Source organism: Dermabacter sp. p3-SID358, from assembly GCF_025147465.1.
Taxonomy (GTDB): domain Bacteria; phylum Actinomycetota; class Actinomycetes; order Actinomycetales; family Dermabacteraceae; genus Dermabacter.
This window is the reverse complement of record NZ_JALXOZ010000006.1, coordinates 1-57,671: the sequence shown is the minus strand read 5'-3', so window position 1 is coordinate 57,671 and position 57,671 is coordinate 1. Positions and strand designations below refer to the sequence as shown.

Genomic DNA, 57,671 nt, shown 5'->3' with positions numbered 1-57,671 from the left:
AGAGTTGAGAAGTGTGTGGGCGGCCACATTCCGCCCGTTCCTACGGGTGGATGGATCACCTCCTTCTCACGAGGTTTGCGGCTTCCCTGCCACTTCTGTGTTCTCACTATTATGCGCCCGGAGGCTGAAAATGTACCGCAGATCACACCGCTAGGATGGGTATGTTTGTGCGCGGAAGCCTCGCCGAGGCGAGTGTCAGTGCCGCGCATGTGTGCACACCCAGGAGCTTGAGTGCCTCGCTCGTCTTTTTCAGCGTGCTGCCGGTCGTCACCACATCGTCGAGAATGACAGCCTGGGCACCCCTCAATCCCTCCCACTGAGCGTTTCTCTTGGGCCTGATCATGCGCCTCGTGGCCCCAGCCCTCTCCCGTTTTGTACGCGAATGCTGACTAGCCCCGACCAGCGCGAGCGCTGGAGCAAGCCGCACGCGTGCATGCGTACTGACGCTTTCGGCAAGGAGTCGCATGTGGTCTTCTCCCCTTCGTCGCACAGCCTCGGAGCGGGAGGGAACGGGAACGAGCATGTGTCGGTGCGAACAACCAGCACTGAGGTCGATTAGTGCATCGGCGAGAAGGGGCCCCAGATAGCTGGCGAGAGCAAAGTGCCCCCCATTCTTGAAATCGAGAATCACGCTCTTTGCACGCCCTTCGTATTCTGCGAGAGTTGCTACTCGAAAGGCAGGTACGATCTCAAGCTCGCGGCCGTCGGAAACCGGGCGTGCTTCGCACACCCCCTCGCACACGTCTTCCACCCAAGAGATGCCATCTGAAAACTCGCTCGCACATGCGTCGCACATGTGCAGTCCCTTCTCGCCGCATGCGCAGGAGAAAGGCACAAGAGATTGGATAACTAAGCTCGCGACCCGGGCAAGCTCTCGCCTGAAATCATCGCTCATGCACCCATTCGAGCGCACGCGCCTTCCCTCACCAAAGCCGCTTCGTCTTTCCGGGGAAAGTCCTCCACTGGGGAGCGCATTCCGACGGATCTGCTGCGACAACTGACGCGTTAGTACAGTGCGATATCCCGCCCCCGGACGTCGACTTGCCGCCACGAGTCCACGTCCCTTTGGACGACGCGACCATCCTCGCTTCCCACGAACATGAGTCTTGCCTCGAGCGAACCCGCCACCGACGTCGTGTTCTCCCGCAACTCACTCACCTGTTCGAAGCCTGTATGCACATTCCAGGAGATCGCGACGGGAAGGGTGCTTTCTCCCGACGTACCCCAGATGAGGATCGCTTCCTCGGAATACCATGCGATGCCATTTACTGTATCGAGTGCAACACTTACGCTAAGGGGCTCTGCAAGACTCAACGGGGTTCCGTGGGGGCTTCTCACAACACCCATGATGCTCAGGGTGGTGGCGCCTCGCGATCCGTGCGCGATCGCAAAGCGCACCCCGTCCGAGGACATCGACGTGAAGGCAACGTCTGCCGCGGCATCCCACGGAACAGGGAACTTTCGCACTTCGCGCCATATGTCAGCATTGACTGCGATCAGCTCAGGTCCGCCCGCTCTAGGCATTGTCCACGCGTAACCAAACTGGTCGATGCTCGGAGCGCACAACTCTTCGGCAAGGCCTTCGTGCCGAGCTCCCGCATCGGCTTCGAGGGCGGTAACGAAAACCGTGCGACGATCCGGACTCAACGCGCTTGCGTAGCGTCCATTAGCGCTTAGCCTGCCAAGGCGCACCGTCTCGGAAGCAAAAGCGGGAACGAGGGACGCACCACCGGTATCGCTCGCAAGAGAAACGATGCCGCCTTCCCCCGAGCCGTAGAGCCTGTGGCCTACGGATGCCTTAGCTGGATGGGAACCCTGCGGGAGGCTGATTTCCTCGCGTCCGTCCATGAACACGACCGAGGGGACGCGCTTAAGGCTGCGCAGCGTCTCGGAAATCTGAGCGAGTGCGAGGGCTCGCTCTTCTTCGGGCAATTCGAGGACCGAAACCGGCACCTGCACCACCAGGTCACCGGCTTCATTTCTCGAAAGAGCGCTCGGGGCGATGACACTGCCTTCGGTGAGTGCAGATCGCACGGCCTCTTTGAGAAACGGGGGCGGGCCAAGCGCAAGCCTGTTGAAAGCCGAAGCAAATGCCGCTTGACGCAGATACCAGCGAGGATCCGCAACGAGCGCGTCCCCAGCGTTGGCGACGAAATACACGCTTACGGGCTCAAACAATCGAGCAAAGTCTTCTGTACCGAGTACGAGCGCATCGGGGGTCTCAGCGATGCGCCACTCACCGTTGACTTGTGTGAGGCGAAACTCGGCCTTTTCGCGCTCGGCATCAAGATTTATCGTGCGCACACCTGCGGGTGAAACCTTAGATACAACCGGTACCGTCACCGCGACTTTACCGTCGTCCATATCCTGAAATACGAGCCCCTCGGTCTCTGAGAACTCGATTGCTGCCGAGGGCTTCCACACCTCACGAATACTTCCCGCGAGATACTCTCGCGCGATGCGGTTGCCATCTTCGACCCCAAGATGCGCTGCGAGAAAACCCCGCACAATGTCGATCTTCGCCGCCCCCTGGTCAGGGGGAGCCACAGCGACATCGCCTTGCGCGCCCAGGCCAATACCCTTGACCGGCGCCGTATGGACCTCCGAAGAGTTGGGAATGCGGGCGCATCCCGCGAGCGTCGCAAGCCCAACAGCGCCAAGAACGGTGCGCCGTGTGAGCACGTGGCCAGAAACGGGTTTTATCGTCATTCCTGATCCCCCTTCTCGACCGGCCGCGCAAGGGCGAGAGGAGACGCGGCAAGCTTCTGTCCCGGCCCGCGAGGAAGAAGCAACCTAAACACGGAGGTCTCCCCTTTAATTCCCCATGCTTCGAGACGGCCACCGTGCGCCGTCGCGTCGTCGTGCGCAATCGCGAGCCCAAGCCCCGTCCCACCGAGCGTGTGCGTACGTGAGGGTGCCGCGCGCCAAAAACGATCAAAAACGCGCTCGGCTTCCTCCGAGCTGAGGCCCACGCCGAAATCTTGAACCGTCAGCGCGAGCGTCGTGCCGCGAGAGGCCGTACACACGTCAATCACGCCGCCAGCGCCATGCTCAATCGCATTTGTGAGGAGGTTGCGAACGATGCGCTCAATACGACGTGAATCCATGGCTCCGACGGTATCTTCGCTCAAATGTTGCACACGGATGTCAGCGTGATATTCGAGAGCAATGGGTTCGAGTTGTTCGACCACGTCGTCGACGAGTTCCTCGAGCGAAGCAGGCTTTGCCTCGAGATCGACTACACCAGCTTCATGACGCGAAATCTCTAGCAGATCCGCGATGAGAGCTTCAAAACGTGCCACCTGCTCCCGTAGAAGCTCCAGGCTGCGTTGACCTGAAGGCGTGAAAGACTCTTTTTCCATTTCGAGCATCGACGTCGCCATCTTGATCGTGGTGAACGGTGTGCGCAGCTCATGCGAGACATCCGAAACGAAACGCTTCTCGAGCTCGGAAAGTTCGACTAGCTCAGTGATAGTTGACTGGAGTGAAGCCGCCATGTTATTGAAGCTCGTGCCCATGCGCGCCAGATCGTCGCCGCCCTGAATGGAGAGGCGATAATCGAGATCGTTTTCCGAAATGTGATCGACGGCCCGCGCGGCACGCTTGAGCGGCGTTGTAACAATGCGTGAGATCACGAGCGACACAAGAAAGAACAGGAGCACGAGAACCGCGCCGCCAATCACAAGGATGACGTTGACGCGGTCGAGAGTTTCCTGCTCCTGGCTCACCGAGTAGAGCATGAGCAGCCGATAGCGCCCGGCACCCGCAACGTCGATCGTCGTCCCCACGAGAATCGCCGGCCCCGAGTCTCCACGTTCGACGTACTCGATGCTTCGATACACGAATTGGTCCTTTGCAGCATCGAGCTCACGCTCGAAATCGCCGCTCACGAACGCGGTGAGCGCCCCGTTGTTCGTCACCGCATCACCCGGCGTCGGCCCCACGGGAATCACCGCCAGCCCCTTGAACACCTTCGGGTCGCCCGCAGTCGCCTCCTCCATGAACGAGACGATCACGTCCTGTCTCTCGTTCACAGACATACCTACAAGAGGTTCGAGATCGCTCACGAGCGTGCCTCGCATCGCCTCAGATTGTTCAAGCGAGCGGTCGCGCCTCAACTCGTAAAGCGCATCCGAAATTGCTGTGGAAAGGAATGTTTCAACAACGAGGATTGCTAGAACGGAAAGCAGCATCGTTGCAAAGACTGCGCGTGCCGCGATCGGCCATGTCGAGAAATCACGAAAGCGCACGCGCCCCGCGCTCCGCGAACTGATGTGTGATTCGTCCGCAACAGCCGGGGGAAAAACGCGTTCGCGTAAGCTACTCACCCGCGCGGTAGCCTACGCCTCGTACCGTCACAATAAGACGAGGATTGTCGGGATCGACTTCGATTTTCGAACGCAAGCGCTGGACGTGGACGTTCACGAGGCGGGTGTCTTTCGAGTGCTGGTAGCCCCATACTTCTCGCAAGAGCTCCTCGCGGCTAAAGACTTGGGATGGGTGGCGCGTCATCTGCAAGAGAAGTCCGAACTCCATGGGGGTGAGACGTATCGTTTCGCCGTTCCTGCAGACTTGGTGCCGATCAACATTAATCTCGAGGTCTCCGAGTGTGAGAACTTCTGCCTCACCACGGGGTGCTCGGCGCACGCGAGCGCGTATACGGGCGATGAGCTCCTCGGGTTCGAACGGCTTCGTGAGGTAATCATCGGCACCGACCTCGAGCCCTTCCACTACTTTTTCAGTTTCCGTGCGCGCCGTCAGCATAATAATGGGGACGTTCGAGCTCTCGCGAATATTTCTGCAAATCTCAATGCCGTCCATCTCGGGCAACATGAGGTCGAGGAGAACAAGGTCAATGCTCTCGCGTTCAAGGATGGCGAGACCTCTGCGCCCATTGGACGCCGTCACAACGTCGTATCCGCGACCATGAAGAAGGATCGAGACCATTTCGGCGATCGCAGCATCATCGTCAATCGCGAGAATTCTTGGGGGTGTGCTCATGCCGTTATCCTGCCAGAAACCCGTAACAGTCGAAACTTCAGCGGCCATAGACATTTGAAGAGTCTCGAATCACGAGCATCGGAATGCCGCCCTCACGATCGTAATCACGGCCACACGACGCGCAACGAACCATCTGCTCGCTCAGGTCGAGATCTGCGTGACACGCGGGGCAGCGCACGAGACTTCTAGCCCAGCTCAATTCGCTTTGGGATTCTTCTTCCGACGCCACCTCAGCTCCCTCCATTTCGGAAACTCGCACAGAACTCCCCTCACGCTCTCCCACTTCCCCGCGCACAACAGCGAGCGCCATATCTCGCACGCGTTCCATGGTCGCAGTTTCTGCAGCCTCGACGTTCAATCGCACGAGCGGCTCGGTCCCTGACCCCCGCACAGATAGCCACCATTGCTCGCGAGGGTCGCGTTCCTCATCCCAGTGGTTGAGCGTCACGCCGTCGAGATCATCGTGATCCGCACCGCACTCGACAAGGAACGCGGCAACGCGTTCAAGAACGGAGTCGACCGGCTCATCGATCGGGGAGTTGATCTCACCGCTCGCCGCATACGGCGAGTAGCGCTCGAGAAGCGCGCTCAACGGGCGATCTCCATTCTTCTCAAGGGTGCGCATCACGTGGAGTGCCGCGAGCATTCCTGAATCAGCGAAAAAGAACTCCCGAAAGTAATAGTGCGCCGAGTGCTCGCCCCCAAAAATCGCGTCGCGCTCCGCCATCACCTGTTTGATGATCGAGTGGCCCACCTTGGTTCTCACATACTCGCCGCCGGCGGCCTCGACAATTTCGCGGACCGCTCGGCTCGATGGGACGTTACCGATCACGACGGGACGCGGGCAGCCGTCGGACTGCGCTCGAGCGATCTCCTCCTCGGCGATCATAGCGGTCAGCGCGGATGGAGGGACGATCTCGCCATTCTCGTCAACAACGATGCATCGATCTGCATCTCCGTCGAAGGCAAGGCCGAGATCAGCATCGCTTTCTCGCACGGCCTCCTGCAAGTCCCGAAGATTCACGGGGTTGAGGGGGTTCGCTTCGTGGTTCGGAAACGTCCCGTCTAGGTCGAAGTAGAGCGGGACAATGTCAAGGGAGGGAAGCCGTGAGGCGAGAGCCGGGAAGGTACGACCTGCCATCGCGTTCGCCGCGTCAACCACCACCTTGAGGTTTCGCGTGCCATCGAGGGGTGCGAGGCGCAGCATGGTGGCGATGTAGTCGTCAAGCGTGTCGAGAGGTTCGAGCCGGCCGCCCTCGCGCACAGGGATCCTTCCCTCCTCGAGATAGGTGCGCGCGCGATCGCGCACATCGAGAAGGCCATTCGCCCGCCCCACGGGCTTGGCGTGCGCAAAACACATTTTGATGCCGTTGTCGCGCGCAGGATTATGCGAGGCTGTCAGTTGCGCACCAGCCGCGGCAAAAAGTCCGCTCGCGCAGTAGAGCTGATCGGTAGAGCTCAGCCCCGCAAAGGCGACCGTAGAGCCGCGCCGCACTGCTCCTCGCGCAAATGCTTCCGCAAGGTCAGGGCTCGAAACGCGCATGTCGTGCGCGACTATGACGTCGCCTGCATCAAGAAGATCAGCAAAGGCTGCGCCGAGCGCACCGGCGATCTCCGTCGTAAGAGTCTCGTAGGCGACACCTCGAATGTCGTAGCTCCCTACGATCTCGTCAAGCGCCCCCGCCGAGGATCTCGTGCCCTCAGCGCTCATCGGTCTCGTCTTTCACAAGCGTGAGGCGCCTTGGTGCCCTCGCCCGCGGATCCGACGCCGACTCGCCTTCATGGTGCCCCGCATCTTCGTAGCCTGCCTTGGCCTTGGGATCATCGGCGAGTACTCGAGCGAGGGCGAGCACGTCATCCTCAGGCGCAAGCGGCGCAGGAGCCGTCACCACCGTCCACCCTTTCGGCGCTGTAAACGATGCGGCATGGCTCGCGCACAGGTCGTACGAGTGTGGTTCACTTTCTCGCGAGAGCGGACCGATCACTGCAGTTGAATCCGCATACACGAACGTGAGCGTCGCGACAGCAGGCTTTGAGCAAGAGGACTTAGAGCATGAACGGGAAGACACGGCCTCTATCTTACGGCTCCAATTCTCGCGATCCATGTGTTTCGGCCGGTCCGCGTAGTCTAATAGCATGCCTTTCACACGAAACCCCGGGCCTCGCCGGCGAGATCGACACGGGCGCGGATTCCGGGGCGATCTCATTCCCTCGCATCTTCCGGGATTCGCCACACCTAGTGATCGCTTTGACACGCTTGTCGCCGAAGCGATGGGTCCTCTTTACGCACGCTTTTCTAGGCTCGAATATCTCCAGGTGCTTATCGAGGAGGTCCCTCTCGACACCGTCTCCCTCGATTCACCTCCGCTCGGGCGTTACTTTCCCGGCGACCGTAGAACGCGCCCGAGAATCATCCTTTACCGGCGCGCAATTGAATCGCGTGCCCGAAATCGCGAGGAGCTTGCCGAGCTCGTGTATGTCGTCGTGCTTGAAAACGTCGCGGTCGCACTAGGTAAACGGGTCGAGGACATCGACCCTTGGGCCGCGTAAGCCGCTCGCCCGGCTCTAACGTTCCACGTGGACGGTCATTCCTGAAGCCCGGGAAGCATCAGCAACCAGCGGAAGGGCGGCCACGAGAGTTCCGCCATCATCTGCCTTCACCGTCTGCGACCAAGACCCGCGGTAGGAACCGCCATCTTGCGAAACAACCACCACTCCGACGATAGAAGTCGGGCCCTCTCCCAGATCGCCCGCGGTCAAAGTAAGGGAATGCCCGCCTTCGAGTTCGTGGATGGTGCTCGTTCCCACAGAGCCATCACGCCTGATGGGAGCGATGCTCAGTTTCGCACCGTTCTCACTCATAATCGTGAGACTCCCGCCTTCCGCTGCCTTTCCAAGTGAAAGGAGCGACGCGGAATTGATTTCCTCCACGGGGGTGTACTCCGCGAAGTCCTGCGGAAGCCCCACGGTGTCACCTTGTCGACTGCCGCTTGCGATCGACGAGTTCACTGAGCCGACGACCGAAGTACGCGCGTTCACGACGATTGTGTAGGTGCCCGAGCCAAGCCCGTCAAGCGGGGTGTCGATGCTCGCGCCCTGACCAGGATCCTGCACGTCCCATTCTTTGATGACGGCGCCACTCGAGTCGAGAGCACGTACCGTTGCGAGCGCGCCCTCTTCGCGCACTTTGGCGGGATCACCCGACGCGCCTCCACGGACTGTGCGCGCGAGGGACAGGCGAGCGGAGCCTCCTTCGTGGGCCACAACTCCTGGAAACACGAGAGAGCTATCCGGCGTGCTCGCTTGTGTAATTTCGGTACCCATAGGCACGAGACCATCGCGCCTTACGAGCTCCGCGCTCATGGCGAGCGCAGTTCCGTTCACCTCGACATCAAGCGCGACCGTCTCACGTTCGTCCACGAGCGTCGCGAGCGAAACTCGGACGGTTTCACCGGGCCCCACGACGACATCGGAGCCTTGCGTGGACGGCTCGACTCCATTTTCAGAATACGCCGTAATGCGAGCTCTGGAAGCGCGGCTACCCGGGTTCGACACAACAAGCGCATCGGACGTTCCGGCGCGAGTCGTGAGCCCAGCAAAAGATGCTGCGCTCGTCGCCTTCGCGCAGCGCGAGAGCGCGAAACCCCGATAATCGCCGTTCCCCGTCACATGAGCTTGACTCGCATCAACGACGGGCTCGGATTCGTCTGCTGTGCTCGCGGTGAGGACGCTCGACGTTTCAAGAGAGTCGTGACTGTAGACGGCATTCAGGAGTGCGCTGGTCGCGGCATCGACTTCGGTGGCGTTACCCCCCATATCAGTACGGGCGATTCGCGGCGAGGCCCCTTCACCTCCCGCATCCGAGGAACCAGGCTCCATACCTGTTTGCGAACTTTGGTCCCCTCCGTAAAGTGCGTTGGAACGAGGATCCAGAGCGATCACGCTCAGTGAAGCTGAAGCAGCGGGGGCGCCCCCCGCAAAGTCCGCATCTCCGGCATCCTCGCCGGCTTGGCGTGCTTCTATAGGCCCCTGGCAGGCGCGAACAGCGCGGGTCGCGGTCGAGGTCGCACTCGCAGGGCTCGCACTCGTCAGGTTCTTCGCGGGAATAAGCACCACTGCACTCCCCACGATCGCAAGGACAGCAAGAACCGCGAGAGCGGCGAGGGAGTGCCGCGGGTAATTGCGCTTCTTGCCTGTCATCGTTTGACCTCACTTCGGTTGCGTCGAGGAACTGCCACGAGCGCGCAAACGATGAGACCGACAACGGTGACAACCCCCGCGCCCAACTGCAGATCATCGCTGTAGGTCACCTCAAGACGACCGTGCGCACCCGACGGGACGATGAAGCCCTGCTTCCACTTATCGATCGTCGTGGGGCGCAGTTCCTTGCCGTCGAGCGTTGCCCTCCAATGCGGGTCTGCGCGAACGGCAAGAGTGAGCGTACGCTCCACATCCGAGGCCGCTACCGCATCGGCGACACGAGTGCGCTCAGATGCGAGGGGGGTGACTTCGGTACCGTTTCCCGAGGCGTCGACAAGCCTAGCCCGTGGAGTCTTTCCTATAACTCTCCACAGCCCTCCGACGTCACTCGAGGTCACGAAACTCAACTGCGGAGCCGCCTCGAGTGCCTCATAGAGACGCGCTTGCGCATCCGGCTCTCCCGTGACAACCACGTACCCGATCGCGAAATCGGCAAGACTCGCCTCCGTGTCAGCTCCGCTTCCCGATCCCAAGGCGCTCGCAAGTGTGCGGGCAAGGGCGTCCTCTGCGGCGTCGGGGATCTGACCGCGTTCAGCGGCGCGAGCCCGCGCGGTTTCGTTTGCCCCGGAGGAATCGTCGGCGCTCGGGTGAGCGCCATTCACGAGCTGTGCCTGCACCTCGCCGCGGGCGTCTTCGTGAAGGACAAGGGTACGGGTCCGGTCTTTGCCAATTGAAGAATCCATTGCTACCGCAGGGATTTCGTTGCCCGCGGCCCGTTCGACTTCGAGTGCGCCGTTCCCCTTCATACCCCAAAGGAACGCGCACGCCGCCACAGTTGTAAGGCACACTCCTTGTAGTACGTAAGACGTGCCTTTCCGCGCCCTATGTATGGGCGCATGAGAGCGCCTTACGGCTGCATCTCCAAAACAGATCAGTCCCACGATTGCCGCGCCACTCGCAACCATAAGCGCAGCACCGGGATAGGCGGTATACGGAGTAGGGCCTTCGAATCCCACCACAGTCCGCTGCGAAACCCAAGCGAGACCAATTGCGCCAGCGAGAGCGAGAACGCTCACGCGCCCGACGAGACCGGCAGTGTGGCGGAGGAAACCGGCCCCGAGCGTCGCAGCTACGGCAAGCATCACAGGAACGAGAAAGAGGCCGAGAGTCCACCAACGAGGCGTGAGCCCCAACATTTGCGCGACAGGGTCGGCATTCGTTGGAGTGAGAGCGAGAAGGCGCGTCGTTCTGGGTGTTTCGAACGCGCCGGGCATTCCGGCATTGGCGAGGAGAGTCTCGGGACGAGAAAGATACAAAGGAACTGCGCTTATATGAAGCAGAAGAGTGGGAACGGCGCACCACCAAAGGCGGGCGCGACGGCCTGGTACGAGCGGAGCCACGGCCGCGATTCCGAGAAGAAAGAGCAGGGCGAGCGCCGGCTGTACGAGCGAAACCACGGCGACCATAAATCCAGCCATCGCTGCCGCGGGGACGCTCGCTTGCGAGACTTTGTGCGGGAGTCCAACGGCCCTCGCGAAGAAGAGGCCAGCGAGTGGCACGGCAACGCCAACCAGCATGAGAGGCCAACGACCTTCGAGGACTGCACACACAAACGCAGGAGAGAGAACCCACAGAAGGGTTGCGATCAAGCGCACCACGATGCTTCGCGTGATCGTTCCGCTTGCACACCACGCCGCAATAGCGCTCAGTGCGATTCCCGTGATGAGAATCCATGCGCTCAGGCTCTCGCCGGCCACGGGTATGAGCGCGCCTATTCGAGCAAGAAGGTCAGCAGGCCCCTCGGATCCGAGCCCTCCAGGAAGCCACGCAGATGTGACGATGTCCCAGTTGTCGCGGGCATTCGCGGCAAGAGGGCGATAGTGAGACCCCCTCAGAGTTCCCTCGCCTATAAGAGGCCGCACCGCGAAGAGCCCACCGACAAGCGCCAGGAAAGAGACGATCAAGGTCCAAGTTGTATGCCTTCCGTAGTCCGCATCCTCGAGGCCGTGGCGCGTTCCCGCGATGCCCCAGCTCGTCCGCCGAATCATGCGGGTACGCTCGTCGTCCGCGAACATGGCGGTCCACCAGGAATCGATTCCTTCACGCATCGCCACCTTGCGCGGCATGTACAGCGCGCTCATTCGCTTGCGCGACATGCGCGCCGTACGAGCCGTTCGTTGAGAGCGCGCAAGGGCTCCGGGTGCCTTGGCAAAAACCCTGAGGCAGGCAAGGAATTCGTGACCTACTGCGCGCGCATCATGGTGCGTGATCGCACGTGCCATGCGCCCGAGCGTGACCAGTGGAAGGAAAAGGAGCGTTAAAAGCGCAGGCAGCAGCGGCCGGAATTTCACGAGCGAAAGGACCTGCGAAGACCGGTACCGGAAGTCGTGAGGGCGCATGAGGATATCGTGCGGGGAACGCGTTGAGGCAGAAGGCACTACCTTGACGCGTTCGCCTGATCGCCATACTCGCTCCGAAAGGTCAATATCGTCCCACGGCGATGTAAGAGTGGGATCCAATCCGCGGAGCTTTTCCAGTGTGCGGGCCCTGACAAGCAAGCCAGGGCTCGTCACAGCAAGCACCTCATCTCGCCAGTCAGTTTGTCCCTGATCGATTTCACCGGGGTCAACACTCGTAAGAAGTCTGTGCGAGTGCGTAAGCGAAAGCCCGAGATCCACGAGTCGTGATGCAGGTCGGTCGACATCCTCAAGTGCGAGGTGCTTGGTGCCGACTAGCCCCACCGTCGGATCTTTGTCTAGAGCCCGCTCAAGCTCCTCTACACACGTGAGGCTCGGAGCCGCCGCTCCATCAAGAATCCATAGCCACGGCTCCTTGCTTTCACTGCGTTTGCGTCGCCGGCCACCTCGCGTCGAACCTTGGTTTTCGTCTGCGGTACCTCTCAAGCGTTCGGGGACAAGCGCGGTATGGGTTGCGGTTCTTTCCTCACGCCGCTCCTCGCGATCAAGATCAATGTTCTTCGCCCTGCGCCCCCGTGAACCACTCGTGAGGTACGCCCGCCTTTCCCAGTCAAGATCGCGTTCGGACTGTACTGTCGGCTCGGTTTCGCCGGAAACAGGGAAGAGATCCGACGACTGCTCGGCCAATCTCGGAGCTTCTTCCGCATGCTGAGCGCGCCCCCCAAAGGCAGGGTTCAACAAAGTGAAGTTGCGCGGGGAGCTCCCGTGCGTGTCCGTGGGCTTCGTGACTGTAGAACCTTGCTCACGGCGAACCTTCGTCAGGCGCGACGACTTGCGATCTAGCGTTGCCACGTGCTCCGAGCGCTCGCTCCGAATGCACTTCGCTTCCTCAAGACGGTTCGCAAGATCATCAACGACCTCGGCTCGGCCTGCATCCGCGGGAGAGGTTCGCAGAAAATCAATGAGGCCCTCTTCGCGGGTCGCTTCCAAGTAATCGCGCAGCTGTTTCGGTGCCGATTCCGGCACTGCGGCGAGAACCGCCGCGGGTAGAGTCGACTGAGCACGAACCGACTCGAGGGTGCGTGTGACGTCCTCGATCTCTTGGCTTGCCGAGACGAGGATGAGTGCGTAGACGTCCCGTTCAGTCACCGGGCACGACCACTATTCAACAAAGAAAGCCTAGATTGCACGCTTCTTGAGCTTGCGGCGTTCGCGCTCCGAAAGACCGCCCCAAATACCAAACCGTTCGTCGTTCGCGAGTGCATACTCGAGGCATTCGGCACGCACTTCGCACGACACGCACACTTTCTTCGCCTCGCGAGTAGAGCCCCCCTTCTCAGGGAAGAACGCTTCGGGGTCAGTCTGGGCGCATAGGGCACGCTCTTGCCAAGAGCCCTCGCCCTCACCCTCGGGGAGCAGCGAGGAGAACTCGACCAGAGTGAGCTCGCGGCGAGAGTCGTCCTCAAATGCCTGGAGGGTCATGAGGGTCCTTTCGGTTTTGTGGGGCAATGTCGTCGATTGGCATGCCGACGCGATGCACGTGCGCCACAGGTGCGGCGCTAGAGTTGACGCGTAAGCGTTCGGCGTTGCCACTAAAATACACCGATGTAACTTAGGCGCGTCAAGCCGCTTAATCGAATCTTTAGAGTTATGATCCTTCACTTTAAGACAGCCCCAGTGGAGAATTCGAGTCTTACCATCCCCGCCTGACACTCTGACCTGCAAAGGAACCGCACATGCCCGCACGCCACCTTCCCGGGGACGAGCCGTTTTTTCGAGAATGGAATGAGCATCACGGGCCCTACACCCGCTCTCGCACGCGCGCGGCGATCTTCGCCCGCGCGATCGGTCTCAACACCTCGCCGGGCATCCCCGTCGTGGGTGTCGTGGGTTCGAAAGGCAAAGGATCAGCGGTCGCAGCTGCGACGCAGTACCTCATGATGCTCGGCTACCGCGTGGGCACAATTTCCTCCCCGCCGTTCCTCACGAACCGTGAACGTATTCGCATAAACTCACGTCCGCTGTCGGAAAGCGCTTACAACGCCCTCGCTGCACGAGTTGCCTCCGCGCTGGACCACATGCCACCCGTAGGCAACACGGGAGGCTATCTTGCCCCCACGGGCCTCTTCACCCTCGCGGGCGCGACCTACCTCCTCGACGGCGGGGTCGACATTCTCGTCATCGAAGAAGGACTCGGCGGGGCGAGCGATGAAATCTCCCAATTTCGGCTCGACACCCTCGTGGTCACGCCAGTTTTCCTCGAGCACGAAGGCATCATTGGCGACACAATCGACGACATCGCGCGGAACCTCGTGGGCGCGGGCGACGAGCGCACCCGTCACGTCGTGTTCCCCGAAACTCAATGCAGCGAAGCTCGCGCAGCCATCACTACGCTCTTGCCGAACGCCGCCTGCCACGAGATCGCACTATCGCGCGACCTCGGATACGGCGCCCTGACCTCAACAAACGTCGCAACGGGATACGCCGCAGCCGCGATCACCCACGAGGCAGCCGTCGGACTGCACCACTCCCCCGTTCCCCACGAAACCGCCGCACGCCTTGCCCACAGCCTGCGGCTTCCCGGACGCTCCTCCCACGTATACGCACACGAGACCCACTGGCTCCTCGATGCCGCGATCTCACGCGAAGGCGTCGCCTCCGCACTCGACAACGCCCGACGCACCGGTCGTTTTGACGATGCCTACACCCTGGTGTGCATGCCCGACATCAAAAACCTCGCGAGCATCCTCGACCTACTCAACAGGGATCGTACGATTCTCGCGACTACACACGAAGATCACCTGTTCTTCGAAAACTACCCCAACGATTGGGAAATCATGCCTCTCCCCCAGGCACTCACAACAATTCAGAGCCGTTCACGCAACATCATCGCCCTCGGCACCATGAGCTTCGCTGCCGAAATGGCGGACTACCTCGGTCTCGACACCGAAACGTGGATCAACCCCTGGGCGCAGGTGCAGTAATGAGCAGACTCCTTGAAGCCCTCATCACCATGGGAAGCGAACCCGCGCTCGTAAGCTACGCAGACGACGGCCGCACAGAGCTCTCCGGGCGGGTTTTGGCCAACTGGATCGTTAAGTCGATCAACCTGTTCGGTAGCGAGCTTCTCGTCGACGAAGGTTTCACACTCGTACTCGACCTGCCGCCACACTTCAAACGCAGCGTCCTTCAGATCGCCGCATGGCACCTCGGCGCGAAAACGCACATCGCAGGCAGCGGTGACGTGCCCGAGCAGATCGATGTTCTCGCCACCTCGAAACCCAACTCGGCACTGGCCGATCAGGCCGGCGACATCCTCGTTCTCGAGCCCCGAGCCCTCTCACTCGCCTTCCCGGGTGAAATGCCACCGCTCGCCCTTGACTGGGTCCAAACAGTCCGTGCGGCAGGTGACAATCTCGAGACCCCACTCGCACATTTCACAGGGCCCGAGCCTGCACCACGGCCCGAATGGGGATCCGCACATCGAGTGGGACTCGAAGAAATCGATCTCGGGGACGCTGCAGCGGCACTCGCCGCTTGGATCGAGGGACGCACGGTTGTCGCGCCCCTCTCCCGTCTCAATCGCGCCGCGCGGGCCTCCGAGGGCATCGACTTCCCGGCGAGCGATTAAATGCTTGCGCGTAGGGTCTTCACACCCTCGGTGGGGTCCCCATCGAAAATCACACGCCCCTTTTCGAGAACGACGATGCGCGTGCACAGGTCGGTGAGCATATCTAACTCGTGCGAGACGATCACCATTGTTTTACCGTTCTCCTGCATCTTCCGAATTCTCGCGAGACATTTACGCTGAAACGGTTCATCGCCCACCGCGAGGATTTCGTCAACAAGGAAGATGTCGGGGTCTGTGTGCACCGCAACCGCGAAGGCCAGGCGCAAGAACATCCCCGAGCTGTAGTACTTCACGTCAGTGTCGATGAACTGCTCGATCTCACTGAACGCCACGATGTCATCAAAGCACGCGTCAATCTCGGCCTTGGACATCCCGAGAATCGCACCATTGAGATACACATTTTCTCGGCCCGAGAGATCCGGGTGGAAGCCTGCACCCACCTCGATTAGGCCAGCAACCTTGCCTCGCACGCTCACGCGACCGCTATCGGGGAACAGAACGCCTGAAATCGTTTTAAGAAGCGTGGATTTTCCCGAACCGTTGAACCCAATCAGCCCGACGGTTTCCCCGGCACGGACCGTCACATCGACACCATCAAGCGCCATAAACGTATCGCGGAGCTTTTGCCCCTTGAGCGCCGAAAACACGAGTTCTTTGAGTGCTCTCGTGTGGCGTAGCGAAAACTCCTTGGCGACGTTTTCGATTCGCACCATCTCGCGCTTTGATTCAGAAACAGGCATCACAGCTCCTGAGCAAACTTCCGCTTCGAGCGCTCAAACACGAAGGTCCCGAACGCAAATACGGCGATCGCAATAAGGAGACCCGCCCACCAGAGTTCCGCGGCTTCGGCACCCGCCGCGACCGTCGGTGCAGAGGCCCCCGACCCATCGAGAGCACGGGCCATGGGGCGCCAGAAAGCGCCGTGAAAGCATTCAACGACGATCGTGATCGGGTTGAGACTGTAAAGCACCCACCACAAGCTCCCGCCGATGGCCTCCTTGACCATCGAAAGGGCATAGAGCACTGGCGAGGTCCACGTCGCCACCATGATGATGAGATCAACGAAATTCTCGACATCACGAAAAGCGGCGTTCAGCGCGGCTGCGAGCATCCCAAGGCCCACGGTGAAAACGAGCAAAATCACCATGCCGATAAGAAACCACCATCCCTCGGCAAAACTCGGTCTCCAGCCAAACAACCCCGCCCCGACCATGAGCACGAGCACTTGCGGAACAAAGTGCACGAGCGCCACGAGCGCACTGGCCCACGGGAACAGCTCTGACGGCAAATAGATCTTCGACACGAGCGGAGCATTCGACGCGATCGAACGCGTGCAATTCCCGAACACCTCGCTAAAAAGATTAATGACGATGATGCCCGAAAAGAGATACGCCGCATACGCCGGAAGCGAGCGGTTCAGCTGCAAAAAAACGCCAAGCGCGAGATAAAAGACCGCGAATTGCACCGCGGGCTTTGCGTAGCTCCACGCCATGCCGAGAACGCTGCCACGGTAGCGCACCCTGAGCTCTTTCTTGACGAGGAGATTCAGGAGAAAACGCTCGTAAATGGGATTGAGCCAGCCCTTGTCACTGCCCGGAATCCGCCAGCCTTCGGACCTCTCCGCACGCGTGAGTGGCGAGGTACTCACGCGTCTTGATCCTCGCGCTTTGGTGCGGGGTTAGCCGCGAAGGTCCGCTCCCAGGCCTCAAAGGACGTGAGCTGCTTAGCTGCGGAGCGGTATTGCTCGCGCAAGGTATTCCACTTTGCAAAAAGCTCCGCGTGGGTGCGAGCAGCTTCGGTCAGAAGCTCCCGTGCTCGCTTCGGGTCACGCTTGTACCAGGCAAGCTGAGTACCTTCAGCGTTCGACACGAGTGCGCTTTCGTAATGAGAGAGTTTCCACCAGCGCGCGTCTTCATGCGCGATCGCCTCCTGGGGGTGCTCGAGCGAAAGACTGCTCGGCTTCGCAAGGGCCTGCTTAGCAAGCTGCTTGATCGTCCATGCCGGCATGAGGAGACGTCGAGGCTGGCTAAACCCTCGCCCCTTGCGCGGTGGTCTGTTTGTGCGCACAGCAGGGAAATCGTCAACATCTTTTTTCTGCACTGCATCGTCGAATTTCGCAGCGAGCGCACGGATTTCAGGGAGATCCGTTCCGATGGTGTCATGAAGATGATCAGGTCCCGCAAGTACATCCCGTTGCGCCATAAGACGGCCGGTCTGCGTGTAGTACTGCATGGAGATTATGTGTTTGATGTCCATGAAGTGTGATTCCTTCACGAGCCTTCCACCGCGTTCGTAAGGCGAATGAAGCAAGGCAGCAATCAAGCGGTTCCGCTCATGGAAAAATGCCTGCCACCCCACAAGATCATCTTTTTCGCCCCAAGACACGTGCCATACACCGGCGCCCGGCAACGTTACTGTGGGATAACCAGCATTTCCGGCTCGCAATCCATACTCGGCGTCATCCCATTTGATAAACACCGGGAGGGAAAGGCCAATTTCCCGCACGACGTCGGTGGGAATGAGGCACATCCACCATCCGTTGTAGTCGACGTCAACGCGGCGGTGCATCCACCTGGTCGCGCGAAGTGGGTGCTCGGCCAAATCATGATTGTACTTCGAATCATCGTTTGCAAGCCCATAGTGGAAGCGCCATCGATCAACGCTTTCACCAAATGCCAGCAAACTCGTGCGGTTGTTCAGATCGAACATGTGGGCGCCTACGAGCGTGGGCTTCGTCGCGAAGTCCGCGAACGTCACGAGACGTTCAAGTGAAATCGGCTCGATGGAAATATCGTCATCACAGTTCACCACGTAGGTAGATTTTTCTGCGATGCAGGCTTCATACATTCCGCGCGAGAACCCGCCGGAACCACCGATATTGCCCTGCTCAATCACGCGGAGCTTGCCACCCATCGCCTCCTCGAGCTCTGCGAGCTCGTCGGCGTGATCCCGCAAACGATCGCTTCCCTGATCGATGACGTACATGACATCGAGGAGCTCGAGCAACTGCGGCGACTCCGCGACCGTGCGGATGTTCTCGAAACAGTAGCGAACCTTATTCATGGTGGTCATGGCAATCGAGAAGGAACCGCGCACGCGTGCCAACGACTCTGGGGCCGAATACGCGGCACCATTTACCTCAAGAGATCCGGCACCAGCGTAAGCATCGAACCAATACCAGCCGCCATCTCCAAAAGCGGTGACGGGCAAAGTGAAGGTCGACGTCGCTTTCCCCGTCACCACCTTGGAAGCAACACGTCGCGAACGGCCATTTACGCTCGAGCGGTTCACGACAATCGTGCCTTCGCCCTTTGTCGCAACGGTAAGCGTCACCTCACGCACTCGAGTCCAGCGTCGCCAATACGACGCCGGGAAGGCATTGAAGTAGGTTCCAAAGGAACGAATCTGCCCCGCGGGGACGGTGATCCCCGAGCGTGTATAACTCCCGCCCGCAACACCACCTGCCGCGGCACGCCTTACCCCCGCGAGCGCCTCCATGACCTCATCAGAAGACCCCTGGGCCGCTTCAAAGGTCGAGACGTTCGCAGAATTCTCGACATATAGCGGCAGAGTCTCGGAGTTCGAACCAAGGGGCATCACAAGCCTATGGAGCTCTCGGTGGCCATCGGGAAGATCAAACGTGTCGTTCATGGTGCTCTTTTCACTCATCGGGTTCGAGAGGTCTCGCGAAATTAGCGGCGCAGAAGGTCCTCAAGTTTGTTATCGGCCATCGAGAGCGCGGCGCCGATCGCCATATGCATATCGAGGTACTGGTAGGTGCCGAGTCGGCCTCCGAAAAGAGTCGAGGGCTCGGCGTCAGCACGCTCGCGATACTGGAGAAGCGTCGAGCGGTCGTCCGCCGAATTCACGGGATAGTACGGCTCATCTTCGCGGCTCGCGAATCGCGAGTATTCGCGCATGATGATCGTCTTGTCCTCGGCATAATCCCGCTCGGGGTGGAAGTGACGCGGCTCGATAATGCGCGTGAACGGCACAGACTCGTCGGCATAGTTCATGACCGAGGTGCCCTGGAAGTCGCCGGTTTCGAGGGTCTCGGATTCGAGATCAATCGTGCGCCACTTGAGTTCACCGAGCTCGTAATCGAAGTAACGGTCAACGGGACCGGTATAGACGACTGGAAGTTGGCCGCGTACGTCTTTCTTGTTGAAAGGCTGCGACTCGTCGAAGTAATCAACCCCGAGCTCCACTTCGATGTTCGGGTGATCCGCCATGTTTTCGAGCCATGCGGTGTAGCCGTTTGTCGGCAGGCCCTCGTAGGTGTCGTTGAAATAGCGGTTGTCGTAGGTGTAGCGCACAGGCAGGCGTTTGATGATCGAGGCGGGCAGATCCTTTGGATCCGTCTGCCACTGCTTACCCGTGTAGTGCTTGATGAAGGCTTCGTACAGTGGGCGCCCGATAAGCGAGATTCCCTTGTCGTTGAGGTTTTCCGGATCCTGCCCCGCAAACTCACCGGCCTGTTCCGCAATGAGCGCGCGCGCCTCATCCGGCGTCATCGCCGAGTTGAAGAATTGGTTGATCGTGCCGAGGTTGATCGGCATGGGGTACACGATGCCTTTGTGGGTCGTGTAGACCCGATGCACATAGTTCGTGAATGAAGTGAACTCGTTGACATACTCCCACACTCGCGTATTCGACGTGTGGAAGAGGTGGGCACCATACTTGTGCACCTCAATGCCCGTCTCCGGGTCAATCTCACTGTAGGCATTGCCGCCGATATGCGGTCGGTTGTCGATCACGGTGACCTTTGCGCCGTGTTCGCGCGCGGCACGATCCGCGAGTGTGAGGCCGAAAAGGCCGGAGCCGACGATAAGCAGGTCGGGCGTACTCATTCTTTTTGGTCCCTTCGAGGTTTGACGGGTCGCTCCCACAATAGCGGTCGCGCTCGCATAATCACGTGTACGCACCGTGGTTGAGGCGTCGGTTCGTCACATCACGTAGTTCGAAACTGCGTCGTTAGTCGCGCCTACGCATGAGGCCGCGCTCGATGACACACCAGTACACGCGGTCACGCAGATTCGCGGGAACCGCTCTATACACGGCTCGCCCAAACAGGTTCCGAAGGGCCCTCGGAACGCTCGTGGTTCCGCCCTTTAGCATCCCCCACTGCATGCGAACGTCGCTCATGAACAACGTGAAACCGCCGCGCCTTCGATACAGATTCGTGCTCACGCGGTAGTCCACAAGCACGTTGGGAACATTTCCCATTCGAGCGCCCGTGCGAAGCATGCGGTGCCAAAGATCGTAGTCTTCCATGAGAGGAATATCTCTATAACCACCGGCGACACGAACAGCGCTCGCCCGCATAAGCACCGTGGGGTGGTGGAAAGGCGAATGATCACGAAGGTATCGCGCGATCTCCTCGTGCGAAAGCGGGCGCCGGCGAATACATTCTTCGCCTGCCTCATCTAAACGCGGTCGTGAGTTCTCGTCGATCTCTCGCATATTCGACCCAACGATGTCGAGGTGGCGTTCTCGCAGTGCCGCGAGCTGCACCGCAAATCGCTCAGGGTGACTTACGTCGTCGGCATCTGCCCTTGCAATCAAGGAGCTTTCGCAGTGGGCAAGAGCACCCTCTAGTGTTCGTGCTAGCCCGCCGTGGCGCTTATTCCTTACCACGCGGGCACGCCCGAACCTGCCATCGAGAACTTCGGCGACGACGTCCTCGAGCTCTTGCATAAGTGGACCGTCAACCGCAAGGAGTAGGAGGCCCGGAGCCGTCGTTTGATCGATGGTTGCCGAGGCCAGGGCCTCGCGCGCATGAGAGGGGTCGTCCCCATTCCATAGCGGCATGAGAACGGTGAGGTCGGGATCTACCTCGCGTGCGCAGTTGGTGTTCACGTCAGCGCCCTTCGCGATCGCTCAGCATTTTCGATCGAGGTTTCGAGGGCGCGAATTTCAGTCGCATTCATCGGGTCGGCGGAAAGGACAGCGCTCGAGCGTCTGGGCGATGAGAAGAGCCCTTCTCGCAGCCCTTTGACAGCGACGGGGAGCACGTCCCCCCGAGTCCGCACGAGAGTCTTCATCCACCCAATCGTGCTCCTACCGCCGTAAAGCACCTTTTCGATCGGCGTAAACGAATCGGTCTTGGTGAGTGCCCACAGTCGGTTGCGCACATCGAAATAAAACCGGGATCCGGGGTTTGTCTGTGCGTTGGAAAACTTCACGGTGCGGTGCTCAACCCTGCTCGACGCGACCGCAAACCCGTGGGAATCGCGTAGGAGACGCCCCGTGTATTCGAAGTCATCGGACCAAATGAAGTAGTCCGCGAGTGGAAGTCCGTGCTCCCACACGTCCTCGGCTGCGATCAGAGCAGAGACAAAGCTCGCGGTGCGGATTGGCCGCGCCCCGATTTGTGCGTACCTGTCACGATCAGAATCGCTCGTACCGAGACGCGTACGGGAAGAATTCATGGGGTGTGGTCTGCCATCGGTCCACACGGCAAGCGAACTGAGAACGCTCGCGTGGACATCAAGCTTCCGTTCGACAGCGAGAAGATTTTCGAGCGCGTCAGGAGCAGGGACCGTGTCATCGTCCATGATCCATAAGAAATCCGGGCTGTGCTCGAGGAGCGCGTGCGCCATTCCAGCACAAAATCCGCCGGCACCGCCGACGTTCCGTTTGAGGTGCACGACATCGGCGCTGATCGCGTGATTGTCGGCAACAGCACCTGAGTCATCCGTACTCGCGTTGTCAATAACTACGACGCTATCGAGAGACCTCGTTTGGGCATGGAGGGAATCGAGGCAGTCTCCAAGAAGCGCCGCGCGATTGTAGGTGACCACTACCGCAACGACTCGGCGTGAATCTCCTTCTTTTTTATTCTGCACCGGGACAAAACGCTCCGGTATAGGAACCGATCCCTCCGAGCTGCTCGACTCGCCATCATGCTCACGTACCCAATTCACGGTCGATCGTAGCGACTCTTCGAGCGAGGGTCGTGAAGGTAGAAGCGCGTCAAGCTTGTCGTGCGCTAACGCAGCGCTCGGGCGGGCGTCGAGGGCAAATCGCTTCATTCTTCGCGGGAGCTCGAGTCCGCTCGCCCGCACTGCTTCACCGGCACGTCCCGCGCGCGCCATGAGACGTCTCCCAGGCAAAGAGAATGCGAGCGGTGCCGTCTTCGCGACCGAGCGCACAAGTGCGCGCAATTCGTGGTCGTCTAAACGCGGGGAATCCGCCACATTCAGAAAGTATGGTTCACCCTCGGGAAGGTTCAGTTCAAGCGCAGCCCTCACTGCACTCGCAAGAGTTCCGACGCTTGCCAGGGGCCTAGCGATGACGGTATGGGTAAGCGAGAGCGTCCTTGAGTTCACGAGCGAGCCGATCAACCGCGAAACCCTCGCGTAGGAACCAGGCCCGAACAGCTCGGCCGATCGCAAAATCAGCAGGCGTCGGCCCTCTCCTGCGCCTAGCCACTGTCCGTACAGACGTTCCGCTTCAGCAAACGCGCGCCCCTCAACCGTGGTGGGGGTAGGCGGAGCCGATTCGCGCGCGGCCTCCCCTTCACCGGTCTCCCCATAGACAACACCGCTCGAAATAAACACGATTGTGCGCACATTCTCGCTTTCGGCTGCGGAAATAAGGGAACGCGCCCCGCCCACAAGGACAGAGTTGAGCGTTCGTGCGCTCACGCAAGAGGAATCCGGTACGCCCGCGGCGTTGACGACCACGTCACGTCCGCGGATGGCTGTGCGCAACGCGCTTTCATCGCGGATATCGAGAACAGCGTGCTCAGCGCCATCTCCTAACGGTCGTATGTCGGCGGTGGAGACTTCCTGTCCGTGCGCCCTAAGCTCGCGCGCAATCTGCCCGCCAGCAAATCCCGCCCCACCGAGAACGAGGGTGCGCGCTGGTCGGTGTGGCTTTTCTGCTCGTGGCACGTTCTCTCCTCGCCTCTCGCCCGCTCTTGTCGCTAGAGTCTAGGCACGATCTTACGGGGGCGTAGTCCCGACCCTGAGTACACACGCCATCTCTGAAGCGAAGATTTGCTCACCTCGCTCTTACGTCCGAGGATCTATGCAGGGCGGTGTGTACTGTGGGAACGCGCAAAGGCGCGAATTTCCGCGCTCTCACACGAACAAAAGGTAGACACGATGACGGGTGACTCCCCACGCGACGGCGGCAACGACGGCTCGCGGCCCGGCCATTCGCGTGCGCGAGAAGGCGGATCGGCCCGACCAATCGCTCGACCGTCTGCCCCGAGGAAGCGCGGCTCTTACGAGGAGCGTTCCTCGGCTCCCGAGACGCCCACGCGCCACATGCCCGTGGTGCGCGGCGCTGCTCGGCCGGGTGCGGTACGTCTCGGCTCAACCTCTCAGGGTGACGGTCAGCACCACGCGATAAACCACCCCACGCCCCTGGCCACGGGTCATGGTTTTCCGCCCACCACGCGCAAGAAACGCTTCTCACGAAAGCGCGCCTTCCGCCTCACCCGCACATTCGTTCTTCTCTTCCTCGTCATTGCACTCGCGTGGCCTGTGGGACTCGGGCTCTGGGCGAACTCGAAGATCACGCACGTCGATGCTCTTTCCGGTGCAGCAAACACTCCGGGCGAAACCTCTCTCCTGGCCGGTGCCGATATCGAACAGGGCGGTGCCCAGCGCACCGACACGCTCATGCTTCTTCACAAGGCTGAGAACGGGAAACAATATCTCGTCTCGATCCCCCGCGATACCCTCGCTGAAATTCCGGGGCACGGTACGCACAAAATCAACGCCGCCTACGCGATAGGCGGCGCTCCCCTCCTCGTGAAGACAATGGAAAACCTTACGGGCCTCACGGTGGACCACTTCGCGGTCATCGGATTTTCCGGAGTTGAGGAGGTCGTGAATGCGGTTGGTACGGTCAACCTCTGCATCGACCAGGATGTCGATGATGAGCGCTCGGGGCTCAAGATGACGGAAGGCTGCCACGATGTCGGTGGCGAACAGGCCCTCGCGTTTGTTCGTGCACGTTACTTCGATCCCACGGCGGATATCGGTCGACAGCAGCGTCAACAGCAGTTCGTGAGCGCACTCATGGAAAGAGTCTCCTCGCCAGACGTGTTTCTCAACCCTTTCACGCAAGTCGGGCTCGCCAAGGCCGGAACCAAGGCGCTCGTGACCGACAACGACACGGGCCTCATCGACCTCGCAAGCGCGGCCCTTGTCATGCGCGCCGCTCCCACCTCGGGAGGTGCGCTCGCCATTCCGATCGAAGACCCGAACTTTAAGACGAAGCGTTCCGGTGTCGCTATCAAAGTGAACGACAAGGAAGTACGCGCCTTCTTCGCAGCGATACGAGACGGCTCAGCAAGCGTTCCTTCAAAGGAGTAATCGCACCCCCGAGTGCGTCGCGACCTATTTGAAAAGAAGGTCTGTGACGATGTTGATCGCGTTCAAAAGCGGCTGACCTTTGGCCTTCGAGTAATCCGTGTAGAGGATGTGCACGGGGTATTCGGCATAGGTGAGTTCGTGACGGCCAATCTCCGAGACAATCTCGGAGGCGTGCGCCATGCGATTCTGCTCGATTGAAATTTCATCGCATGCGTGGCGGCTGAGAACTCGCAGACCGTTGTGGGTGTCAGTAAGACGCACGCCGCTCGTAAAGTTCGTGAATAAGGTCGCCATACGCAGCACAATGCCTTTGAGAAAACCAGGTTTGGTGCGGCGATCAAGAAAACGCGAGCCGAGCACGCAGTCGACTTGCTCGGCCTGCATTTTTTCGATCATGGCGGCGGCATCCGCGACCTGATGCTGACCATCCGCGTCAAACGTCACGACCCGCATCATCGAAGGGTCTCTTAGCGCGTAGTCGATGCCGGTCTTAAGAGCCGCCCCCTGCCCCATGTTGTAGGGGTGGCGCACAACCACCGCACCAGCAGCCTCAGCCTTGGCAGCGGAATCATCACGCGAACCATCATCGACGCACACTACGAGCGGATACGTTTCGCGCAGCTTTGACACGACTTCGGCAACTACCGCCGCCTCGTCATAGAGGGGAATCACAAACCAGGTGGTTTCGGCTCCGGGGCCTAACGTCATCAGAAAGTCCTTGCGAAAATTGACGAAGCAGCAAGAGTCGAGGCGCGCGCGAGATGATCTTGTCCTCGCAACGGATAGTCTAGTCCAGCTTGCGAGGGCCTCTTCCTCTCACGGACGTGCGCAAGAGAATGCGTGCAAAGCATCTGCCACACTCCTAAAATGCTACTCAAGACGTGAAACCTTGTGACCTTCGGGCTACGCACCGAGGTCGATCACCATAGGTACTCTCACCTATCCCCGCCCACTTTCGACGCGCATGCACAAGCTCGCGTTCGACTCGCACTCACCACGCGTCTACAATTCAAACGCAGTCACGCGGCGACCGCCGGGAGGTTTGAAATGAGCACATACGACACCCTCGCAACAGTTATGGCCTCTCCCGTGGGTGTGGTACTCGAGAATCGCACTCTGATTATTCAGCTCCTCCTCATCCTCGGCATCATCGTAATTACGGCATGGCTCTTTATCACGAGGGGAGCTCGGCAACTCGCCATTCGTCGACTCATCATCCTCGCGTTTGCAGTTTTCGCCGTTCTAGCCGTGCTCTTTCCGAATGCAGTCACTGTCGTCGCACGCTTTGTGGGAGTCGGCCGCGGAACCGACCTGCTGCTTTACGCCACCGTCATCGTTCTTCTCGGCTTCCTTGCCCTGCACGAGGCCCGCAGCAAGGCCACGGAGAAGCGCACGACCAAGCTCGCGCGAAAAGTAGCCGTTTACGAGGCTGAATCGCCTGAGGCGTACCGCAACCACGCTCTGGCACCCACCAACGAGCCATGAGCTCTCCGCTCCGCTCACCCAAGAACTCACGTTAGGCCAGATTGGAACTGGTCGGCACGAGAAAGACTATCCCTCCCTGGACTCTTGCAGCTTCGCACCCTTTTCATACGCAATTTCACGCAGTTCTGACTGAAAGCTCACCATTTTTTCTCGGATCTCTCGCGAGAAGTCCGATTCTCCAGCGCCAAGAATCCGCGCGGCGAGAAGCCCGGCGTTGGCGGCGCCGCCAATCGACACGGTCGCGACGGGAACGCCCTTGGGCATCTGGACGATCGACAGGAGCGAGTCCATACCGTCAAGGTGCCGAAGCGGCACCGGTACCCCGATGACCGGAAGTGGGGTGAGTGCGGCGAGCATCCCCGGGAGGTGGGCAGCGCCTCCTGCTCCAGCGATGATCACCCGGAGGCCACGTTCGTGTGCGGAACGCCCGTACTTGACCATGTCTTCGGGCATGCGGTGAGCGCTCACAACCTCAACCTCACACGCGATCGCGAATTTCGCGAGTTGTTCTTCGGCTTCCTTCATGACGGGGTAGTCCGAATCGGAACCCATGACGATGCCGACGAGGGGGCTCGTACTCATTGACTACTCCTCTGCACTCTTAAGCGACACGATCGTGTGGGCCGCTGCGCGGGCTCGACGTTCCGCATCATCGCGGTCCATTCCCATAGCGGTCACGTGCCCGAGTTTGCGGCCGCTACGGACACTCTTACCGTACAGATGAAGCTTGATTCCGGGATCGTGCGCGAGCGCTTCTCTCGCGCCGTCAGCGAGGTTTCCGCGAGTGTCACCGAGCGTGTTGACCATGACTGTCCACGGCGACGTGAGCGTGGTATCGCCGAGTGGAAGGTCCGCGACTGCGCGCAAATGCTGCTCGAACTGACTCGTGACGCAACCATCCATGCTCCAGTGACCCGTGTTGTGGGGCCGCATCGCAAGCTCGTTCACAGCGATGCGCCCATCGGGATACTCGAAAAGCTCGACGGCAAGCATGCCTACCACGCCGAGGTCACCCGCAATGGTCTCGGCGAGCGCTCGCGCACGCTCAGAAACTTCGGCTGAAAGCTCAGGTGCAGGGGCACATACGCGGAAACATACGCCGTCCTTTTGCTCGGATTCGGTCACGGGATAGGAGGCGATTTCTCCACCGGGTCGCCGCGCAACCTGCGCCGAAAGTTCGCGCACGAAGGGGACTCGCTCCTCTGCGAGCAGCGGCTCTCCGCGTTCGAGCCAGTCGCGCGCGTCATCAATGGTGCGCACCCGCATCACACCGTGGCCATCGTATCCGCCACGCGCGGTCTTAACGATGAGGTCGTTTCCCGATACTTCAAGGGCTTCGGCGAGGTCATTCTCCTTCTCAATCCGCCACCATTTGGGACACGGATGCCCGAGCTCGGTCAGCCGCGCGCGCATCGCGAGCTTGTCCTGGGCGTACACGAGGGCATCTGGCCCTGGTCTTACCGCAACGCCCTCGTGTTCGAGCGCATGCAGGAGGTCAGCGGGAACGTGCTCGTGATCGAAGGTGACGACGTCAACGTTTCGCGCAAAGGTCGTGACCGCTTGGGGGTCATCGTGGGGTCCCAACATGACGTGCGGACTTACGCGCGCCGCAGATTCATCCGGGGATGTCGCGAGAACGTGGAGTTCAAGATCCAGTTCGATGGCGGCAGGAATCATCATGCGTGCAAGCTGGCCGCCGCCGATGACGCCAACACGCGGAAACCGTGCGTTTTTGGCCTCGGGAGCTTTGAGCCTGGTGGGGACGTGCTTGATACTCACGCGACTATTTTAATGCGCCGCTCTCGTCCGTGTCGTCGGCTTGCTCGTTCGCGGCGTCGCAGGTGGGCAATGCCTCAGGTGTCGTTGTCGCCGAGGCCGCGGCCTCTCGCTGGTGCCGTTCCGCGCGTCGTTTTTCGCGCCGTGCAACGAGTCCCTGGGACTTGGCGGAGTCCGACGGTTGCTGGCCCTCGACGTTTTCCAGCTCGGGGTCCTCGGCCGCTGGGGCCGTGGTGAGGAAGATGCCAAATCTCGCGGGGCGCTCGTCGATGAGTTCGAGTCGGCCGCCGTCATCTTCCACCAGGGTGCGGGCGAGGGCGAGTCCCACGCCCGTTCCACTCGACCCCTTACCCGAAACGGAACGCTCAAAGATGCGTTGGCCGAGGGCGGGATCAATACCTCCGCCTTCGTCGACAACCTCGATCACAGTGGACTGGTCGTTGCGGCGAACCTTGACACGCGTGGTGCCTCCGCCGTGGGCGAGGGAGTTCTCGATGAGCGTCGCGATGACCTGCGTGAGCGGCCCGTGCGAAGCCCACACGGCCGAAGCATGCGGGACTTGAATGCGCAATTCGCGTCCGGCTCCGCGGAAGGCGTGTTTCCACTCCTCGGCTTGCTGCACGAGAACCTGCCGAAGGTCGACCACACCGGGCGTTCGGCGCTGCGATGCGCGAGGCGCGTTGATGAGGTCGTGGACCACCTGGGTAAGGCGGTCTACCTGCTCGAGCGACACGCGCGCCTCCTCGCGCACCCATTCTTCGGAGCTGGTCGCGAGGATTTCGTCAAGGCGCATGGAGAGCGCTGTGAGAGGCGTACGCAACTGATGGGAGGCATCGGAGGCAAGTGCGGACTCCGCCTCGAGTCTCTCTGTGAGCATCGCACCGGAGCGTGTGAGCTCGACAGCAACGGTATCGATCTCAGCGATTCCACTCGGCTTCCACTCCGAACGGCTCCTGCCACTACCCAACTCTTCAGCGCGTCTCGTAAGTCGCACGAGCGGAGCGGAAAGTCTCTGCGCTTGCCACAGTGCGACCGACACGCCAATGGCGATCGCGCTGATCGCGGCAACGAGGATGAGCACCCACGCGCTTGCGGTGTGGGCTCGCACATCGGATTGCGGAATGCGCACCGTGACGATCTGCCCGTTCACACCCTGGGCTGACTGCTGCAGGGCGTCGGCCCCAGCATCTTCGCCCGCCTCGAGCTCCGTGTTCTGATAGTTCACGGCGATTTGGACGTCGAGGTTCACAACCTGGTCGACCGTCTCTTGGAGCATCGCCTCGTCGATGGGGAGCCCTTCGTTGAGCCGATGATCGGTCTCTGAAATGACATCCTGCAAAAGGGTTCCAGCCTGCGCCGAGAGGTTGTCCCGCACGGCCGTGAGCCACGCCGCGCCCAGAGGGATTCCGAGCAGAAGAACCGCGAGAAGCACGGTCATGAGGGTTGCTTGCAGAACTCGAAGCTGCATGGTGAGTGCCTGGCGCCCCTACTAGGCGTCGGTATCTTCGAAGCGGAAGCCTACGCCGCGCACGGTGGTGATGCGCGTTGGGCTCGTCGCGTCATCGCCAAGTTTCCGGCGAAGCCACGAGATATGCATATCGAGAGTTTTTGTGGAGCCCCACCATTCAGCGCCCCATACCTCACGCATGAGGTTGTCGCGGGTCACCACGCTTCCCGCTTCGCGCATGAGTACCGCGAGCAGGTCAAACTCCTTCGCGCTGAGCGAGAGTTCTTCGTCGTCGACATACACCCGGCGCGCCGAGGGATCGAGGCTCACGCCATTAATGTCGTACGTGTTTGAGGTCGTATCTTCGACAACCTGGGTGCGCCGCAGAAGAGCGCGAATACGTGCTTGAAGCTCGCCAAGGCGGAAGGGTTTGGTCACGTAATCATCGGCACCCGCATCAAGGCCGACTACCGCGTCGACCTCGTCGGCACGAGCCGTGAGAATGAGGACGGGCGCCTCGAGGCCGCCCTTACGAAGCCTTCTGCACACTTCAAGCCCATCGATATCGGGAAGTCCCAAATCGAGAATCACAAAGTCGATATGGCCCTCGCTTGCGGCAATCGTGAGCGCATCGATCCCCCTCGAGGCTCTCACAACGGAATAGCCTTCGCGATCGAGGGCGCGCGAGAGAGGTTCTGCGATCGCCGAATCGTCTTCAACGAGAAGTAGTCGTGTCACGAAGTCATCCTTACCAAAGTGCGTGTGTCTCCGCTGTGAGAAGCGAAGACCTTCAAGCGACTCTCCACTCTCTCACGAGAAACGCTCGATGAGCGAAGCCGCGGCCCGTTCAACTCTCACGATTGTTGTTTCACCGATCCCGTGGAGCTCCTCCGTCCATTCTGCGACACGCGCGAAACCGCCGGGAAAGGCTCGATCCACGAGATCCGCAGTTTCGCCATCAATCACGACGGCGCCCGGTTCGGCAATACCCTCAAGACGCGCGGCGAGATTCACCTTGGGGCCAAAGACGTCACCGTAACGAGAGAACATATTGCCCCACGCGAGCCCCACGCGTACGTTGGGCAGCGAAGGCTGGCGTTTGATGTTTTCGGCGATCGACAAGGCTATCCGCACGCCATCCTCGGGAGTGTCGGCGAGGAACATCACCTCGTCCCCCACGGTCTTGACGATACGCCCGCCACCGTCGGAAATCACGTCTCGCGTGAGGTTCTCGAAGTCCCTGATCACACCGGCGAGCTCGATCCCATCGATTGACTGCGCGAGGCGCGTGAACTGCACGAGGTCCGCGAATCCCACGGCGCGCGGAAGTGGAAGCGATTCGTCGTCCCAGTCGCTCGTCGACGTTCGTAGGATCTCGGCACCGGCTCGCGCCGTGTATGCCGACATCTGCCTGCGAAACACGTGGATTGTTTGATGCTCGAAAATCTCGATGAACTGCGGGATCGTTTCGAGCATATGCATGCGCGCTTCGGTATCGCTCATCCCATTGGATTGTTTTGCGTCGTCCACGAGAGCCTCCGTGAGCCACATCGCGAGCCGCCCCATATGAAATCCGAGGCCGCGAACGATGGTCACGAAGGTGTCTTCACTCAGCGCGCCATCGTTGACGAGCGCTGCGAGATCGGCGATTGCCTCGGCGTCGTCCTCGGTAAAAGCGGTCGTATCTGGCGCAACATTGGAGAAACCGAGCCCGCGCCAATAGTCAGTGCTGAGCTGACGATCGACATTGAAGTCTTCTTCGAGGTCCCGCCTGGAGTACTTACGTTCACCGTCGAGGAGGGAGCGCTCGAGAGCGCCGATGGCGCCTCGCACGCGTGCGAAACGCTCGTTGAGCGCGTCTGGCATGGCACCTTCGGCGCTATGCTCGCTCGACTCCTCGCGATCGTGAACAGTGCTCATCGGATCCTTTCAATTCCTTCTGCCCTCGTGACCCACAATCCTCACGCTCGTGGGCGAGCAAGGTGGACGTCTGCGGCATCGAGAACATGACGGCCGCGCTCGGCATTCTCCACAAGGAGCCTGCCCGCCGCGTCAACGCCGAGCGCCCTCGCGCTGTACTTCGCACCCCCCGGTGTTGCGACAACAACCCGAGAGCCTATAGTGAGACAGTTCACAGCATACCTCGTCTGCAAATTCCGAAAGCCCACTCCCCCGGAATCGACGACCGAAAAAGTGCGCGCGATGCTTTGCGAGAGAATTGCTCCGAACTCTCGGCGCTCGTCACTGCCCGCGAGCGCATCACCATACAACGAATCGACGCTCGCCAGTGTCTGTGCGCCCTCGAGCCCTTCTCGTTCCCGCTCGATTTCCCCCACGAGATTGACGCCGACGCCCGCGAGGAGACGCCTCGAATCCGCGCGGACGAGGATCCCAGCAATCTTCTCGCCTTCTGGCGTGAGAATATCGTTTGGCCACTTCATACGGGGTAGAGGCGCACCGGGTGCAAGCTCGGCGCATGCATCGAGGACCGCGAGGGCCGTCGCGAGCGGATACCACCCGCGAAACTCGGGAGCGGGCAGGGGCCACGCAACCGTCAGCGCGAGCGATTCGCCCGGCCGGTTCTGCCATCGCCTCCCCTGTCGACCGTGACCAGCTCTTTGATCCAGGGTCATGAGAGCGAAAGGCGCCTCAAGTGCGTCGTACGGCGGCTCAGCGAGAATGTCGAGTGTCGAGGTGCACGAATCGACATAAACGATGCGCAATAGATCGGTCACCGCTTCTCACTCCCGCATTTTCTCGTCCATGGCGTACACTCACGAGAGCAATTGTGCCAGGCCACGACGGAGCAGGAGTGGGAGTGAACGAGACGCCGAGGCGGTCCACAACCTCCGAGAGACTTGAAGAACTTCGATCCCGCGAGAATGCGGCCGTCACGGAGGCGGGCGCAGCTGCAGTCAAAAAACAGCATGCGCGCGGCAAGAAAACGGCTCGCGAGAGGATTGAAGAGCTTCTCGACCAAGGCTCGTTCGTGGAAACCGATCGCTTCGTGCGACATCAGAGTCATAACTTCGGGCTTGAAAAGAAGCGCATCGACGGCGACGGCATCGTCACCGGGTACGGGACAATCGACGGCCGCCAAGTGTGCGTGTATTCGCAAGATTTCACGGTCCTAGGCGGCTCCCTCGGCGAGGCCCACGGCAAAAAGATCCAGAAGATCCAGGACCTTGCTCTCTCGACCGGCGTACCAATCATCGGCATCCTCGATGGCGGCGGTGCGCGAATCCAGGAAGGCGTGGCCTCTCTCGCTACCTTCGCGGGCATTTTTCGCCGTAACACGAGGGCCTCGGGGGTGATCCCCCAGATATCCCTCATCATGGGTCCCGCCGCAGGCGGCGCGGTCTACTCCCCCGCACTCACCGATGTCATCGTCATGGTTGAGAAGTCCTCCCACATGTTCATCACGGGTCCCGACGTCATTAAGACCGTCACGGGTGAGAACGTGGGCTTCGAAGAACTCGGCGGTGCTCGCACGCACTCGAGCACATCTGGTGTCGCGCACTACATGGCGAGCGATGAATCGGATGCGCTTGACTACGTGCGCGATCTCCTCTCTTACCTCCCCGCAAATACGCTCACCGAGGCCCCCGTTTATCCCGACGAAGTCGACCTCGAACCAAGCCCCGAGGATCGCGCACTCGACAGCCTTATCCCCGACTCCCCAAATCAGCCCTACGACATGCAAAGCGTCGTCGAGGCGATTCTCGACGACGAATTTCTTGAGATCCACGGGAATTTTGCTAAGAACGTCGTGGTTGGTTTCGGGCGCGTCGAGGGACACAGTGTCGGCATCGTCGCGAACCAACCCTCGCAACTTGCGGGCACGCTCGATATCGATGCGAGTGAAAAAGCCGCGCGTTTCGTGCGCATGTGCGATGCCTACAACATCCCGGTACTCACTCTCGTCGACGTTCCGGGTTTCCTCCCGGGAACGGATCAGGAATACGGCGGGATCATCCGTCGCGGGGCAAAGCTTCTGTACGCGTACGCGGAAGCGACTGTTCCGCTCATCACCGTCATTACGCGTAAGGCCTATGGCGGCGCGTACATCGTCATGGGATCGAAGGAACTCGGGGCGGACGTGAACCTCGCCTGGCCCACGGCCCAAATTGCCGTCATGGGGGCCCAGGGGGCCGTGAACATTCTTCATCGCAAAGAACTCAAGGCCGCTTCTGAGGCAGGCAAGGACGCTGATGCACTGCGTTCACAGTTCCAAGCGGAGTATGAAGAAACCTTCGCGAATCCCTATGTTGCGGCCGAGCGCGGACTCCTCGACGGTGTGATCCAGCCTCACGAAACTCGCGAAGCCGTCACACGCGCCCTTCGTGCCCTGCGCACTAAGCGCGACGTCCTCCCGACGAAGAAGCACGGGAATATTCCCCTGTGAGCGTCCATGACCCGGTCCCCGACCCGACGCCTTCCGCTCACGGCGAGGCGGTACGCCCGAGCGTTGAATTGGTTTCGGGGCACCTCGCGAATCACGAAATTGCAGCAATCGCTGTCGCCGTTGCGGCCATGAGCGCCGTCTCGCGTGAAGAGGCGCACGAGCGCGAACTCGTCGAGCGCGCGGGCCACTCCACTTCGGCATGGAACTCCCCTGCGGTGACGCATCGTTCGGCCCATGGGCTCCGAGCCAGCGCCGGTCCGAGTTCGTGGATGTTTTCCCAGCGCTGACGCTGGATGGATAAGGTGGTGCCATGACAACGACGCGCACCCCAAGTCCTACCGACCGCCTCGCTAACGGCTACGTTGAGCGTGCGATTGCCCTGAGCCCGATGACTGCCACGAGCCTCGGCACGCCCGGCCAAGATCACCTCATGGACGACCTCTCTCCCGCGGGCCTCGACGCTGCGGCGGCTCTCGCGCGCGAGACCCTTGCTTCGCTCGATTCCGTCGAGCGCGAGCACCCGGGCGACGAGGTCGATCGCGTAACTCGCGCGGCGATGCGCGAACGACTCGGCCTCGAACTCGAGCACCACGACGCGCTCCTTACCCACGCCTGCGTGAATAACATTGCCTCGCCGGTCCAGAGCATTCGCAGCATTTTCGACATGATGCCGCAAGAGACCGCGGCGGATTGGGACACCATATGCGAGCGGCTCTCTCGCGTGCCCGAGGCCGTGCGGGGGTATGCCGATTCGCTCCGTTTCGCCGCATCGAAGGGCGTGCTCGCAGCCAAGCGTCAGCAACGCATTGGCGCCGAGCAGTCTCGTTCGTTCACCAAAGCCGACGGTTTCTTCCCCTCACTCGTGGCCAAATCCGGACTCGAGGGCTCGTCCCGTGAAGAGCTTGAGCGCCGTGTGGCGCTCGCGTGCGAGGCGTACAACGAACTGGCGACCGTGTTCGATGGGCTCGCGCAGAAGGCACCTGAGAAAGATGCGGTGGGCCGCGAGGCCTACCAGCTCGGCTCGCGCACGTTCCTCGGCGAGGAGATTGATGTCGAGGAGGCGTACGCGTTCGGCACCGACGAACTCGCTCGCCTGATCGACGAGCAAAAGCAGGTTGCTTCGCGCCTGAACGCGCACTACGGTAACGGCGGGGGCGACTCCATCGACGCGGCGATGGCCTCACTCAACGCCGACGAGTCGCTCGTTCTCCACGGCACCGAAAGCCTCAAGGCGTGGATGCAGGAACTTTCCGACGCCGCGATTCGCGATCTCGCAGGCACGCACTTTGACATCCCTGAAGAGCTCACGCGTCTCGAGTGCATGATCGCCGAAACGGGCGCGGGCGGCATTTACTACACGGGCCCGAGTGAGGACTTCACGCGCCCGGGCCGCATGTGGTGGGATACGCCCGCGGGCGTCGACACGTTCCGCACCTGGAGCGAAACGACCACGGTCTACCACGAGGGCGTTCCCGGCCACCACCTTCAGGTGGGAACTCAGCAGCTTCAAGCCGAGCGCCTCAACCGTTGGCGCGCGTCGTTCATGTGGGTTTCGGGCCACGGTGAAGGGTGGGCACTGTACGCGGAGCGCCTCATGGACGAGCTCGGCTACCTCGCAACGGACGGCGAGCGGCTCGGCATGCTCATGGAGCAGCGCATGCGCGCCGGACGCGTCGTTCTCGACATCGGTCTGCACAATGAGCTTCCCGTCCCCGAACAATTCGGCGGAGGCGAGTGGACCTACGAGCGCGGATGGGAGTTCGTACGCGAGCACTGGCGGATGGAAGAGCCCATCCAGCGGTTCGAGTACCACCGCTACCTCGGCTGGGCCGGCCAGGCACCAAGCTACAAGCTCGGCCAGCGAGTATGGGAGCAGCTGCGAGACGATGCCCTCGCCCGCGGCACGTCGCTTCGCGATTTCCACCGCGAGGCGCTCGAGCTCGGCGGCCTCCCCCTTTCCGTTTTGCGCTCCGCGCTCTCTGCTTCACAGGATGGCGGAGTCGCTTCATGAGCAGCGGGCTTTTCACGAAAGGCGCCAATTCCGACGCTTGCCCTGCGACCGTCGAAAGCACACTTCATGAACCGCTCCTCCTTCTGGCCTCACAATCCGCAGGGCGCCAGGCCGTACTGAGACGGGCAGGGATTGAGTTCACCGCCCTGCCTGCAGATGTGGATGAGGAAGCCGTTCTCGCGCACGCACTCGAACGTTGCGATGACCTGTCCTTTGAAGAGCGCGTACTGACCCTCGCTCGAGCAAAGGCCGAAGCTTCGTGCGCAGCGAGCGAGGGAGGCTACGTTGTTCTCGGCGGCGACTCGATGCTCGAGATCGACGGTTCCCTCGTGGGCAAGCCCCGCACAGCCCAGGCCGCGCGAGAGCGATGGCGGAGCATGCGAGGAAAAAGAGGACGCCTGCACTCAGGACATTGGCTTATCGACGACCGCGACCCTCGTGATGGCGGAACGGGCGCAACGTTCGGCGAAACGGCCTCGACCGATGTGTATTTTGCCGAGCTTTCGGATGCTGAGATCGACGCGTATGTCGCGACAGATGAGCCGCTCTGGGTCGCGGGCGCTTTCACCATCGACGGATATGGCGGCCCGTTCATCGAGCGCATCGAGGGTGATCACCACGCGGTTATTGGCCTCTCTCTTCCGCTTCTTCGCCGAATGCTCCAAGAAATCTCCCTCGCGGTCAGCGATCTCTGGGGCCCCGCATCCTCGTCGTAGAATTTTTCTGTCCACGGGCGGGTATATGCTCGGAAGGTTGCTGAGCACGTCGCCCAACACCTGAAAAGGATCCTGAATGCCTAAGCCCGCACTCCATCGACCGTTCCGCACGGTTCTCATCGCCAATCGCGGCGAAATCGCCGTGCGCATCGCGCGTGCATGCCGTGACGCGGGGCTTCGATCAGTCGCCGTGTATTCCGATTCGGACCGCGATGCCCTGCACACGCGGATTGCGGACGACGCCTACTCGCTCGGAGGCACAAGCGCCGCCCAAAGCTACCTCGTGATCGATAAACTCCTCGATATCGCCCAGCGCAGCGGCGCCGAGGCGATTCACCCCGGATACGGTTTTCTTTCGGAGCGCGCTGATTTCGCGCAGGCCGTCATTGAGGCGGGGCTTGTGTGGATTGGGCCAAGTCCCGACGCTATCGAAAAGCTCGGCGACAAAGTCTCTGCTCGCCACATCGCGCAAGCGGCAGGAGCACCACTCGTTGCCGGCACGCAGGATCCGGTCAAGGATTCGGGAGAGGTCGTCGCGTTTGCGAAGGAACACGGTCTTCCCATCGCGATCAAGGCGGCATTTGGTGGTGGCGGGCGCGGCCTCAAAGTCGCGCGCGAGCTCGACGAAGTGCGCGAGCTCTTCGATTCGGCTACTCGCGAAGCCATCGCTTCGTTTGGCCGCGGCGAGTGCTTCGTGGAGCGCTACCTTGATGCCCCGCGCCACGTGGAAACGCAATGCCTCGCCGATAGTCACGGCAACGTTCAGGTCGTCTCCACGCGTGACTGTTCGCTCCAACGCCGCCACCAGAAACTCGTCGAGGAAGCCCCTGCCCCGTTCTTGACTGAGTCGCAGCACGCGCGACTCGTCGAGTCGTCAAAGGCCATCCTCAAGGAAGCTCACTACGTGGGGGCAGGAACCTGCGAGTTCCTCGTTGGTCAAGACGGCACTATTTCCTTCCTCGAAGTCAACACACGCCTTCAGGTCGAGCACCCCGTAACGGAAGAGGTGACGGGCGTCGACCTCGTGCGCGAGCAATTCCGCATCGCTGCCGGCGAGAAAATCTCCCCCATCGACCCCGAGCCCCGCGGGCACTCCTTCGAGTTCCGCATCAACGGTGAGGATCCGGGTCGAGGTTTTCTCCCTTCACCGGGCCCCATCAATGCTTTTGAACCACCTCACGGACCTGGCGTGCGCGTTGACTCTGGCGTCCGCACAGGCGATGCGATCTCGGGCCATTTCGACTCGATGCTCGCGAAGCTCATCGTGACCGGCGCGAGCCGCGAGGAAGCGCTCGAGCGCTCGCGTCGAGCCCTCGCAGAATTCCGCATCGACGGCATCCCCACAGTGGTGCCGTTTCACAAGCTCGTTGTCGACGATCCTGCGTTCGCACCGAGCAGTCCGGAAGAGCCATTCAAGGTGCACACGCGCTGGATTGAGACGGAGTTTTCGGGAACAATCGATCCAGCGCCGTTGCCAAGCGCCACGGATGAGGTCGAGGATCGCGAAGCCGTCGTTGTCGAAATCGATGGTCGAAAGGTCGAAGTCTCGCTACCTGCTTCGCTTCGCGCGCCACGCGTCAAAACGCCCCAACGCCGCAAGCGCCGCACAAGCACAACCCGTGGCGGAGCTTCGGGTGGCCACGCCGTGAGCGCTCCCATGCAGGGCACGATCGTCAAGATCGCGGTAGAAGAGGGCGAAACGGTGGCCGACGGTGACCTCATCCTCGTGCTTGAGGCCATGAAGATGGAGCAACCTATCCTCGCTCACCGCAGCGGTATCGTCACACATCTCGATGCGGAAATAGGCGCGACCGTCTCCGCGGGGGCGGAACTCTGCGCGATCGAAGACTAGCGGCAGCGTGCGCGAGTAGGCTTGGTTCATGACTGAGAACGCACATACCGCAACTGACCCCTACGAGCTCGCGAAGGACGCCGCCCAGGCGCTGCGGAGCGCCTCCGGCATCGACAGAATCGATATCGCGGTCACGCTTGGTTCGGGCTGGTCCGGCGCGGCGGAGCTCCTCGGAACCGAACTCTTTAGTGCCCCTGCCGACTCGATCCCAGGCTTCCAAAAGCCTCAGGTCGACGGGCACGTCGGCACACTCAGAATTTTCGAGGTCGAGGGAGGGGCGCGTGTGCTCGTGCTCGGGGCTCGCACCCACTACTACGAGGGCAAAGGCGTCAACGCCACGGTGCACGGTGTGCGCACGGCCGCCGAGTTTGGCGCCTCCACTCTCGTGCTCACGAACGGCTGCGGCGGCCTGAACGAGCAGTGGCGGCCGGGAAGTCCCGTGCTTATCGCCGACCACATCAACTTTACGGGCGACAGCCCGATCACGGGCGCCACTTTCGTTGACCAGACCGATATCTACACTCCTCGCTTGCGCGAGATCGCCAAGAAGGTAGATTCGAGCCTCGACGAGGGTGTCTACATGCAGTTTCGCGGCCCGTTCTACGAGTCACCCGCCGAAGTACACATGGCGCGTGTGCTCGGAGCGAACCTCGTGGGCATGTCGACGGCACTCGAGGCGATGGCCGCGCGTGAAGCCGGTCTCGACGTGCTCGGTTTCTCGCTCGTGACCAACCTTGCCGCCGGGATTTCCCCCACTCCGCTCAACCACGAAGAGGTTGTTGAGGCGGGTCGCGCAGCCGCTCCGCGACTCGCGAAGCTCCTCTCCGACACCATTCACGCCATTGCCAAGGAGACCGATCGATGAGCACTCTCAAGCCGGAGCTTGCAGACCGTGCCCGTGCATGGGTAGAGGACGATCCCGATCAGGCCACGCGCCAAGAACTTTTGAGCCGCATCAAGGCCGCGGAAGCTGGCGACGATGCCGAGGTAGCCGAGCTTGAAAGCGCCTTTGCCGGCACGCTCCAATTTGGAACCGCGGGACTTCGTGGCGCGATGGGTCCCGGCCCGAATCGTATGAACGTCGCGGTCGTCTCCCGGGCGGCCGCGGGCATCGGCTCGTATTTGCGCGACGTCGTTGGTGAGGCGCGAGTGGTGATCGGCTACGACGCGCGCTATAACTCCCGCACGTTTGCGACGACGAGCGCAGCAATCCTCAGGGCCGCGGGTCACCACGTGATCCTCATGCCACATCACTGGCCGACCCCCGTACTCGCCCACGCGGTACGAGCGAAGAGCGCCGATTGCGGCATCATGGTCACGGCTTCGCACAACCCCGCCCGCGACAACGGCTACAAGGTGTACCTTGGCGGCCGCGCGGCGGGCGCGGATGGTAACGGCGTGCAGATCGTGCCCCCCGCGGATGCAGACATCGCAGCGAAGATCGCCTCCGTTGGCGCGGTACGCGAGATTCCTCGTGCCGAGGGTGGCTGGGAGATGATGCCGGAGTCCTTCGTTGACGAGTACATCGAGGCGATCCTCCCCATTCTCGAAAGAGATAGTGCCTCCGATACGAACGCGACGCGCTCGGATCGCGCGAATCTCCGCATCGTGCACACCGCCATGCACGGCGTGGGGAGCGCGACGATGCTGGCTGCTTTCGAGCGGGCTGGCTTCACCGATCTCCACTCCGTAAAGGAACAGCAAGAGCCCGATCCCGACTTCCCCACGGTCCCCTTCCCGAATCCTGAGGAAAGGGGCGCGATCGACCTCGCCGCGAAACTCGCCGAGCAGGTCGAGGCGGATCTCGTGATCGCGAACGACCCTGATGCCGATCGCTGCGCCGCGGCCATCTACGATCCTCGCCGCGAGGCATGGCGCATGCTTCATGGCGATGAACTCGGGCTTCTCCTCGCGACGTATGTGGCCACCCACCGCCCCAAGCACGGCACATTCGCCAATTCGATCGTGAGCTCCCGCTCCCTCGGGGCGCTCGCCGCGGCGCGCGGCTATGAGAGCACGCAGACCCTCACAGGATTCAAGTGGATCGCCCGCGCCGAGAACATCGTATTCGGCTACGAGGAGGCCATCGGCTACTGCGTACTGCCCGAGGTTGTGAAGGACAAGGACGGCATGTCCGCGGCCCTCGCGATTGCCGAGCTTGCCGCCCTCACGAAGGCGAACGGTTCGACCCTCACGGAGCTTCTCGACGAGCTCGCGCGCGAGATCGGGCTCTACCTCACCTCGCAGCTCTCGATCCGCGTCAGTAACCTCGACCTCATCGGCGAGATGATGCATACGCTTCGCACCACCCCACCGAAAACCCTCGCCGGTTCCTCGGTAGTCGAAGTACGCGATCTTGCCGAAGGGACCGTCGAAACAACCGGCCTTCCGCCAACGAACGGCATGCTCCTGCTTGCCGCGGACGACTCACGCGTGATCGTGCGCCCTTCCGGAACCGAACCGAAGCTCAAGGCCTACCTCGAGGTTGTCACCGAAGTCGAGGAAAATGCGGACTTTAACGACCTCTCGGCCGCACGCGAGCATGCGACCGAGAAGCTCGAACGCATGAAGAAGGAACTCAGTGAGCTCCTCGGCTCCTAACGCTTAGGCGCGAGCCTCAAGCTCACCAAGGATCGCTGCGGAACCCGACAGGCCAAGCCTCGAGGCGCCCGCGGCGATCATCTCTTCTGCCGCTTCGAGTGTGCGGATTCCGCCTGAGGCCTTGACGCCAAGGTCCTCTCCGACTGTTTCGCGCATGAGCTTCACGGCGTGAGCAGACGCGCCGCCCGCGGGATGGAAGCCGGTCGAGGTCTTCACAAAGTCGGCACCCGCACGCTTCGCGGCTTCGCACGACGCGACGATCTGCTCATCGCTAAGCGCCGCTGATTCGATGATGACCTTGAGGACGACGGGCTTCGGCGCAGCCTCGCGCACGGCGCGGATCTCCCGCTCGGTGAAGTCGCTATCACCCGCGAACGCGCGACCGATATTGATGACCATGTCGATCTCTTCGGCGCCCTTCTTGACAGAGTCCGCGGCTTCAAAGGCCTTCACCTCGGGGGCAACCTGACCGGAGGGGAAGGCGCACACAGTTGCGACGTGCACGCTCGTGTCGAGGGGGAGCATCGACGGCGAAACGCAGATCGAGTATGTGCCGAGCTCTTCTGCCTCGCGCGCGAGCGCTGCGGCATCTGCTGGAGTCGATTCGGGCTTGAGGAGGGTGTGGTCGATCATGCCGGCCAGCTCGTTGTACGAAAGAGGGGTTTTTTCACTGTGAGTAGTCATGCGTTCATTCTCCCACGCGCCAGAGCGATATCTCTCAAAAGCGCCAGGGCATAGAATGAGGTTCCGTGAGTCAACGCCCCTGCACCTCGGATCTGCACGACGCTCCCCACCCGGACCGTTCCGCGCCCCAGCGGCGCATCGTTCTTCTTTCGGGCCCCTCGGGAAGCGGCAAGGGACGCCTGGCGGAGCGCTCTCACCTGCCCGTGCTCAACCTCGACGATTTTTATCGCGACTATGACGAAGATGGGCTCCCCCGCGCTTTTGGGATCGTGGACTGGGACGACCCCGCCTCGTGGCGCGCCGAGGAAGCCCTCGCCGCGCTCGAGACGCTGTGCAACGAAGGCGCTGTCGAGATTCCCATCTACTCCATTTCGCAGTCGCGCCGTACCGGCACACGGATCTTCAGTGCCGAGCATTCACCGCTCATCATCGCCGAAGGCATCTTCGCTTCCGAACTCGTCACCGCCCTTGCGGAGCGGGGACTCCTCGCCGATGCGATCGTTCTCGACCGCCCCGCTGCGCTCGTGTTCGTTTTGCGTTTCGTTCGCGACGTGCGTCAGGCTCGAAAGCCCATTCCCACTCTCGTGCGTCGCGGCCTTTCGCTCGCACGAACCCAGGGGCGAGATATCGACGCCTGGGCACGCGCAGGCATGCGCAGGCTGGGACTTCGGCACGCTCTCTCCCGTGTGAGCGGTCTGGAGTGCCTCTGGGAGGCCGACGCTCGCTCGGCATCCGTCGGCCCTCACAGCTCTCGCGAAGCTGGGCCAACCATCACGGTCTCGGCCGTGTGCTTTTACTGCGGGACCGAAGGCGAGTGGCGCGTCCTCGGCGTCCGTAAACGCGGGACCGAAAAGTTTATGCAGCCGGGCGGCAAGCCCGAGGTGGGCGAGGCCCCGCTCGAATGTGCGACGAGGGAGATTCGCGAGGAGCTCAACGTGCGTCTCGATTCGGAAAAACTCGAGCATCTCGGCCATTTTCGCACGGCCGCGGCGAACGAGCCGGGCACGCTCCTGATCTCCGATGTGTACCTCGCGCCCGAAGTTGCGAGCCCGGAGGAGTTTACTCCGCACGCGGAAATCGCGGAGGTCCGCTGGTTTCCTCTTGACCTGAACCAGGTTGTGGATGCGCACGTGCTTGCACCGCTCTTTCGCGACGAGGTCCTTCCCCGCCTACGCGCAAGGCTCGGCGCCAAAAACTGAGAGGAAACGACGGCCGTCCGCGCTGCAAAGGCACACCGGCCACGTACCTCCAGTTATGCGATGCGGTCGAGCACGAGTGAGCCGCGCTCAAACTCCTCAATGTTCTCGATGCTCCAGGCGCCGTCGATCGCCTCGAGGGAGCGAGCAAAGCGATCCTCGGTGTCGGTAAGCAGCGTCGCGAGAACCTCGCCCTTCGCCACTCGGTCTCCGACGGTCTTGTGGAGGCGCACGCCCGCGCCGAACTGCACGGCCTCGCCCGGCCTCGAGCGTCCCGCGCCGAGACGCCAGCCGGCAACGCCGACCTTCATGGCATCGAGGCCCGTCACACAACCGTCGGAATCGGCAACGATATCGTGACTGTGCCTCGCGACCGGAAGTGCGGCCTCCGGATCTCCGCCTTGCGCGCGGATCATGGCCTTCCACGTATCCATCGCGCGGCCATCTTTGAGCGCCGCGTCGACGTCCACATCCTTGATCCCCGCGGCGGCGAGCATCTCGGTCGCGAGTGCGATGGTGAGCTCGACAACGTCGGCTGGCCCGCCACCAGCGAGGACCTCGACGCTCTCTTCGACTTCGATTGCGTTACCCACGGCGCGCCCGAGTGGAACGGACATATCGGTGAGCAAAGCGACCGTGTTCACTCCCGCGTCCGTGCCGAGGTCGACCATCGTTCGCGCAAGCTCGCGCGCCATCTGCTCATCTTCCATGAACGCACCCGCGCCGGTCTTGACATCAAGCACGAGGGACGCCGTACCTTCGGCGATCTTCTTGCTCATAATCGAGCTTGCGATGAGCGGAATGCAGTTCACGGTCCCAGTGACATCGCGCAGTGCGTAAAGCTTCTTGTCGGCCGGGGCGAGCCCGCTGCCCGCCGCGCACACGACAGCGCCAACGTTCTCGAGCTGCCGCATCATCTCGTCATTCGTGAGATTCGCACGCCAGCCGGGAATCGATTCGAGTTTGTCGAGGGTTCCACCCGTGTGACCGAGGCCTCGGCCGCTTAGCTGCGGGACGGCGACGCCAAACGACGCGACGAGTGGCGCGAGCGGGAGCGTGATCTTGTCGCCCACACCGCCGGTCGAGTGCTTGTCGGTCGTCGTTTTCGAAAGCGAATCGAAGCTCATGCGCTCGCCCGAGGCGATCATTGCTTTCGTCCACAGGGCGATCTCGTCGCGGTTCATGCCGTTGAGGAAGATCGCCATTGCGAGAGCACTCATCTGCTCTTCAGCAATAACACCGCGCGTATACGCATCGATCGTCCAGGCAATTTGTTCGGGGGTGAGCTCACGCTTATCGCGCTTTGCGTGGATCACGTCAACGGCGTCGAATTCTTCGGCCATGGTCAGTCCTTTCGAGAAGGTGAGGGCGAACGGCCGCCTAGGCTTGTGGTGCGGCGGCGTCGAGGTCGGCGGACCCAAAAGATTGAGGGAGCATGCCCTCGAGGCTTGCCTCCCCCTTCGGCGTGAGGATCGTGAAGTCGGCTGCCGCGTGCTCTGCGAGCAGCTGGCGGCAGCGCCCGCACGGCATGATGACTTCGCCGAGTCGATTCACGCACACGAACGCGCGGATTTTTCCGCCGCCGGTCGCGACAAGTTCGGAAATCATGCCGCATTCGGCACACAGCGTCACGCCGTAGCCCGCATTCTCGACGTTACAGCCGCGCACGATGCGGCCGTCATCCACAAGCCCCGCGGCGCCCACGGGGTAGCGGGAATACGGCACGTAGGCGCGGGCCGCGACCTCACGCGCCTCCCGGAGTAGAGGCTCAAAATCCACCATCGTCAATGCACCTTTTACTGTTTGATGTAGGGCTCGCCATCAGCCGCGGGAACTCGCACGCGGCCCACGAAGCCCGCGACGGCGAACAGCGTCACAACGTACGGGAGCATCGCGAGGAATTCCGAGGGCACGGTGGCCTTATGGAGATCCGGCGGGAGCGAACTCGAGAGGATGCCGAGGTTCTGCTGGAGCGCGGTCGCGAACGCAAAAAAGAGCGCCGCGCACATCGCGCCCACGGGGTGGTAGCGGCCGAGGATCATCGCCGCAAGCGCGATATAGCCCTTACCCGCGCTCATTTCCTTCGCGAACGCCACGTTTGTGCCGACTGTGAGGGTCGCACCGCCGAGGCCGGCCACTGCAGAGCCAAGGAGCACGTTGCTCCAGCGGGTGCGCGCAACGTTGATGCCCACCGTGTCAGCGGCGAGCGGGTGCTCGCCCACGGCGCGCACACGAAGACCCCAGCGCGTCCAGAAGAGCGCAGTCGTGAGTGCGGCAACGATGACCCACATGAGGTACACGAGGATGTTCTGGTCGAACAGAGCGGGGCCGATCACGGGGATATCGGAAAGCACGGGCACGCGAAGGTTCGGGAGCCGCATGGGAGTGTTGAAGTGCTCGGGATCCTGCTTCATGAGAGTGCCGAAGAGGAAGCCCGTAAGGCCGATCGCGAGAACGTTGAGCACAACGCCCACGATGATTTGCTGCACGTGGTACCCCACGGCGAAGAGCGCGAGCAGGGCGCCGATGAGGAGAGCGACAATCGGGGCCGCGAGCATACCGATCCACGGGCTGCCCGTCATCGATCCCACAAGTGCCGCGCCGAACGCGCCCAGCAACAGTTGCCCCTCAATGGCGATGTTCACGACACCAGCGCGCTCGGAAAGCACACCGGACAATGCGCCGAAGACGAGAGGGACCGCGAGAGCGAGTGTGGCCTGGAGAAGATAGCCGAGGTCGAGTGCCTGGCCAGCGACCGCCCACACGAGGAAGTCGAATGCCCACAGAACGCCAAACAGGATCTGCACGAGAGCCTTGGTTCCGCGCGGCCACGCCATGTTTTTTGCCTGTACCACCCAGGTGAGGGCCGCGAGAACTACGAGGAGGAGACCAAGCACAAGTGAAGTCGCCTGCGCCGGAAGGGCAATCCGCTGCGGGACCCCCATCTCGGTGAACATGGATTCGCGAGCGATCGTAAAGCTCGAATCGTGACCCGGAACAGCTCCGAGCCAGAATCCCGCGAGAGCGATGAGCGCGAAGACGCTCAGGGCGACCGGCATGTGCCACCAGTTCGGAAGGCGTCCCTTGACTGCATCGAGAACGACTACGTCATCGGTGGGAAGCGCGCGAGGATCTTGAACGCTCATCTCATGCCTCCTTCGAAGCGTCGGTTGCGCCGTCTGCGGGGGCATCCGCCCGGTGGCTGCCGGCTGCGGCGGGGGTCTTTGGGGTTCCGACGTTTGCCGAGGTGGCGTCGGAATCCTTGCTCTTTTCCTTGCGCTCACCATCCGATGTTGCATCGGTCTTTTTCTCGCGCCCGAGTATCGAAAGACCCGTGAGGGTGCGCACGAGCGGAGGCGCGGCGATGAACAGCACAACGAGTGCCTGAACGATGCTCACGAGGTCGATTGGGACGCCTTGGCTCGATTCCATGAAGCGGCCTCCCACGCCAAGGGCTGCGAAGAGGAGGCCGGCAAGGAGGATGCCTATGGGGCCGGAACGGCCGAGGAGCGCGACCGTGATCGCATCGAAGCCGATGCTTCCCGCGATGCCGCTCGTGAGGCGATGTTCGGTGCCAAGCAAGTGAACGGAGCCTGCGAGGCCCACAAGGGCGCCGGCGACCACCATGACGAGAAGGCTTGTGGTGCCCACCTTGATGCCCGCAACCTGGGCGGCTCGGGGGTTCTCCCCGACCGTGCGGAACTTGAAACCGAGCGAGCTGCGTGTGAGGAGCCACCACATGAAAACTCCCGCAAGAAGCATGATGAAGATACCCGCGTGCAAGCGGTACCCGGTCAGAAGCGTGGGAAGCTGCGCGTTGGCTGCGACATTGGGCGAAACGGGCTGCGAGGTGTTCGCCGCGGTGAAAGCCTCGGTGGTGAGGAGGAAGCCGAGGAGCGAGACCGCGATCCAGTTCAGCATGATGGTCGAAATGACCTCGTTCGCTTCGAATCGCGCCTTGAGAAATCCCGCGATGCCGCCCCACACCGCACCCGCGAGCGCGCCTACGACGAGCGCTACGACAAGGTGGATGACGGGTGGGAGGAAGGTCCACGTGAAGCCGACATAACCTGCCATCGCGGCGCCCATGAGCAGCTGACCGGTGCCACCAATGTTGAACATGCCGGCCCTGAAGCCAACCGCCATGCCGTAAGCGGCGATGACGAGAGGCGTGGCGACTGTGAGGGTCTCGAAGAGAGGCCGCCACATGAGAGTGCTCGTGCGGGCTTTGTAGTCAAAGATCGCTCCGCGGAACATCGCCTCGTACGCGCCACTGATCGCAGCCCATGCCGCGCTGAAAAAGTCACTCGGTCGCGCAAAAACGTATCCGAGCGAATCGCGAACATCCTCGTTCGCTACGAGAATCAGGATGCTGCCGATAACCGCCGAGATGACGAACGCTCCGATCACGACGGAGACTTCGCTGCGGCCAATCCTTTGGGCGAGGTTGGGGTTCGTGTGTGCGTCGTTCTCGCTCACGGGAGGTCTCCTTCCTTGGTGAGGGCGCTCTCGGTGAGTGTTCCCGTTCCCTGCGCGATTGCCTCTCGCGCCGCCTCCGCGGTGTAGCCCGCCATCATGAGGCCGAGGACCTCTCGGCTTTCGTCGCCGGGAACAATGCCAAGGATCTCACCGCGGTACATGACGGCGATGCGGTCGGCAAGCTGACACACTTCATCGAGCTCGGTCGAGACGATGATCACGGGTGTTCCCTTATCGCGCTCGACAACGATGCGCTTGTGGAGGAACTCGATTGAGCCGACGTCAACGCCGCGCGTGGGCTGTGACGCGATGAAGAGCGAGAGGTCCCGAGCGAGTGCGCGACTCATGACGACCTTTTGTTGATTGCCGCCCGAAAGGGAACCGACGGGCAGGTCGATGCCCGTGGTACGAATATCGAACTCCGTGACCTGGCCTTCCGCGTGCTCACGGATCCTACCGGGGTGGAGAGACACAGCCGAGCCGAAAGGCTTTCGGTCGTGCTGGTCAAGCACGAGGTTTTCGGCAACCGAGAATGACTTCATGAGCGCATCTTCGGTGCGATCCTCGGGCACGAACCCGACGCCCTCATCCAAGATTCGTTTCGTGCTGAGCCCAACGAGGTCGGTGCCATTCAGATACGCGTGCCCGCTCACGTGCTGCTGGAGGCCAAGAAGCGCTTCGGTCAGCTCGGTCTGACCATTGCCCTGAACCCCCGCGATGCCGAGGATTTCCCCTTCGTGCACGTCGAAGCTCACGGAGTTCAAAAGCTTGAGGCCGTTGCTATCGGTGACCGTGAGACCATCGACCTTGAGTGCGGCCTTTCCGCCCTTCGGCGGAGTTTTGTCGAAATCGAGGGCAACGGTGCGACCCACCATCAGGTTCGCGAGAGCGGTTTGGGGCGCACCGGGATCAGCCGTGCCTACGACCTTGCCACGGCGAATAACCGTAATGCGGTCGGCAACGGCTTTGACCTCTCGAAGCTTGTGGGTAATGAACACAATCGACGTGCCCTCGCTCTTCAGCTGGCGCATGATTTGCATGAGCTCGTCGGTCTCTTGCGGCGTGAGCACCGCGGTGGGCTCGTCGAGCACGAGAATCTCTGCGCGGCGCGAAAGAGCCTTGATGATTTCCACCCGCTGTTGCGCACCGACGGGGAGGTCCTCAACCTTGGCATCCGGATCAATATCGAAGCCGAAGCGCTTGGAGATCTCTCGCACCTTCGCGCGCGCTTGGTCGAGGTCGAGGAAGGCTCCCTTCGTGGGCTCGTGGCCGAGAGCAACGTTTTCCGCGACGGTAAAGACGGGGATGAGCATGAAGTGCTGGTGCACCATGCCAATGCCGGCCGCCATGGCCTCGCCCGGGCCCGAGAACTGCACGGGTTTATCGTCGATGAGAATCTGGCCGCCGTCGGGCTGGTACAGCCCGTATAGGACGTTCATGAGGGTGGACTTGCCCGCGCCGTTTTCACCGAGGAGCGAGTGAATCTCGCCCTCGTTGATGACCAGATCGATGTGGTCATTGGCCACGAGTGAGCCGAACACCTTCGTGATGCCTCGCAGTTCGAGTTTCACGAGCACTGCCTTCCGTGAGTGACACGGACCCACCGGGCCCGAGGGGTGTCGGAGATCGAGTATAGGGGTTTTGGGGCGACTGGCGGCCCCCTCGTGAGGGAGGGGGCCGCCAGCTTAGTGAATGATGCTCGTCACAGACGACTGAGGATGAGCACTCAGTGCTTGGGCGAGGCGGGCGAATTCACTTCAATCTCGCCACTGATGATCTGCTTCTTGAGATCCTCGACCTCCTTCTTGAGATCGGCGGAGACTTCTCCGTCGAACTCGTGGAAGGGGGCAAGGCCCACGCCACCGTTTTCAAGGGTTCCCACGTAGGGCTCGCTCGAGAACTTGCCTTCAGCGGCCTCGGTGCCGGTCTGCTCGACCGCTGCGGCGATCTCCTTCATGACGGACGTGAGAATGACGTCCTTCGCATCGGGGTTGGACTCAACACCGTCGGAGTCGACCCAGACGACCATCACGCCGTCCTTTTCCTTGGCGGCTGCGAGAGTACCCGCACCAACGGGGCCTGCAACCGGCATGATGATGTCGGCACCCTGAGAGATAAAGCCTTCGGTGAGAGCCTTACCCTTCGTCTGGTCTTCAAAGTCGCCGGTGAACGAGCCGTCCTGGCTGTCCTTGTTCCAGCCGAGAACCTTGACGTTTGTACCGTGAACCTCGTTGTACTTCGCAACGCCATCGGCAAAGCCATCCATGAAGATCGTCACCGAGGGGATCTTCCCGCCGCCGTAGGTCGCGACCGTGCCGGTCTTGGAGGTGCCGGCCGCAACGTAGCCCGCGAGGTAGGCCGCCTGGGCGGTGTCGAACGTCAGGGGCTTGACGTTCCCAACCTCGACGGGATTGCCGTCGGCATCCTGAGCGGTCGAGTCGATGATCGCATAGTGAAGATCGGGGTTGGCCTCGGCCTCGGTCTTGAGGGTCTGCGAGAAGAGGTAGCCAACCGCATAGATGATGTTGCACTCGCCCTGCACCATGTTCTGCAGGTTCGGCGAGAAATCCGCTTCACTCGAGGACTCGGCGGTCTGGACCTTGTAGCCCTTATCTTCTTTGAGAACCGTGAGGCCATCGAAGCCGGATTCGTTGAACGATTTGTCGTCAAAGCCGCCCGAATCGGACACCATGCAGGCCTTGAAATCGCTGCCCTTGCCGGAACCGGAACCGGAGCCGGACTGTTCAGGAGGGGTGCCACAGGCGGAGAGAACGAGGGCGCCGGCACCAAGCAGTGCGGCCGCGCGGGAAAGGGACTTCACGATTGCCTCCAACGTGAGGGGATGAGTTGACGGTGCGCCCGGCCGGTCCGAGCACCCTCCTCATAATGTAACGCTCCGTTAACCTGAATGCACTCCCAGATTCGCCCCTACTGCGAGTAGGTGCGGCCTCTACGCGAGAGACCCAAAGCCCTGATCCTCGAGAATCTTGACGAGTGCACCCACCTCTTGCGCTTTCGCGTCATCGACGACGAGCAGCACGTCGCCGGTATCGACCACGCTGACGCCGTCGAGCCCCACAAGGGCGATCGGCCGTGCGGAACTCGAATACACCCGTGCCCGGCTCTCAACACTCACGACCTTGGCACTTCCTACGACGTGCACCCCGTTCGTGCTGTCCTCGTCGTGCCCGATTCGCGAAAGCGCACCAAAATCTCCCACGTCACCCCATTCGAAACTCGCGGGCACAACCGCGACAGCGCCGCGCGAGGCGAGTGGTTCAGCGAGCGCGTGATCGATCGCAATCGGTTCAATGCTCGCCCAGAGTTCCTCTCCACTCGCGGAAAGCTCACCCTCGGAGGTATTTTCCGCGAGGGATCGCGCCGCGGCCCCCAAACCTGGATGAAGGTCATCGAGAGCTTCCAGAAGCACTCGAGCTTTGACAACGAACATCCCCGCGTTCCACATAAACCGCCCGCTCCTCACGAACTCCGCGGCCGTATCCGCATCGGGCTTTTCCACGAAGCGAGCCACGCTCAAGGCGCCCGCGGAACGCAGAGCAATCGAGTCTTCATCGGCCGCCTCCGAAGGGTAAGCCTCGATATAGCCGAAGGCACTCGAGGGGGATGTCGGTTCGATCCCAATCGTCGTGAAATAGCCGAGCTCTGCGGCGGCGATCGCGCTGTACACGCTCTTCCAGAAATCCTCCCGAGGTGCGATGACATGATCGGCCGCGAAGGAGCCGATAATAGCGCCGGGGTGCTCGCGTTCCGCGAGCGCCGCGGCCCAGGCGATCGCGGGCATGGAATTCTTGCCACTCGGCTCGGCGAGGACCTGAGCGCGCTCACCTACCTGATCGGCAACCGCCTCGCGGTGCGCTCGGCCCGTCACGATCATCGGTGTTGCAGAAGAAAGCGGTGCAAGTCGCTCGAGCGTGTCGAGCAGCAGACTTTGTCCGCTGCCCGCGAGGTCGAGGAGGAACTTCGGGTGATTCTTGCGCGAAAGCGGCCACAACCGAGTACCTGAGCCGCCCGCGGGAATCACGGGGATGAAGGGTGACGAGCTGGTCATAACCTAAGGCTAACGGAGCCCGAGCTGGGGTGCGGGCACCACGCCACCTTGTGCTCACCCGTGACTGCGGGAGCGGACGAGTGTTATTCGTAGGTGACGAGAAGAGGAGCGTGGTCGCTCCAGCGCGTGTCGTAGCTCGCAGCCCTGTCCACGCGCGCGCTGACGGCGCGCTCAGCAAGGTCCTTTGAGGCGAGGTTGTAGTCGATCCTCCAGCCAGAGTCATTGTCGAAGGCTTTGCCACGCTGCGACCACCACGTGTAGGGGCCCGGCACTTCGCCCGCAAGTGCACGGTGGACATCCACCCACTCGCCGTCCTCGAGCAATCGGTCGATATAGGCACGTTCCTCGGGGAGGAACCCCGCATTCTTGAGGTTGCCCTTCCAGTTCTTAATGTCGAGGTTCGTGTGCGCGATGTTGAGGTCGCCAGTGAGAAGCACATGGCGTCCGCTCACGCGAAGCTCCTCGAGGCGTGCCCACGCTCCCTCGAGCATCTCGTATTTGTCCGTCATCGTTTGGGGTTTGTCGAGGTTCCCCGAGTGCATGTACATCGAGATCACGGTGAGGTCCTTGCCGTCGCCGAGGGGGTCGACAACGTCGAGCTCGAGCCAGCGCCCAGTGTGAGCATCCGCATCGAGGCCGGGTAGCAAGCGTCGGACCTCTCCTACATTCGCTCCTTCAAATCCTTCGCGCACCGCGATCGCTACACCCGCGCGGCCCTTGAGCACCGAAGCGTGCGCCGCCGAGCGCCACCCCTCCCCCACGAGATTCGGCACAAGTTCCTCGGGTGCGCGAACCTCCTGGAACGTCACGACATCTGCCCCGCACGTCGCAAGCCACTCCCCCATGCCCTTACGCGCCGCGGCCCGCATGCCGTTGACATTGACGCTCGCTACCGTGATCCCCACTTTTGCTCCTTTACCCATCCGATTTAAACGGCGCGGGCTCGCCCACGAAGGACGAGCCCGCCGTCGATCACCCCACGATCGTTCTACACAATGGACGTGCGGGGCAACTCGCGTGCTAGCGGTGTGCCTTTTCGGCTTCCCACGCGCGCTCGGCCGACTCGACAACGTTCTGCATGAGCAGGGCTCGAGTCATCGGGCCGACGCCACCCGGGTTCGGGCTGATCCACGCAACCTTGTCCTTTGCGGCCGGTTCCACGTCGCCCTTGATCTTTTGCTTACCCGTTTCAGGATCCGGCTCACGCGTCACGCCAACATCGAGAACGACCGAATCTTCGCGAAGATCCGCAGCCTTAACGAGATGAGGAACACCCGCGGCGGCGATCACGATATCGGCCTGCTTCAAGAGCTCAGGAAGGTTTGTGGTGCCCGTATGCGTAAGGGTGACGGTCGCGTTGTGCTCACGGCGCGTGAGAAGAGACGCGATTGGGCGGCCAACGGTCACACCGCGCCCCACGACGACAACGTGCTTGCCATTGAAATCGATTCCGTGGCGCTTCGCGAGCTCGATCGCGGCGCGCGGCGTGCACGGAAGCGGCGTGGTGATCGGCTTGTTCACGTTGAGCACAAGCCGACCAAGGTTCACGGGGTGAAGACCATCGGCGTCCTTCTGCGGATCGATATATTCAAGAACAGCGTCGGTGTCGATGTGCTTCGGAAGCGGAAGCTGAACGATGTATCCGGTGCACGCCGGGTCAGCGTTGAGCTCGTCGAGAACCTTGAAAAGCTCCTCCTGGGTCGTTTCCTCGGGAAGGTCCTTGCGAATCGAGTTAATGCCGATGGCCTCCGAGTCTCGGTGCTTACCCGCGACGTAAATTTCCGAGGCCGGATCCGCGCCAACGAGCACGGTCGCGAGGCCGGGGCGTACCGCACCTTCCTCGACGATCTTCTCCACGCGCGCGCGGAGCTCTTCCTTGATGGTCCTCGCTGTAGCTTTGCCGTCGAGAATTTGTGCAGTCATAGCGTCATTACTCCTTGCGTTGTGGCTTCTCAGTACTGGGTGAGATCGGCGTACAGGGGCATGTTCTCGGCGAGCGTGCGTACGCGGCCGCGAAGCTGCTCGATATCGCCCTTGCCGGTAAGCGCGGTCGCGATGATATCGGCAACCTCGGTGAACTCGCTCGCGCCGAAACCGCGCGTCGCGAGCGCAGGAGTGCCGATGCGCAGCCCCGAGGTCACGCGCGGCGGGCGCGGGTCGTTCGGGACCGCGTTGCGGTTCACGGTGATGCCAATCTCGTGGAGGAGATCCTCGGCCTGCTGACCGTCGATCGAGGATTTACGCAGGTCTACGAGGACGAGGTGCACGTCCGTGCCGCCTGAGAGGAGCTCGATTCCGGCCTCCTTTGCGTCGGCCTGGCCGAGGCGCTCGGCGAGAATTTGCGCGCCCTCGAGCGTGCGCTCCTGGCGCTCCTTGAACTCCTCGGTCGCGGCGAGCTTGAGCGCGACGGCCTTCGCGGCGATCACGTGCATGAGCGGGCCACCCTGCTGGCCGGGGAATACAGCGGAGTCGACTTTCTTCGCATAATCCTGCTTCGCGAGGAGGAGGCCCGAACGCGGGCCCGCGAGGGTCTTGTGGACGGTTGTCGAGACGACGTCCGCAAACGGCACGGGGCTGGGGTGAAGACCCGCCGCGACGAGGCCGGAGAAGTGCGCCATGTCGACCCAGAGATTCGCTCCGACCTCATCGGCGATCGAACGGAATGCCTCGAACTCAAGCTGGCGGGGGTACGCCGACCAGCCGGCGACGATGACATTCGGACGTGCGTCGAGCGCTTGCTCGCGCACGCGGTCCATGTCGATACGGCCGGTTTCCGGATCCACCTCATACGCAGCGATGTTGTAGAGCTTGCCGGAGAAGTTGATCTTCATGCCGTGCGTGAGGTGCCCGCCGTGCGCGAGGGAGAGGCCCATGAGCGTGTCTCCCGCGTTCGCGAGCGCGTGCATGACGGCGGCATTAGCCGAAGCCCCGGAGTGGGGCTGCACGTTCGCATGGTCGGCTCCAAACAGCGCCTTCGCGCGCTCGATCGCGAGATTCTCCGCGACGTCCACGAACTCGCAGCCACCGTAGTAACGTCTTCCGGGGTAGCCCTCGGCATATTTGTTGGTGAGAACTGAGCCCTGCGCCTGCAGGACCGCGCGAGGCACGAAGTTCTCGCTCGCGATCATCTCGAGAGTGGACTGCTGTCGGTGAAGCTCCTGGTCGAGAACTTTGGCAATCTCCGGGTCGACCGCGGCGATCGATTCACCATGCGTATTCATGTGCGCTCCTTTGCGAATCAAGACTTATGTCCTGATCGAGTGTAGGCATGTCGTGAGCGAGCTAACAGCCGTAGCCGAGTAAGCGCCAGCCTCCCGCCTACGCGCCTATCCGAACATTCAGACGGACGGGCTCTGGCTCGAGCCACACACCAAACATCTCGTGCACCCTCGAGCGCACATATTCGGCAAGCCCTGCGATGTCTTCGCTTGTCGCAGCGCCGCGGTTGGTGAGGGCTAGCGAGTGCTTGGTCGAAAGTGAGGCGCCGCTTCGCTCGGGAGTAAGCGTGAAACCGCGCTCGAGGCCCGAATGGCTTATGAGCCATGCCGCACTCGTTTTGATGCCGCCTTCGGCCTCGTATCGAGGGGCCTCCTCCGGCAGTTTCGCCGCGTTCTCTCGCGTAAGAATCGGGTTCGTGAAAAAGCTACCCGCGCTCCAGGTATCGTGATCGCTCGGGTCGAGCACCATTCCCTTTCGTGCGCGGATTTCCAGAACGGCTTCTCGCACCTCGCGCATCGGTGCGCGCTCCCCCGGCTGGATGCCCAGTCGCTCGGCAAGCTGCGCGTATTTCACGGGCGCCGAAAGGGATCCCAGCTGATGCTGGAACGTCACCGACAGCACGACGTAGCGCCCGGTCGCTCCGCCTTTCGGCATGCGCGTGCGTTTGAAGAGTGAGTCGCGGTAGGCGAACTGGCAGTCAGCAGCGAAGAACGTGCGCACCTCTTTCTCACACCGGTCCCACGTGCGCACGCGGGTAATCACCGAGGAGACCTCCTGCCCGTACGCACCAACGTTTTGGATGGGGGTTGCGCCGACCGTTCCCGGAATTCCCGAAAGCGCCTCGATACCGATCATCTCTCGATCAACCGCGTATGCAACGGCGGCGTCCCACGAGGTTCCAGCAAAGTACTCGACGGTGGCACCGCCGCACGCGGGCGCGAGCGGGGTGCGATCCCCCACCTGCGCTTCGCCGGTCGTTGACGCCTCGCACGACGCTTCTATCCAGGTCGGTGAGTCCTCGCCGATCACGCGAACAACTGTGCCCTCGAAAGGAGCGCTTGAGGCAACGAGATTCGATCCGCCGCCCACGACGAGAAGATCTTCGCCCTTCTCATCGGCGGTACGTACTGCGGAGGTCAGTTCCTCTTCGCTGCGGGCCTCAACGTAGTTCTTAGTCTCTCCGCCGATACGCAGGGTCGTGAGGTCGGAGAGCTTCACGCGAGCCTCACCACCGCGCGGCACTTCGTGAGAACCTTCTGCCCGCCTACGCTTGCCGTGATGTCAATTCGAGCGGTGCCGTCCTCGGTTTTGAGGAGTCCGACGGTTGCCTCGATATCCACGTCGACTCCGTCGAGCGCGGGTACTTCGATCGGGCGAGTAAAGCGAGTTTCGTACGACACGAGGCGCCCGGGATCACCGAGCCAGTCGAGCACGGGAGAAATGACGGCGCCCATCGTAAGCATGCCGTGTGCGATGACCGAGGGAAGGCCCACTTCAGCCGCGAAGGCGTCGTTGTAGTGGATGGGATTGAAGTCGCCTGAGGCACCCGCGTACCTCACGAGGGTGTCACGCGTGAAGGTGCGGGTCTCGCGAGCAATGACGTCTCCCTTGGTCAGGGAGCCGAGCGTGGGAACGGTGGGAGTGGTCATGGTGTTTAGCCTTCCTCTCCGCGAACGACGAGTGAGGAGCGGACGCTCGCGACCTGCGCCTTCGTGCCGTCGGTGAAATCCACACAAGTTGTCACCATTGCATGCGGGCCCACCTGCTTGACGGCCTCGACTGTGAGGGTGGGCGTGAGCTCGTCTCCCGCAACGATTGCGCGTTCAAGCGTGAACGATTCTTCGGAGTGCACCACGCGGGAGAAGTCGATCCCGGCTTCGGGGTCGTTGATGTAGCGGGCTTCTTCGGCTTGAGCGAGTGTCACGAGAAACGTGGGCGGGGCGACGATTGCGCTATAGCCCGCCTCGCGCGCGGCTTCCTCGTTCGTCGTGACGGCATGAGCGTTACCCGTGGCTGCGGCGAACTCTCGAATTTTCGTTTCCGAAACTCGCACACTGGGCCCACTTTCGTAGACGCGGCCCGCGAAGTCGGGATTGGGCGATGCCATTAATTCCTACCCTTCGATTGATCGCGCGGCCAGATTGTGGCCTGCATGGATTTTCATCGTATCCGGTCGAGTACCGCTGCCCGAGGTGCCGCGCTGCTCACAGGACACGCAATGCAAAAAGCCACCCTCGCTGGCGGCTGCTCAGAGAAGAATTCCGAGGAGCGCACCCGGGGTGGCTTCTTGATGAGTATGTGCGTGTGGATCAGCGGGTTTCGCGGTGAACCGTGCTGCTGGCGCACGTCGAGCAGTACTTCTTGAGCTCGAGGCGGTCAGGGGTGTTGCGACGGTTCTTCTTGGTGATGTAGTTGCGGTTCTTACAATCTACGCACGCCAAGGTGATCTTAGGACGCACGTCAGAGCTTTTCGCTGCCATGACTCGCCTCTTTCCGTTTCGCGCGCATCTTGCATACGCGGGTCCTGTCGCCTGCGGCATGCAGGCACGTCAACACGCCAGGGAAACCTGGAGTGGTACCGAGGGCGGGGATCGAACCCGCGACCTCACGATTATGAGTCGTGCGCTCTGACCGTCTGAGCTACCCCGGCTTGATCGGAACTGCGGCCCGACACCGTTCTCTTGGTGCCGGGCCGCCATCCAATCAGAGCCCTGAAAGGGAATCGAACCCTTGACCTTCTCCTTACCATGGAGATGCTCTGCCTACTGAGCTATCAGGGCAACGCGTGAAAACTTACCGTGTTTTGCGTACCTAGGCAATCTCGGAAAGTCCTCGGTGCGGCGAATCACAGCCACGAGGGTGGGCGCAATCTGCGTGGCAGGTGAGGGATTCGAACCCCCGAAGGCTGAGCCGTCTGATTTACAGTCAGATCCCTTTGGCCGCTAGGGTAACCTGCCTTGCTCGCCGGAACGACTCCCGATGAGGAGCAGTATCGCGAAGCGAACCCGATCAATACTAGCGATCCTTCGCCTTTTAGTCCATGCAGAACGGCTGATGGCACCCGTGTTCCCTCTCACAAGAGCCGTGTGTCGATTTCTCGTCTCCCACGACTACGCAAGCACGCGGTCACCGGGAGAGTGAGTACGCCTT

General features: G+C 61.6%; 49 protein-coding genes and 3 tRNA genes. 13 read left to right on the top strand and 39 right to left on the bottom strand.

Going from position 1 to position 57,671, the window contains the following annotated elements; translation table 11 throughout:
- Nucleotides 1-1,005: 1,005 nt before the first annotated feature.
- The 5 genes from M3B90_RS04225 to M3B90_RS04205 form a co-directional block, all read right to left on the bottom strand.
- Nucleotides 1,006-2,709, bottom strand: coding sequence for an LpqB family beta-propeller domain-containing protein (locus tag M3B90_RS04225; protein ID WP_259888783.1), 1,704 nt, complete (start codon nt 2,707-2,709; stop codon nt 1,006-1,008).
- A complete protein-coding gene (gene mtrB / locus M3B90_RS04220) occupies nt 2,706-4,250 on the bottom strand; it encodes an MtrAB system histidine kinase MtrB (RefSeq protein ID WP_259888782.1) in 1,545 nt (514 codons plus the stop codon). Before mtrB ends, M3B90_RS04225 begins: the two co-directional genes overlap by 4 nt.
- Nucleotides 4,251-4,320: 70 nt before the next feature.
- Complete coding sequence (mtrA, locus tag M3B90_RS04215; protein WP_259888781.1) at nt 4,321-5,001, bottom strand: MtrAB system response regulator MtrA; 681 nt, start codon at nt 4,999-5,001, stop codon at nt 4,321-4,323.
- A 37-nt stretch (nt 5,002-5,038) separates the two neighbouring features.
- A complete protein-coding gene (locus M3B90_RS04210; protein WP_259888780.1) occupies nt 5,039-6,712 on the bottom strand; it encodes a phosphomannomutase/phosphoglucomutase in 1,674 nt (557 codons plus the stop codon).
- Nucleotides 6,702-7,070, bottom strand: a complete 369-nt coding sequence (locus M3B90_RS04205; protein ID WP_311199938.1) for a DUF3499 family protein — start codon at nt 7,068-7,070, stop codon at nt 6,702-6,704. The genes M3B90_RS04210 and M3B90_RS04205 overlap by 11 nt, the downstream gene beginning before the upstream one ends.
- 67 nt (nt 7,071-7,137) lie before the next feature.
- Between M3B90_RS04205 and M3B90_RS04200 the strand changes: the two genes are divergently transcribed.
- Entirely contained in the window at nt 7,138-7,551 is a 414-nt protein-coding gene (locus tag M3B90_RS04200; RefSeq protein WP_259888779.1) for a metallopeptidase family protein, read from the top strand.
- Between the two features lie 15 nt (nt 7,552-7,566).
- Here M3B90_RS04200 and M3B90_RS04195 read toward each other — a convergent pair whose 3' ends face one another.
- The 3 genes from M3B90_RS04195 to M3B90_RS04185 are packed head-to-tail and all read right to left on the bottom strand — an operon-like array spanning nt 7,567 to nt 13,100.
- Nucleotides 7,567-9,201 (bottom strand): DUF5719 family protein, encoded by a 1,635-nt coding sequence (locus tag M3B90_RS04195; RefSeq protein ID WP_259888778.1) that lies wholly within the window; start codon nt 9,199-9,201, stop codon nt 7,567-7,569.
- Entirely contained in the window at nt 9,198-12,767 is a 3,570-nt protein-coding gene (locus M3B90_RS04190) for a glycosyltransferase (RefSeq protein ID WP_259888777.1), read from the bottom strand. The genes M3B90_RS04195 and M3B90_RS04190 overlap by 4 nt, the downstream gene beginning before the upstream one ends.
- Nucleotides 12,768-12,797: 30 nt before the next feature.
- Nucleotides 12,798-13,100, bottom strand: coding sequence for a WhiB family transcriptional regulator (locus tag M3B90_RS04185; RefSeq protein ID WP_259888776.1), 303 nt, complete (start codon nt 13,098-13,100; stop codon nt 12,798-12,800).
- 254 nt (nt 13,101-13,354) lie between these two features.
- On the opposite strand from M3B90_RS04185, the gene M3B90_RS04180 reads away from it, so the two are divergent.
- Complete coding sequence (locus M3B90_RS04180; protein WP_259888775.1) at nt 13,355-14,602, top strand: hypothetical protein; 1,248 nt, start codon at nt 13,355-13,357, stop codon at nt 14,600-14,602.
- A complete protein-coding gene (locus M3B90_RS04175; RefSeq protein WP_259888774.1) occupies nt 14,602-15,249 on the top strand; it encodes a TIGR03089 family protein in 648 nt (215 codons plus the stop codon). The genes M3B90_RS04180 and M3B90_RS04175 overlap by 1 nt, the downstream gene beginning before the upstream one ends.
- Here M3B90_RS04175 and M3B90_RS04170 read toward each other — a convergent pair.
- From M3B90_RS04170 to M3B90_RS04145, 6 genes are all read right to left on the bottom strand, one after another.
- A complete protein-coding gene (locus tag M3B90_RS04170; protein ID WP_259888773.1) occupies nt 15,246-15,989 on the bottom strand; it encodes an ABC transporter ATP-binding protein in 744 nt (247 codons plus the stop codon). The two genes, M3B90_RS04175 and M3B90_RS04170, sit on opposite strands and share 4 nt — an antisense overlap.
- Nucleotides 15,989-16,897 carry an ABC transporter permease gene (locus tag M3B90_RS04165; protein ID WP_259888772.1) on the bottom strand — a complete coding sequence of 303 codons (909 nt, stop codon included), beginning with the start codon at nt 16,895-16,897 and terminating at the stop codon, nt 15,989-15,991. The genes M3B90_RS04170 and M3B90_RS04165 overlap by 1 nt, the downstream gene beginning before the upstream one ends.
- On the bottom strand, nt 16,894-18,900 hold the full coding sequence (locus M3B90_RS04160; RefSeq protein ID WP_259888771.1) for a glycosyltransferase: 2,007 nt from the start codon (nt 18,898-18,900) through the stop codon (nt 16,894-16,896). Before M3B90_RS04160 ends, M3B90_RS04165 begins: the two co-directional genes overlap by 4 nt.
- Nucleotides 18,901-18,941: 41 nt before the next feature.
- Nucleotides 18,942-20,099 carry a UDP-galactopyranose mutase gene (glf, locus tag M3B90_RS04155; RefSeq protein ID WP_259888770.1) on the bottom strand — a complete coding sequence of 386 codons (1,158 nt, stop codon included), beginning with the start codon at nt 20,097-20,099 and terminating at the stop codon, nt 18,942-18,944.
- A gap of 124 nt (nt 20,100-20,223) precedes the next feature.
- Nucleotides 20,224-21,108 (bottom strand): glycosyltransferase, encoded by an 885-nt coding sequence (locus tag M3B90_RS04150; protein WP_259888769.1) that lies wholly within the window; start codon nt 21,106-21,108, stop codon nt 20,224-20,226.
- Nucleotides 21,105-23,147, bottom strand: a complete 2,043-nt coding sequence (locus tag M3B90_RS04145; protein WP_259888768.1) for a glycosyltransferase — start codon at nt 23,145-23,147, stop codon at nt 21,105-21,107. Before M3B90_RS04145 ends, M3B90_RS04150 begins: the two co-directional genes overlap by 4 nt.
- A gap of 213 nt (nt 23,148-23,360) precedes the next feature.
- Between M3B90_RS04145 and M3B90_RS04140 the strand changes: the two genes are divergently transcribed.
- Complete coding sequence (locus tag M3B90_RS04140) at nt 23,361-24,581, top strand: LCP family protein (RefSeq protein ID WP_259888767.1); 1,221 nt, start codon at nt 23,361-23,363, stop codon at nt 24,579-24,581.
- A gap of 24 nt (nt 24,582-24,605) precedes the next feature.
- Here M3B90_RS04140 and M3B90_RS04135 read toward each other — a convergent pair whose 3' ends face one another.
- Nucleotides 24,606-25,289, bottom strand: a complete 684-nt coding sequence (locus tag M3B90_RS04135; RefSeq protein WP_259888766.1) for a glycosyltransferase family 2 protein — start codon at nt 25,287-25,289, stop codon at nt 24,606-24,608.
- 339 nt (nt 25,290-25,628) lie between these two features.
- Here M3B90_RS04135 and M3B90_RS04130 point away from each other — a divergent pair, with 339 nt between their 5' ends.
- A complete protein-coding gene (locus tag M3B90_RS04130) occupies nt 25,629-26,066 on the top strand; it encodes a DUF2304 domain-containing protein (RefSeq protein WP_259888765.1) in 438 nt (145 codons plus the stop codon).
- Nucleotides 26,067-26,132: 66 nt separating this feature from the next.
- On the opposite strand, the gene purE is transcribed toward M3B90_RS04130, so the two are convergent.
- The 6 genes from purE to M3B90_RS04100 form a co-directional block, all read right to left on the bottom strand.
- Nucleotides 26,133-26,648, bottom strand: coding sequence for a 5-(carboxyamino)imidazole ribonucleotide mutase (gene purE, locus M3B90_RS04125; RefSeq protein ID WP_259888764.1), 516 nt, complete (start codon nt 26,646-26,648; stop codon nt 26,133-26,135).
- Between the two features lie 3 nt (nt 26,649-26,651).
- Complete coding sequence (locus M3B90_RS04120) at nt 26,652-27,845, bottom strand: 5-(carboxyamino)imidazole ribonucleotide synthase (protein WP_311199937.1); 1,194 nt, start codon at nt 27,843-27,845, stop codon at nt 26,652-26,654.
- 4 nt (nt 27,846-27,849) lie between these two features.
- Nucleotides 27,850-29,310: a HAMP domain-containing sensor histidine kinase gene (locus M3B90_RS04115; RefSeq protein WP_259888763.1), complete on the bottom strand. Its 1,461-nt coding sequence runs from the start codon at nt 29,308-29,310 to the stop codon at nt 27,850-27,852.
- A gap of 21 nt (nt 29,311-29,331) precedes the next feature.
- Nucleotides 29,332-30,027 carry a response regulator transcription factor gene (locus M3B90_RS04110; protein WP_259888762.1) on the bottom strand — a complete coding sequence of 232 codons (696 nt, stop codon included), beginning with the start codon at nt 30,025-30,027 and terminating at the stop codon, nt 29,332-29,334.
- A gap of 72 nt (nt 30,028-30,099) precedes the next feature.
- Nucleotides 30,100-31,209 carry an adenylate/guanylate cyclase domain-containing protein gene (locus M3B90_RS04105; RefSeq protein ID WP_259888761.1) on the bottom strand — a complete coding sequence of 370 codons (1,110 nt, stop codon included), beginning with the start codon at nt 31,207-31,209 and terminating at the stop codon, nt 30,100-30,102.
- Nucleotides 31,210-31,250: 41 nt separating this feature from the next.
- Complete coding sequence (locus tag M3B90_RS04100) at nt 31,251-32,024, bottom strand: biotin--[acetyl-CoA-carboxylase] ligase (protein WP_259888760.1); 774 nt, start codon at nt 32,022-32,024, stop codon at nt 31,251-31,253.
- Nucleotides 32,025-32,107: 83 nt separating this feature from the next.
- Here M3B90_RS04100 and M3B90_RS04095 point away from each other — a divergent pair, with 83 nt between their 5' ends.
- From M3B90_RS04095 to M3B90_RS04065, 7 genes are all read left to right on the top strand, one after another.
- A complete protein-coding gene (locus M3B90_RS04095) occupies nt 32,108-33,694 on the top strand; it encodes an acyl-CoA carboxylase subunit beta (RefSeq protein ID WP_259888759.1) in 1,587 nt (528 codons plus the stop codon).
- Entirely contained in the window at nt 33,691-33,981 is a 291-nt protein-coding gene (locus M3B90_RS04090) for a hypothetical protein (RefSeq protein WP_259888758.1), read from the top strand. Before M3B90_RS04095 ends, M3B90_RS04090 begins: the two co-directional genes overlap by 4 nt.
- Before the next feature lie 23 nt (nt 33,982-34,004).
- A complete protein-coding gene (locus M3B90_RS04085) occupies nt 34,005-35,705 on the top strand; it encodes a DUF885 domain-containing protein (protein WP_259888757.1) in 1,701 nt (566 codons plus the stop codon).
- Nucleotides 35,702-36,421 (top strand): nucleoside triphosphate pyrophosphatase, encoded by a 720-nt coding sequence (locus M3B90_RS04080; RefSeq protein ID WP_259888756.1) that lies wholly within the window; start codon nt 35,702-35,704, stop codon nt 36,419-36,421. The genes M3B90_RS04085 and M3B90_RS04080 overlap by 4 nt, the downstream gene beginning before the upstream one ends.
- Nucleotides 36,422-36,497: 76 nt before the next feature.
- Nucleotides 36,498-38,273, top strand: a complete 1,776-nt coding sequence (locus tag M3B90_RS04075) for a biotin carboxylase N-terminal domain-containing protein (RefSeq protein ID WP_259888755.1) — start codon at nt 36,498-36,500, stop codon at nt 38,271-38,273.
- Nucleotides 38,274-38,301: 28 nt separating this feature from the next.
- On the top strand, nt 38,302-39,138 hold the full coding sequence (locus M3B90_RS04070) for a purine-nucleoside phosphorylase (protein WP_259888754.1): 837 nt from the start codon (nt 38,302-38,304) through the stop codon (nt 39,136-39,138).
- The gene (locus M3B90_RS04065; protein WP_259888753.1) at nt 39,135-40,874 is read left to right on the top strand and encodes a phospho-sugar mutase; all 1,740 of its coding nucleotides are present in this window, start codon (nt 39,135-39,137) and stop codon (nt 40,872-40,874) included. The genes M3B90_RS04070 and M3B90_RS04065 overlap by 4 nt, the downstream gene beginning before the upstream one ends.
- Before the next feature lie 3 nt (nt 40,875-40,877).
- On the opposite strand, the gene deoC is transcribed toward M3B90_RS04065, so the two are convergent.
- Complete coding sequence (gene deoC, locus M3B90_RS04060; protein ID WP_259888752.1) at nt 40,878-41,558, bottom strand: deoxyribose-phosphate aldolase; 681 nt, start codon at nt 41,556-41,558, stop codon at nt 40,878-40,880.
- 65 nt (nt 41,559-41,623) lie between these two features.
- Between deoC and M3B90_RS04055 the strand changes: the two genes are divergently transcribed.
- On the top strand, nt 41,624-42,757 hold the full coding sequence (locus tag M3B90_RS04055; protein WP_259888751.1) for an NUDIX domain-containing protein: 1,134 nt from the start codon (nt 41,624-41,626) through the stop codon (nt 42,755-42,757).
- A 53-nt stretch (nt 42,758-42,810) separates the two neighbouring features.
- Here M3B90_RS04055 and M3B90_RS04050 read toward each other — a convergent pair whose 3' ends face one another.
- From M3B90_RS04050 to M3B90_RS03970, 17 genes are all read right to left on the bottom strand, one after another.
- Nucleotides 42,811-44,097, bottom strand: a complete 1,287-nt coding sequence (locus tag M3B90_RS04050) for a thymidine phosphorylase (protein ID WP_259888750.1) — start codon at nt 44,095-44,097, stop codon at nt 42,811-42,813.
- A gap of 37 nt (nt 44,098-44,134) precedes the next feature.
- Nucleotides 44,135-44,536 carry a cytidine deaminase gene (locus M3B90_RS04045; protein ID WP_259888749.1) on the bottom strand — a complete coding sequence of 134 codons (402 nt, stop codon included), beginning with the start codon at nt 44,534-44,536 and terminating at the stop codon, nt 44,135-44,137.
- A 14-nt stretch (nt 44,537-44,550) separates the two neighbouring features.
- On the bottom strand, nt 44,551-45,900 hold the full coding sequence (locus tag M3B90_RS04040; protein WP_259888748.1) for an ABC transporter permease: 1,350 nt from the start codon (nt 45,898-45,900) through the stop codon (nt 44,551-44,553).
- A gap of 1 nt (nt 45,901) precedes the next feature.
- Nucleotides 45,902-47,233 (bottom strand): ABC transporter permease, encoded by a 1,332-nt coding sequence (locus tag M3B90_RS04035; RefSeq protein ID WP_259888747.1) that lies wholly within the window; start codon nt 47,231-47,233, stop codon nt 45,902-45,904.
- Nucleotides 47,230-48,804, bottom strand: coding sequence for an ABC transporter ATP-binding protein (locus M3B90_RS04030; protein ID WP_259888746.1), 1,575 nt, complete (start codon nt 48,802-48,804; stop codon nt 47,230-47,232). Before M3B90_RS04030 ends, M3B90_RS04035 begins: the two co-directional genes overlap by 4 nt.
- Before the next feature lie 155 nt (nt 48,805-48,959).
- Entirely contained in the window at nt 48,960-50,054 is a 1,095-nt protein-coding gene (locus tag M3B90_RS04025; RefSeq protein WP_259888745.1) for a BMP family protein, read from the bottom strand.
- 129 nt (nt 50,055-50,183) lie between these two features.
- Nucleotides 50,184-51,302 carry a mannose-1-phosphate guanylyltransferase gene (locus tag M3B90_RS04020; RefSeq protein ID WP_259888744.1) on the bottom strand — a complete coding sequence of 373 codons (1,119 nt, stop codon included), beginning with the start codon at nt 51,300-51,302 and terminating at the stop codon, nt 50,184-50,186.
- An 83-nt stretch (nt 51,303-51,385) separates the two neighbouring features.
- Nucleotides 51,386-52,225 carry an exodeoxyribonuclease III gene (locus tag M3B90_RS04015; protein ID WP_396122450.1) on the bottom strand — a complete coding sequence of 280 codons (840 nt, stop codon included), beginning with the start codon at nt 52,223-52,225 and terminating at the stop codon, nt 51,386-51,388.
- A 97-nt stretch (nt 52,226-52,322) separates the two neighbouring features.
- Nucleotides 52,323-53,225 carry a bifunctional methylenetetrahydrofolate dehydrogenase/methenyltetrahydrofolate cyclohydrolase gene (locus tag M3B90_RS04010; RefSeq protein WP_259888742.1) on the bottom strand — a complete coding sequence of 301 codons (903 nt, stop codon included), beginning with the start codon at nt 53,223-53,225 and terminating at the stop codon, nt 52,323-52,325.
- Nucleotides 53,226-53,254: 29 nt separating this feature from the next.
- Nucleotides 53,255-54,523 carry a serine hydroxymethyltransferase gene (gene glyA, locus M3B90_RS04005; RefSeq protein ID WP_259888741.1) on the bottom strand — a complete coding sequence of 423 codons (1,269 nt, stop codon included), beginning with the start codon at nt 54,521-54,523 and terminating at the stop codon, nt 53,255-53,257.
- A 97-nt stretch (nt 54,524-54,620) separates the two neighbouring features.
- Nucleotides 54,621-55,739: a UDP-N-acetylmuramate dehydrogenase gene (locus M3B90_RS04000; protein WP_259888835.1), complete on the bottom strand. Its 1,119-nt coding sequence runs from the start codon at nt 55,737-55,739 to the stop codon at nt 54,621-54,623.
- The gene (locus M3B90_RS03995) at nt 55,736-56,170 is read right to left on the bottom strand and encodes a MaoC/PaaZ C-terminal domain-containing protein (protein WP_259888740.1); all 435 of its coding nucleotides are present in this window, start codon (nt 56,168-56,170) and stop codon (nt 55,736-55,738) included. The genes M3B90_RS04000 and M3B90_RS03995 overlap by 4 nt, the downstream gene beginning before the upstream one ends.
- Nucleotides 56,171-56,175: 5 nt before the next feature.
- Nucleotides 56,176-56,628: a MaoC family dehydratase N-terminal domain-containing protein gene (locus M3B90_RS03990; protein WP_259888739.1), complete on the bottom strand. Its 453-nt coding sequence runs from the start codon at nt 56,626-56,628 to the stop codon at nt 56,176-56,178.
- 202 nt (nt 56,629-56,830) lie between these two features.
- Nucleotides 56,831-57,001 (bottom strand): 50S ribosomal protein L33, encoded by a 171-nt coding sequence (rpmG, locus tag M3B90_RS03985; protein WP_016665062.1) that lies wholly within the window; start codon nt 56,999-57,001, stop codon nt 56,831-56,833.
- Nucleotides 57,002-57,094: 93 nt separating this feature from the next.
- Nucleotides 57,095-57,171: transfer RNA gene (locus M3B90_RS03980), tRNA-Met, on the bottom strand.
- Between the two features lie 57 nt (nt 57,172-57,228).
- A tRNA-Thr gene (locus M3B90_RS03975) sits at nt 57,229-57,301 on the bottom strand.
- A 95-nt stretch (nt 57,302-57,396) separates the two neighbouring features.
- Nucleotides 57,397-57,478, bottom strand: a tRNA-Tyr gene (locus M3B90_RS03970).
- Nucleotides 57,479-57,671 lie beyond the last annotated feature (193 nt).

Excerpts from the sequence above, each read along its gene's own strand:
- M3B90_RS04065 (WP_259888753.1), top strand. The coding sequence starts at position 39,135 with ATGAGCACTCTCAAGCCGGAGCTTGCAGACCGTGCCCGTGCATGGGTA.
- M3B90_RS04160 (WP_259888771.1), bottom strand. The coding sequence starts at position 18,900 with ATGAACGACACGTTTGATCTTCCCGATGGCCACCGAGAGCTCCATAGG.
- M3B90_RS04225 (WP_259888783.1), bottom strand. The coding sequence starts at position 2,709 with ATGACGATAAAACCCGTTTCTGGCCACGTGCTCACACGGCGCACCGTT.
- M3B90_RS04010 (WP_259888742.1), bottom strand. The coding sequence starts at position 53,225 with ATGACTGCACAAATTCTCGACGGCAAAGCTACAGCGAGGACCATCAAG.
- M3B90_RS04085 (WP_259888757.1), top strand. The coding sequence starts at position 34,005 with ATGACAACGACGCGCACCCCAAGTCCTACCGACCGCCTCGCTAACGGC.
- M3B90_RS04045 (WP_259888749.1), bottom strand. The coding sequence starts at position 44,536 with ATGGTGGATTTTGAGCCTCTACTCCGGGAGGCGCGTGAGGTCGCGGCC.
- M3B90_RS04185 (WP_259888776.1), bottom strand. The coding sequence starts at position 13,100 with ATGACCCTCCAGGCATTTGAGGACGACTCTCGCCGCGAGCTCACTCTG.
- M3B90_RS04130 (WP_259888765.1), top strand. The coding sequence starts at position 25,629 with ATGAGCACATACGACACCCTCGCAACAGTTATGGCCTCTCCCGTGGGT.
- M3B90_RS04210 (WP_259888780.1), bottom strand. The coding sequence starts at position 6,712 with ATGAGCGCTGAGGGCACGAGATCCTCGGCGGGGGCGCTTGACGAGATC.
- M3B90_RS04180 (WP_259888775.1), top strand. The coding sequence starts at position 13,355 with ATGCCCGCACGCCACCTTCCCGGGGACGAGCCGTTTTTTCGAGAATGG.
- purE (WP_259888764.1), bottom strand. The coding sequence starts at position 26,648 with ATGAGTACGAGCCCCCTCGTCGGCATCGTCATGGGTTCCGATTCGGAC.
- rpmG (WP_016665062.1), bottom strand. The coding sequence starts at position 57,001 with ATGGCAGCGAAAAGCTCTGACGTGCGTCCTAAGATCACCTTGGCGTGC.
- M3B90_RS04200 (WP_259888779.1), top strand. The coding sequence starts at position 7,138 with ATGCCTTTCACACGAAACCCCGGGCCTCGCCGGCGAGATCGACACGGG.
- deoC (WP_259888752.1), bottom strand. The coding sequence starts at position 41,558 with ATGACTACTCACAGTGAAAAAACCCCTCTTTCGTACAACGAGCTGGCC.
- M3B90_RS04105 (WP_259888761.1), bottom strand. The coding sequence starts at position 31,209 with ATGAGCACTGTTCACGATCGCGAGGAGTCGAGCGAGCATAGCGCCGAA.
- M3B90_RS04170 (WP_259888773.1), bottom strand. The coding sequence starts at position 15,989 with ATGCCTGTTTCTGAATCAAAGCGCGAGATGGTGCGAATCGAAAACGTC.
- M3B90_RS03990 (WP_259888739.1), bottom strand. The coding sequence starts at position 56,628 with ATGGCATCGCCCAATCCCGACTTCGCGGGCCGCGTCTACGAAAGTGGG.
- M3B90_RS03995 (WP_259888740.1), bottom strand. The coding sequence starts at position 56,170 with ATGACCACTCCCACCGTTCCCACGCTCGGCTCCCTGACCAAGGGAGAC.
- M3B90_RS04020 (WP_259888744.1), bottom strand. The coding sequence starts at position 51,302 with ATGACCAGCTCGTCACCCTTCATCCCCGTGATTCCCGCGGGCGGCTCA.
- M3B90_RS04080 (WP_259888756.1), top strand. The coding sequence starts at position 35,702 with ATGAGCAGCGGGCTTTTCACGAAAGGCGCCAATTCCGACGCTTGCCCT.
- M3B90_RS04070 (WP_259888754.1), top strand. The coding sequence starts at position 38,302 with ATGACTGAGAACGCACATACCGCAACTGACCCCTACGAGCTCGCGAAG.
- M3B90_RS04115 (WP_259888763.1), bottom strand. The coding sequence starts at position 29,310 with ATGCAGCTTCGAGTTCTGCAAGCAACCCTCATGACCGTGCTTCTCGCG.
- M3B90_RS04015 (WP_396122450.1), bottom strand. The coding sequence starts at position 52,225 with ATGGGTAAAGGAGCAAAAGTGGGGATCACGGTAGCGAGCGTCAATGTC.
- glyA (WP_259888741.1), bottom strand. The coding sequence starts at position 54,523 with ATGAATACGCATGGTGAATCGATCGCCGCGGTCGACCCGGAGATTGCC.
- M3B90_RS04135 (WP_259888766.1), bottom strand. The coding sequence starts at position 25,289 with ATGACGTTAGGCCCCGGAGCCGAAACCACCTGGTTTGTGATTCCCCTC.
- M3B90_RS04175 (WP_259888774.1), top strand. The coding sequence starts at position 14,602 with ATGAGCAGACTCCTTGAAGCCCTCATCACCATGGGAAGCGAACCCGCG.
- M3B90_RS04195 (WP_259888778.1), bottom strand. The coding sequence starts at position 9,201 with ATGACAGGCAAGAAGCGCAATTACCCGCGGCACTCCCTCGCCGCTCTC.
- M3B90_RS04075 (WP_259888755.1), top strand. The coding sequence starts at position 36,498 with ATGCCTAAGCCCGCACTCCATCGACCGTTCCGCACGGTTCTCATCGCC.
- M3B90_RS04050 (WP_259888750.1), bottom strand. The coding sequence starts at position 44,097 with ATGGCCGAAGAATTCGACGCCGTTGACGTGATCCACGCAAAGCGCGAT.
- M3B90_RS04040 (WP_259888748.1), bottom strand. The coding sequence starts at position 45,900 with ATGAGCGTTCAAGATCCTCGCGCGCTTCCCACCGATGACGTAGTCGTT.
- M3B90_RS04140 (WP_259888767.1), top strand. The coding sequence starts at position 23,361 with ATGACGGGTGACTCCCCACGCGACGGCGGCAACGACGGCTCGCGGCCC.
- glf (WP_259888770.1), bottom strand. The coding sequence starts at position 20,099 with ATGAGTACGCCCGACCTGCTTATCGTCGGCTCCGGCCTTTTCGGCCTC.
- mtrA (WP_259888781.1), bottom strand. The coding sequence starts at position 5,001 with ATGAGCACACCCCCAAGAATTCTCGCGATTGACGATGATGCTGCGATC.